Source organism: Pseudomonas sp. FP2294 (assembly GCF_030687625.1).
GTDB lineage: Bacteria > Pseudomonadota > Gammaproteobacteria > Pseudomonadales > Pseudomonadaceae > Aquipseudomonas > Aquipseudomonas shahriarae.
In genome coordinates this window covers 57,672-114,096 of the sequence record NZ_CP117441.1, presented here as the reverse complement: position 1 = coordinate 114,096, position 56,425 = coordinate 57,672, and the positions used below count along the sequence as shown (strand labels likewise).

Annotated in this window: 55 protein-coding genes (2 of these 55 only partly in view); 32 read left to right on the top strand and 23 right to left on the bottom strand. The window is 61.2% G+C overall.

The annotated features are described in order from the left end of the window. The 19 genes from PSH73_RS00550 to PSH73_RS00460 all read left to right on the top strand — a co-directional run. A protein-coding gene (locus PSH73_RS00550; RefSeq protein ID WP_057442148.1) for a LysR family transcriptional regulator crosses the window boundary here: on the top strand, window positions 1-601 show its 3' portion. Its footprint begins 299 nt before the window's first position; the window shows 601 of its 900 coding nt (coding positions 300-900); its start codon lies off the left edge, out of view; it ends in the stop codon at window positions 599-601. A 449-nt stretch (window positions 602-1,050) separates the two neighbouring features. Beyond that, complete coding sequence (locus tag PSH73_RS00545; protein ID WP_120731164.1) at window positions 1,051-2,172, top strand: Re/Si-specific NAD(P)(+) transhydrogenase subunit alpha; 1,122 nt, start codon at window positions 1,051-1,053, stop codon at window positions 2,170-2,172. 15 nt (window positions 2,173-2,187) lie between these two features. Continuing rightward, window positions 2,188-2,508, top strand: a complete 321-nt coding sequence (locus tag PSH73_RS00540) for an NAD(P) transhydrogenase subunit alpha (RefSeq protein WP_003233786.1) — start codon at window positions 2,188-2,190, stop codon at window positions 2,506-2,508. Continuing rightward, window positions 2,508-3,944 carry an NAD(P)(+) transhydrogenase (Re/Si-specific) subunit beta gene (locus PSH73_RS00535; RefSeq protein WP_057957922.1) on the top strand — a complete coding sequence of 479 codons (1,437 nt, stop codon included), beginning with the start codon at window positions 2,508-2,510 and terminating at the stop codon, window positions 3,942-3,944. The genes PSH73_RS00540 and PSH73_RS00535 overlap by 1 nt, the downstream gene beginning before the upstream one ends. 180 nt (window positions 3,945-4,124) lie before the next feature. Beyond that, the gene (locus PSH73_RS00530; protein WP_057957921.1) at window positions 4,125-5,618 is read left to right on the top strand and encodes an acetyl-CoA hydrolase/transferase family protein; all 1,494 of its coding nucleotides are present in this window, start codon (window positions 4,125-4,127) and stop codon (window positions 5,616-5,618) included. Window positions 5,619-5,936: 318 nt separating this feature from the next. Continuing rightward, on the top strand, window positions 5,937-6,152 hold the full coding sequence (locus tag PSH73_RS00525) for a DUF1127 domain-containing protein (protein ID WP_007911656.1): 216 nt from the start codon (window positions 5,937-5,939) through the stop codon (window positions 6,150-6,152). A gap of 304 nt (window positions 6,153-6,456) precedes the next feature. Further along, the gene (locus tag PSH73_RS00520) at window positions 6,457-6,777 is read left to right on the top strand and encodes a DUF2388 domain-containing protein (protein ID WP_057442142.1); all 321 of its coding nucleotides are present in this window, start codon (window positions 6,457-6,459) and stop codon (window positions 6,775-6,777) included. Window positions 6,778-6,890: 113 nt separating this feature from the next. Next, window positions 6,891-7,199 carry a DUF2388 domain-containing protein gene (locus PSH73_RS00515; RefSeq protein WP_057442140.1) on the top strand — a complete coding sequence of 103 codons (309 nt, stop codon included), beginning with the start codon at window positions 6,891-6,893 and terminating at the stop codon, window positions 7,197-7,199. Window positions 7,200-7,225: 26 nt separating this feature from the next. Continuing rightward, window positions 7,226-7,546 carry a DUF2388 domain-containing protein gene (locus PSH73_RS00510; RefSeq protein WP_057442137.1) on the top strand — a complete coding sequence of 107 codons (321 nt, stop codon included), beginning with the start codon at window positions 7,226-7,228 and terminating at the stop codon, window positions 7,544-7,546. Further along, a complete protein-coding gene (locus tag PSH73_RS00505) occupies window positions 7,543-9,504 on the top strand; it encodes a DUF4105 domain-containing protein (RefSeq protein ID WP_198791841.1) in 1,962 nt (653 codons plus the stop codon). The genes PSH73_RS00510 and PSH73_RS00505 overlap by 4 nt, the downstream gene beginning before the upstream one ends. Before the next feature lie 336 nt (window positions 9,505-9,840). Then, window positions 9,841-11,148, top strand: coding sequence for a CitMHS family transporter (locus tag PSH73_RS00500; RefSeq protein ID WP_057442133.1), 1,308 nt, complete (start codon window positions 9,841-9,843; stop codon window positions 11,146-11,148). A 65-nt stretch (window positions 11,149-11,213) separates the two neighbouring features. Continuing rightward, window positions 11,214-11,981: a TerC family protein gene (locus PSH73_RS00495; protein ID WP_057442131.1), complete on the top strand. Its 768-nt coding sequence runs from the start codon at window positions 11,214-11,216 to the stop codon at window positions 11,979-11,981. A 211-nt stretch (window positions 11,982-12,192) separates the two neighbouring features. After that, window positions 12,193-13,851 carry a Na/Pi cotransporter family protein gene (locus tag PSH73_RS00490; protein WP_305461735.1) on the top strand — a complete coding sequence of 553 codons (1,659 nt, stop codon included), beginning with the start codon at window positions 12,193-12,195 and terminating at the stop codon, window positions 13,849-13,851. 146 nt (window positions 13,852-13,997) lie between these two features. Continuing rightward, on the top strand, window positions 13,998-15,380 hold the full coding sequence (locus tag PSH73_RS00485) for a pitrilysin family protein (RefSeq protein ID WP_198799687.1): 1,383 nt from the start codon (window positions 13,998-14,000) through the stop codon (window positions 15,378-15,380). A 72-nt stretch (window positions 15,381-15,452) separates the two neighbouring features. After that, window positions 15,453-16,484 (top strand): DUF5924 family protein, encoded by a 1,032-nt coding sequence (locus PSH73_RS00480; protein WP_169989900.1) that lies wholly within the window; start codon window positions 15,453-15,455, stop codon window positions 16,482-16,484. Between the two features lie 55 nt (window positions 16,485-16,539). Beyond that, window positions 16,540-17,688 (top strand): ABC transporter permease, encoded by a 1,149-nt coding sequence (locus tag PSH73_RS00475; protein WP_057957915.1) that lies wholly within the window; start codon window positions 16,540-16,542, stop codon window positions 17,686-17,688. Next, window positions 17,685-18,488: an ABC transporter ATP-binding protein gene (locus tag PSH73_RS00470; RefSeq protein ID WP_057439238.1), complete on the top strand. Its 804-nt coding sequence runs from the start codon at window positions 17,685-17,687 to the stop codon at window positions 18,486-18,488. The genes PSH73_RS00475 and PSH73_RS00470 overlap by 4 nt, the downstream gene beginning before the upstream one ends. A 1-nt stretch (window position 18,489) precedes the next feature. Continuing rightward, window positions 18,490-19,428: an MlaD family protein gene (locus tag PSH73_RS00465; RefSeq protein ID WP_057439239.1), complete on the top strand. Its 939-nt coding sequence runs from the start codon at window positions 18,490-18,492 to the stop codon at window positions 19,426-19,428. Further along, complete coding sequence (locus tag PSH73_RS00460) at window positions 19,425-20,036, top strand: ABC-type transport auxiliary lipoprotein family protein (RefSeq protein WP_120731156.1); 612 nt, start codon at window positions 19,425-19,427, stop codon at window positions 20,034-20,036. The genes PSH73_RS00465 and PSH73_RS00460 overlap by 4 nt, the downstream gene beginning before the upstream one ends. A 70-nt stretch (window positions 20,037-20,106) precedes the next feature. Here PSH73_RS00460 and PSH73_RS00455 read toward each other — a convergent pair whose 3' ends face one another. From PSH73_RS00455 to PSH73_RS00435, 5 genes are all read right to left on the bottom strand, one after another. After that, on the bottom strand, window positions 20,107-21,336 hold the full coding sequence (locus tag PSH73_RS00455) for a nucleoside recognition domain-containing protein (protein ID WP_057957912.1): 1,230 nt from the start codon (window positions 21,334-21,336) through the stop codon (window positions 20,107-20,109). Window positions 21,337-21,431: 95 nt separating this feature from the next. Further along, a complete protein-coding gene (gene gltP, locus PSH73_RS00450) occupies window positions 21,432-22,763 on the bottom strand; it encodes a glutamate/aspartate:proton symporter GltP (protein ID WP_057957911.1) in 1,332 nt (443 codons plus the stop codon). A 708-nt stretch (window positions 22,764-23,471) separates the two neighbouring features. Then, on the bottom strand, window positions 23,472-23,939 hold the full coding sequence (locus PSH73_RS00445; RefSeq protein ID WP_120731152.1) for an inhibitor of vertebrate lysozyme family protein: 468 nt from the start codon (window positions 23,937-23,939) through the stop codon (window positions 23,472-23,474). Between the two features lie 2 nt (window positions 23,940-23,941). Continuing rightward, complete coding sequence (locus PSH73_RS00440; protein ID WP_003170804.1) at window positions 23,942-24,106, bottom strand: DUF1328 domain-containing protein; 165 nt, start codon at window positions 24,104-24,106, stop codon at window positions 23,942-23,944. A gap of 80 nt (window positions 24,107-24,186) precedes the next feature. Next, window positions 24,187-24,471: a hypothetical protein gene (locus PSH73_RS00435; protein WP_057957909.1), complete on the bottom strand. Its 285-nt coding sequence runs from the start codon at window positions 24,469-24,471 to the stop codon at window positions 24,187-24,189. A 394-nt stretch (window positions 24,472-24,865) separates the two neighbouring features. Between PSH73_RS00435 and algB the strand changes: the two genes are divergently transcribed. Together algB and PSH73_RS00425 are read left to right on the top strand one after the other, a co-directional pair. Then, window positions 24,866-26,212: a sigma-54-dependent response regulator transcription factor AlgB gene (algB, locus tag PSH73_RS00430; protein ID WP_032862658.1), complete on the top strand. Its 1,347-nt coding sequence runs from the start codon at window positions 24,866-24,868 to the stop codon at window positions 26,210-26,212. A 10-nt stretch (window positions 26,213-26,222) separates the two neighbouring features. After that, window positions 26,223-28,010 (top strand): KinB sensor domain-containing domain, encoded by a 1,788-nt coding sequence (locus PSH73_RS00425; RefSeq protein ID WP_057957908.1) that lies wholly within the window; start codon window positions 26,223-26,225, stop codon window positions 28,008-28,010. 90 nt (window positions 28,011-28,100) lie between these two features. On the opposite strand, the gene PSH73_RS00420 is transcribed toward PSH73_RS00425, so the two are convergent. The 6 genes from PSH73_RS00420 to PSH73_RS00395 form a co-directional block, all read right to left on the bottom strand. After that, window positions 28,101-28,877, bottom strand: coding sequence for an N-acetylmuramoyl-L-alanine amidase (locus PSH73_RS00420; RefSeq protein WP_057957907.1), 777 nt, complete (start codon window positions 28,875-28,877; stop codon window positions 28,101-28,103). Window positions 28,878-28,967: 90 nt separating this feature from the next. Continuing rightward, window positions 28,968-31,043, bottom strand: coding sequence for a diguanylate cyclase (locus PSH73_RS00415; protein WP_057957906.1), 2,076 nt, complete (start codon window positions 31,041-31,043; stop codon window positions 28,968-28,970). Then, entirely contained in the window at window positions 31,040-31,918 is an 879-nt protein-coding gene (locus tag PSH73_RS00410; RefSeq protein WP_057439246.1) for an endonuclease/exonuclease/phosphatase family protein, read from the bottom strand. The genes PSH73_RS00415 and PSH73_RS00410 overlap by 4 nt, the downstream gene beginning before the upstream one ends. Window positions 31,919-31,928: 10 nt before the next feature. Then, a complete protein-coding gene (gene dsbA / locus PSH73_RS00405; protein WP_057439247.1) occupies window positions 31,929-32,564 on the bottom strand; it encodes a thiol:disulfide interchange protein DsbA in 636 nt (211 codons plus the stop codon). Window positions 32,565-32,753: 189 nt separating this feature from the next. Beyond that, a complete protein-coding gene (locus tag PSH73_RS00400) occupies window positions 32,754-33,368 on the bottom strand; it encodes a cytochrome c4 (protein ID WP_057439248.1) in 615 nt (204 codons plus the stop codon). A gap of 46 nt (window positions 33,369-33,414) precedes the next feature. Next, on the bottom strand, window positions 33,415-33,705 hold the full coding sequence (locus PSH73_RS00395) for a cytochrome c5 family protein (RefSeq protein ID WP_057439249.1): 291 nt from the start codon (window positions 33,703-33,705) through the stop codon (window positions 33,415-33,417). A gap of 192 nt (window positions 33,706-33,897) precedes the next feature. Between PSH73_RS00395 and yihA the strand changes: the two genes are divergently transcribed. Then, window positions 33,898-34,539, top strand: a complete 642-nt coding sequence (yihA, locus tag PSH73_RS00390; protein WP_032862650.1) for a ribosome biogenesis GTP-binding protein YihA/YsxC — start codon at window positions 33,898-33,900, stop codon at window positions 34,537-34,539. Between the two features lie 267 nt (window positions 34,540-34,806). On the opposite strand, the gene polA is transcribed toward yihA, so the two are convergent. Beyond that, window positions 34,807-37,602, bottom strand: coding sequence for a DNA polymerase I (gene polA, locus PSH73_RS00385; RefSeq protein ID WP_057957905.1), 2,796 nt, complete (start codon window positions 37,600-37,602; stop codon window positions 34,807-34,809). A 74-nt stretch (window positions 37,603-37,676) separates the two neighbouring features. Here polA and PSH73_RS00380 point away from each other — a divergent pair, with 74 nt between their 5' ends. Further along, window positions 37,677-37,967 carry a DUF2782 domain-containing protein gene (locus PSH73_RS00380; RefSeq protein ID WP_057444840.1) on the top strand — a complete coding sequence of 97 codons (291 nt, stop codon included), beginning with the start codon at window positions 37,677-37,679 and terminating at the stop codon, window positions 37,965-37,967. Between the two features lie 56 nt (window positions 37,968-38,023). Next, the gene (locus tag PSH73_RS00375) at window positions 38,024-38,977 is read left to right on the top strand and encodes a homoserine kinase (protein ID WP_057439250.1); all 954 of its coding nucleotides are present in this window, start codon (window positions 38,024-38,026) and stop codon (window positions 38,975-38,977) included. Between the two features lie 126 nt (window positions 38,978-39,103). On the opposite strand, the gene PSH73_RS00370 is transcribed toward PSH73_RS00375, so the two are convergent. Further along, window positions 39,104-40,033 carry a zinc ABC transporter substrate-binding protein ZnuA gene (locus tag PSH73_RS00370; RefSeq protein WP_057439251.1) on the bottom strand — a complete coding sequence of 310 codons (930 nt, stop codon included), beginning with the start codon at window positions 40,031-40,033 and terminating at the stop codon, window positions 39,104-39,106. Between the two features lie 58 nt (window positions 40,034-40,091). Here PSH73_RS00370 and zur point away from each other — a divergent pair, with 58 nt between their 5' ends. The 4 genes from zur to PSH73_RS00350 are packed head-to-tail and all read left to right on the top strand — an operon-like array spanning window position 40,092 to window position 42,897. Beyond that, window positions 40,092-40,574, top strand: a complete 483-nt coding sequence (gene zur / locus PSH73_RS00365; RefSeq protein WP_029290345.1) for a zinc uptake transcriptional repressor Zur — start codon at window positions 40,092-40,094, stop codon at window positions 40,572-40,574. Continuing rightward, window positions 40,574-41,359 carry a zinc ABC transporter ATP-binding protein ZnuC gene (gene znuC, locus PSH73_RS00360; RefSeq protein WP_057444838.1) on the top strand — a complete coding sequence of 262 codons (786 nt, stop codon included), beginning with the start codon at window positions 40,574-40,576 and terminating at the stop codon, window positions 41,357-41,359. Before zur ends, znuC begins: the two co-directional genes overlap by 1 nt. Then, a complete protein-coding gene (gene znuB, locus PSH73_RS00355) occupies window positions 41,352-42,140 on the top strand; it encodes a zinc ABC transporter permease subunit ZnuB (RefSeq protein WP_029290341.1) in 789 nt (262 codons plus the stop codon). Before znuC ends, znuB begins: the two co-directional genes overlap by 8 nt. Before the next feature lie 37 nt (window positions 42,141-42,177). Then, a complete protein-coding gene (locus PSH73_RS00350; RefSeq protein ID WP_120731142.1) occupies window positions 42,178-42,897 on the top strand; it encodes a PA5502 family lipoprotein in 720 nt (239 codons plus the stop codon). A 66-nt stretch (window positions 42,898-42,963) separates the two neighbouring features. Here the strand turns inward: PSH73_RS00350 and katE are convergent, their stop codons facing one another. Further along, entirely contained in the window at window positions 42,964-45,105 is a 2,142-nt protein-coding gene (gene katE / locus PSH73_RS00345; protein WP_305461727.1) for a catalase HPII, read from the bottom strand. A gap of 265 nt (window positions 45,106-45,370) precedes the next feature. Between katE and PSH73_RS00340 the strand changes: the two genes are divergently transcribed. The 3 genes from PSH73_RS00340 to PSH73_RS00330 are packed head-to-tail and all read left to right on the top strand — an operon-like array spanning window position 45,371 to window position 47,876. Continuing rightward, window positions 45,371-46,378, top strand: a complete 1,008-nt coding sequence (locus PSH73_RS00340) for a methionine ABC transporter ATP-binding protein (protein WP_057439253.1) — start codon at window positions 45,371-45,373, stop codon at window positions 46,376-46,378. After that, window positions 46,378-47,052, top strand: coding sequence for a methionine ABC transporter permease (locus PSH73_RS00335; protein WP_029290333.1), 675 nt, complete (start codon window positions 46,378-46,380; stop codon window positions 47,050-47,052). The genes PSH73_RS00340 and PSH73_RS00335 overlap by 1 nt, the downstream gene beginning before the upstream one ends. Window positions 47,053-47,102: 50 nt before the next feature. Continuing rightward, entirely contained in the window at window positions 47,103-47,876 is a 774-nt protein-coding gene (locus tag PSH73_RS00330) for a MetQ/NlpA family ABC transporter substrate-binding protein (RefSeq protein ID WP_057444837.1), read from the top strand. 166 nt (window positions 47,877-48,042) lie between these two features. Here the strand turns inward: PSH73_RS00330 and PSH73_RS00325 are convergent, their stop codons facing one another. From PSH73_RS00325 to PSH73_RS00305, 5 genes are read right to left on the bottom strand one after another with little or no spacing between them, the layout of a single operon-like run. Beyond that, window positions 48,043-48,678 (bottom strand): SCO family protein, encoded by a 636-nt coding sequence (locus PSH73_RS00325; RefSeq protein ID WP_057439255.1) that lies wholly within the window; start codon window positions 48,676-48,678, stop codon window positions 48,043-48,045. Then, window positions 48,675-49,574, bottom strand: a complete 900-nt coding sequence (gene cyoE, locus PSH73_RS00320; RefSeq protein ID WP_057444836.1) for a heme o synthase — start codon at window positions 49,572-49,574, stop codon at window positions 48,675-48,677. Before cyoE ends, PSH73_RS00325 begins: the two co-directional genes overlap by 4 nt. Beyond that, a complete protein-coding gene (locus PSH73_RS00315; protein WP_128593083.1) occupies window positions 49,562-50,641 on the bottom strand; it encodes a heme A synthase in 1,080 nt (359 codons plus the stop codon). Before PSH73_RS00315 ends, cyoE begins: the two co-directional genes overlap by 13 nt. 10 nt (window positions 50,642-50,651) lie before the next feature. Continuing rightward, window positions 50,652-51,245 carry a hypothetical protein gene (locus tag PSH73_RS00310; protein WP_115129339.1) on the bottom strand — a complete coding sequence of 198 codons (594 nt, stop codon included), beginning with the start codon at window positions 51,243-51,245 and terminating at the stop codon, window positions 50,652-50,654. Continuing rightward, a complete protein-coding gene (locus tag PSH73_RS00305; RefSeq protein WP_057439256.1) occupies window positions 51,211-51,951 on the bottom strand; it encodes an SURF1 family protein in 741 nt (246 codons plus the stop codon). Before PSH73_RS00305 ends, PSH73_RS00310 begins: the two co-directional genes overlap by 35 nt. An 85-nt stretch (window positions 51,952-52,036) precedes the next feature. Between PSH73_RS00305 and PSH73_RS00300 the strand changes: the two genes are divergently transcribed. Further along, complete coding sequence (locus tag PSH73_RS00300) at window positions 52,037-52,240, top strand: twin transmembrane helix small protein (protein ID WP_017528731.1); 204 nt, start codon at window positions 52,037-52,039, stop codon at window positions 52,238-52,240. A 4-nt stretch (window positions 52,241-52,244) separates the two neighbouring features. On the opposite strand, the gene PSH73_RS00295 is transcribed toward PSH73_RS00300, so the two are convergent. The 4 genes from PSH73_RS00295 to coxB form a co-directional block, all read right to left on the bottom strand. Then, window positions 52,245-53,132, bottom strand: coding sequence for a cytochrome c oxidase subunit 3 (locus PSH73_RS00295; protein ID WP_057957900.1), 888 nt, complete (start codon window positions 53,130-53,132; stop codon window positions 52,245-52,247). A 34-nt stretch (window positions 53,133-53,166) separates the two neighbouring features. Then, complete coding sequence (locus PSH73_RS00290; RefSeq protein WP_057439257.1) at window positions 53,167-53,718, bottom strand: cytochrome c oxidase assembly protein; 552 nt, start codon at window positions 53,716-53,718, stop codon at window positions 53,167-53,169. A gap of 120 nt (window positions 53,719-53,838) precedes the next feature. After that, the gene (gene ctaD, locus PSH73_RS00285) at window positions 53,839-55,428 is read right to left on the bottom strand and encodes a cytochrome c oxidase subunit I (RefSeq protein WP_057439258.1); all 1,590 of its coding nucleotides are present in this window, start codon (window positions 55,426-55,428) and stop codon (window positions 53,839-53,841) included. 58 nt (window positions 55,429-55,486) lie between these two features. Next, window positions 55,487-56,425: the 3' portion of a cytochrome c oxidase subunit II gene (coxB, locus tag PSH73_RS00280; RefSeq protein WP_057957898.1), read on the bottom strand. The gene runs 189 nt beyond the window's last position; the window shows 939 of its 1,128 coding nt (coding positions 190-1,128); its start codon lies off the right edge, out of view — the gene reads right to left on this strand; the stop codon is at window positions 55,487-55,489.

The window sequence follows — 56,425 nt, the reverse complement described above, 5'->3', positions numbered from 1 at the left end:
AGTGCCCACGTTCGGCACGCAGTGGCTGATCCCGCGCCTCAAGGACTTCCAGCAGCAACACCCCGAAGTCACGGTGAACCTGACCAACCGCACCCGCCCATTCCTGTTTGCCGATACGCAATTCGATGCCGCGGTCTATTTCGGCGATGCCGACTGGTCCGGGACCGAATCCCACCGACTGATGGGCGAAAACCCGGTTCCCGTTTGTAGCCCGCGATTGCTGGAGAACCGCTCGCACTTCAGCGCAGAGGAAATCGCCGAACTGCCGCTGCTACAGCAAACCACACGGCCCTACGCCTGGCGCCAGTGGTTCAACGCCCAGCAACTGAATATCCCCCGGGACATGACAGGCCCGCGTTACGAACTATTCTCCATGCTGTCCCAGGCGGCCATGCATGACATGGGCATTGCGCTGATCCCACCGTTCCTTATTCAACGCGAACTGGGCGAGAAGCAATTGGTGATCGCCAACCCGCAGGCGCTGACCAGCAGCAAGGCTTATTACTTGATGATTCCCGAGAGAAAGGTCGAATCCGCGTCGCTGCGCGCCTTTCGAGACTGGCTGGTTGATCAGGCACAACGCTACAGCCACCAGTTCTAGACGCCCGTGATATTTACTGACCTTGTAGTCAGATAATTTATAGCACTACAGATATAAATATATGTCGCCTTTAGACAGACTGTACCGATCAATGCAAAAATGACCTGAAAGCCAATAGCTATCAGCGCTACAGGGGTTATTCACCCCCCATGACCCGCTATTCATGACGACAATTGCAAAAATTGTCTTTTTTCGCCCGAAGCCTTTAAACACCTGTATTCAAAGAGGTTATTTCGGCACGTTGCGACAATCAGTCACAGGGTGACTTGTAGTTAATTTTTCGTCACCCGTCATAATCCCTTGAAGGCCGTAAAGTTCGCCTGCAAAATGCCGCGCCCTGCTGTCATTTCAGCGGGGTCGTGCTGATCGGCCGCCCCAGTTGCGCCACTCGCGGTGCACTGGCCTTTTTACAAAAATCAAAAGCAAAAAGATCATGCAGGAGATTTGACGTGCACATTGGTGTTCCTCTCGAAACCCAGACCGGTGAAACGCGGGTTGCTGCAACCCCGGAAACCATCAAGAAGCTGATCGGCCAGGGCCATAAGGTCACTGTACAAAGCGGCGCAGGCATCAATGCCAGCGTCGTCGACAGTACCTATGAAGCGGCAGGCGCAACCATTGGCAGTGCCAGCGACGCGTTTGGCGCCGAGCTGATTCTCAAGGTGGTCGCCCCCAGCGACAGCGAACTGACGCTGATTAAAAGCGGCACCGTGTTGGTGGGCATGCTCAATCCGTTCAGCAACGAAACCATCACCCGCCTGGCCGAACATGGCATCACTGCCTTCGCCCTGGAGGCCGCCCCGCGCACCTCCCGTGCGCAGAGCCTGGATGTGCTGTCGTCCCAGGCCAACATTGCCGGCTACAAGGCGGTGTTGCTCGCGGCCCATCACTACCCGCGCTTCATGCCGATGCTGATGACTGCCGCCGGTACGGTGAAAGCCGCCCGTGTGCTGATCCTCGGTGCTGGTGTGGCCGGCCTGCAGGCCATCGCTACGGCGAAACGCCTGGGTGCCGTCATCGAAGCGTCCGACGTCCGTCCGGCCGTGAAGGAACAGATCGAATCCCTCGGCGCCAAGTTCGTCGACGTGCCCTACGAGACCGATGAAGAGCGCGAATGCGCCGTCGGTGTCGGCGGCTACGCACGCCCCATGCCCACCAGTTGGATGCAGCGTCAGGCCCTGGCCGTGCATGAGCGCGCCAAGCAAGCCGACATCGTCATCACCACCGCCCTGATCCCGGGTCGCAAGGCCCCGACGTTGCTGAGCGCCGAAACCGTCGCCCAGATGAAGCCAGGCTCCGTGGTGATCGACCTGGCCGCCGCCCAAGGTGGCAACTGCCCACTGACCGTCGCCGACCAGGTGGTGGTGGAGAACGGCGTGACCATTTGCGGCCCGACCAACCTTGCCGGTGCCGTCGCTGCCGACGCTTCAGCCCTTTACGCGCGCAACCTGCTGGACTTCCTGAAGCTGGTCTTCACCAAGGAAGGGCAGTTTGAAATCAACCTCGAAGACGACATCGTCGCCGCGTGCCTGATGTGCCGCGACGGCCAAGTCATCCGCAAAAACGCCTAAGCAGGGATTCAGACGATGGAAGAGCTTATCTCCCCCGGTATCTACAACCTGATCATCTTCGTGCTGGCGATTTATGTCGGTTACCACGTGGTCTGGAACGTCACCCCCGCGCTGCATACGCCGTTGATGGCCGTGACCAATGCAATCTCGGCGATTGTGATCGTCGGCGCCATGCTCGCCGCCGCACTCACCGTCACGCCACTGGGCAAGACCATGGGCACCCTGGCCGTGGCCCTGGCTGCCGTTAACGTGTTCGGCGGCTTCCTGGTTACCCGTAGGATGCTTGAGATGTTCAAGAAGAAAGCGCCCAAGGCTAAAGAAGAGGTGCAGAAGTAATGAGCATGAACCTCGTCACGACGCTCTACCTGATCGCGTCGATCTGCTTCATCCAGGCCCTCAAAGGCCTGTCGCACCCAACCACGTCCCGACGCGGCAACCTGTTCGGCATGCTGGGCATGGCGCTGGCGGTACTCACCACCGTTGGCCTCATCTATAAGCTCGGTGCAGAACTTGCCACTGCCGGCATCGGCTACGTGATTGTCGGCCTGCTGGTCGGCGGTACCGCCGGCTCGATCATGGCCAAGCGCGTAGAAATGACCAAGATGCCGGAACTGGTCGCCTTCATGCACAGCATGATCGGCCTGGCAGCGGTGTTTATTGCGATCGCCGCAGTGGTCGAGCCGCAATCCCTGGGGATCGTCAAGCAACTGGGCGATGCGATTCCTGCGGGCAACCGCCTGGAGCTGTTCCTCGGTGCCGCTATCGGTGCCATTACCTTCTCCGGTTCGGTGATTGCCTTCGGCAAGCTGTCGGGCAAGTACAAGTTCCGTCTGTTCCAGGGCGCACCGGTACAGTTCGGTGGCCAGCATAAATTGAACCTGGTGTTGGGCCTGACCACCCTGGGTCTGGGCCTGGTGTTTATGTTCACCGGCAACCTCAGCGCCTTTGCCCTGATGCTGGCCCTGGCCTTCGTGCTGGGCGTGCTGATCATCATTCCGATTGGCGGCGCGGATATGCCGGTAGTCGTGTCGATGCTCAACAGCTACTCCGGCTGGGCTGCGGCGGGTATCGGCTTCTCGCTGAACAACTCGATGCTGATCATTGCCGGCTCCCTGGTAGGTTCGAGCGGCGCGATCCTCTCGTACATCATGTGCAAGGCGATGAACCGCTCGTTCTTCAACGTGCTGCTCGGCGGTTTCGGCAATACGCCGGATGCGGCAGGGCCGGCCGGTTCGAAAGAGGCGCGCCCGGTGAAGTCCGGTTCGGCTGACGACGCCACCTTCCTGCTGACCAACGCCGACACCGTGATCATCGTCCCAGGCTATGGCCTGGCGGTAGCGCGGGCGCAGCATGCACTTAAAGAACTGACCGAGAAGCTGACCCATCGCGGCGTCACCGTGAAATACGCGATCCACCCGGTCGCCGGGCGCATGCCTGGTCACATGAACGTGCTGCTGGCCGAGGCCGAAGTGCCGTATGACCAGGTGTTCGAGATGGAAGACATCAACTCCGAGTTCGGCCAGGCCGACGTGGTGCTGGTGCTCGGCGCCAACGACGTGGTCAACCCGGCCGCCAAGAACGATCCGAAATCGCCGATCGCCGGCATGCCGATTCTCGAAGCCTTCAAGGCCAAGACGATCATCGTCAACAAGCGCTCGATGGCCAGTGGTTATGCCGGCCTGGATAACGAACTGTTCTACCTGGACAAGACCATGATGGTCTTCGGCGACGCGAAGAAGGTCATTGAAGACATGGTCAAGGCTGTCGAATAAACACTGCTCCAGCGCAATACCCAAAACCCCGGCCTCCCGTAGGCTGGGGTTTTTTATTAACGGGAAAAACCCGACCAAAGGCTCTAAATCGCCACCTGGCATTCGACCATGGTAGCGGGACGAACGCCTTTGAAATCACTAGACTGCCCACCTTGCCTCCGTTGCCCGAGATAACAATCCATGTACCGTGATCGTATTCGCTTGCCTTCGCTGTTGAACAAGGTCATGAGCGCCGCCGATGCTGCCGCCCTGATCGAGGACGGTATGACCGTCGGCATGAGCGGCTTTACCCGCGCCGGTGAAGCCAAGGCTGTGCCCCACGCCCTGGCAGAACGCGCCAAGACCTCGCCCCTGAAAATCACCCTGATGACCGGCGCCAGCCTGGGCAACGACCTGGACAAGCAACTTACCGAAGCCGGCGTGCTGTCGCGCCGCATGCCGTTCCAGGTCGATAGCACGCTGCGCAAGGCGATCAATGCCGGCGAAGTAATGTTTATCGACCAGCATCTGTCGGAAACCGTCGAACAACTGCGTAACAACCAGCTCAAGCTGCCGGACATCGCAGTGATTGAAGCCGTGGCCATCACCGAGCAAGGCCATATCGTGCCCACCACCTCCGTGGGCAACTCGGCCAGTTTCGCGATTTTTGCCAAGCAGGTGATCATCGAGATCAACCTGGCGCACAATCCGAACCTCGAAGGCCTGCACGACATCTATATCCCGACCTACCGCCCGACCCGCACCCCGATCCCGCTGGTCAAGGTGGATGATCGCATCGGCAGCACCGCGATCCCGATCCCGCCAGAGAAGATCGTCGCCATCGTCATCACCAACCAGGCCGATTCCGCCTCCACGGTCACGCCGCCCGACAGCGACACCCAGTGGATCGCCAATCACCTGATCAACTTCCTCAAGCAGGAAGTGGACGCCGGGCGCATGACCAACAAGCTCGGCCCACTGCAGGCAGGTATCGGCAATATCGCCAACGCGGTGATGTGCGGCCTGATCGAATCGCCGTTCGAAGACCTGACTATGTACTCCGAAGTCCTCCAGGACTCGACCTTCGACCTGATTGACGCCGGCAAGCTGAGCTTTGCCTCCGGCAGTTCGATCACCTTGTCAGAGCGGCGCAATGCCGACGTGTTCGGCAACCTGGAGCGCTACAAAGACAAGCTGGTGCTGCGCCCGCAGGAAATCTCCAACCACCCGGAAGTGGTGCGGCGCCTGGGCATAATCGGCATCAACACGGCGCTGGAGTTCGACATCTACGGCAACGTCAACTCCACCCACATCTGCGGCACGCGGATGATGAACGGCATTGGCGGCTCGGGGGATTTCGCCCGCAACGCGCACCTGGCGATCTTTGTTACCAAATCCATTGCCAAGGGCGGGGCGATTTCCAGCGTGGTGCCGATGGTCAGCCATGTCGACCATACCGAGCATGACGTCGATATCCTCGTGACCGAGATCGGCCTGGCTGACCTGCGTGGCCTGGCGCCACGGGAGCGGGCACGGGTGATCATCGATAACTGCGTGCACCCGGACTACCGTGACGCCCTCAATAACTACTTCAACGCCGCCTGCGCCATCGGCGGGCATACCCCGCACATCCTGCGCGAAGCCTTGAGCTGGCACATCAACCTGGAAGAAACCGGGCACATGCTCAAAGGTTGATCAATACAGATCCGGGCGGATGCAAACACAGTTGCATTCGCTCGGAACTGAGCGCGGCATCTTTTAAAAAAACTGTACTACTGTACCGGTCATTTCCTACCGAAAAACCCTACGCCCGCTCTCCAAAACGCCTAAAACGCACCAAATAAGTGCCGACAGGTACAGTTGCCCCATTTCCGTACAGTACAGCCGCTATAAACAGTTAACTGGCCCCTCACAATACAGGTGAACTGTATCTAGAGAGTCTTGCGCCGGAGGAGGATCATTGGCATCAGTTAAACCACTACCTAATCCCGCCACAAGCGGAAGGATGTCATCATGGAACGTACACTCAGTTCCGAACTGTTCTTCGAAGATAAAGCTGTAAACACCCAGGCTTCCCTGCCTCTGCGCGTTATCGCCAACCTGATGTTGTGGCAGCGCCGCATCTCCAGCCGCCATCAACTGGCTCGTCTGGACTCGCGTCTGCTGGCCGATGCCGGGATCAGCGAAGCTCAACGCTACGAAGAGCTGAGCAAGCCGTTCTGGCGCTGATTTAGCGCCCGCTGGCCCTGACCTAACAGGTCCACAGCCAGCAACCCGAATTGTTGTAGCAGAACCCGCCCCGGGTAACCGGAGGCGGGTTTTGTGGTTTCTGGGAGGCTGAAAAGTCAGTGCTCAGCCTCGCAACAAGTACAGTTTCATTAATTTAAGAATCGACCAGTACAATTTTATAACGATCGTTTTGTACTACCCCAATAGCCTTTCCGGGCAACGACTTCTCACTGCGTACTACCCGAACAGATAGGCGCCCGCTACTATCGCGTCATTAGTTCGTCCCATACACAGGAGTCACCCCATGTCCCGTCTTCGTTTGCTGAGCGCTGCAGCCCTGCTTGCCGTCGCCGCCAATGCCAGCGCCACCAGCCTGATTGTGACCACCGACTCGATTGTGGGCGCGCTTAAAGCCACGTCCGATGCCAGCTCCGATGCCACATCGTCCCTGCGCGACAACAAGGTCGTACGTGCTGCCCGTGACGATGCCGCCAGCTTCGTCGCCAGTGAAGGCGCGATCCGTGGCGTGAAGCTGGAAAGCGCCCTGGCGCAGATCCGCCAACAGGCGCCACAACTCAATGCGGCCACGGATGTGCAACTGGCCCAGGCGATCCTGGCCATCTGAGCCGGAGCTGTTTTGTAGGAGCCGGCAAGCCAGCTCCTACATAGAGGTGCCCGCGCTGGCTCTCGCCCAGGCATTACGCTAGCCTTGGCGCTCGTTTTCAGTTGTCGAGTCCCATGGCTTTTTCATACCGTTTGTTGATTGTTCCTACAGTGCTTGCCGTGTGCGGGGCCGGGCCTGCCCAGGCCTTTGATGTGTCCACGCAAGGCCTCGTCGCCAGTGCCTATGCCACCAGCAAAGTGACCTCGGCGCCGTTCGACCGTAAATTGCTACTGGCCGCCCAGGATGACGCTGCCGCGTTTATTGCCACTGACGGCCAATGGCGGGGCGCCCGACTGGAAAGTGCACTGGATTATCTGCGTCGCACCCAACCAAAACTTAAGTCCAGTGACCTTGAACTGGCCCAGGCAATTCTCGTCCAATAATCATCCTTTCTCTTTGGAGTCATTCCATGCGTCGCCCGTTGATCGCTGCTGTTCTCGGCCTGTTCCTGCTGGCCGATATCGCCCAGGCTCAAACCCTCGTGGCTACCAGTAACATCATTGTTCGTGCCTTCGGCCGCACCATTGATTTCACCTCGGACACCACCACCTCCATCCGTGACTCCAAAGTCGTGCGCGAAGCCCACGACGATGCCGCCAGCTTTGTCGCCAGCAATGGCGATATCCGTGGCGCGCAACTGGAAGCCGCCTTCGACACCCTGCGCACCCGCGTGCCAGAAGCCCGCGACGCCAGCGACCAGGTCCTCGCCGAAGCCATCCTCGCATTGTGAGGCGCTTCACCGCCTGGCTATTGGCTGCGACGGTACTGCTGGCAGGCAGCGCCGCCCAGGCCAGCCTGCAACTACGGCTCAAGACCGACGGCTTGAGCCCAGCCCAACAGCAGGCCAGCCAGGCATTGCTTGATGAAGCCATGCAGGCGCTGCCGCCGCGCTTCATCGAGCAACTGGACCGGCGCATCGACGTCGGCTGGACCGACGAGATGCCCGCCAATGCCTATGGCCAGGCGTCACTGGTCTCGGAACTGGACCTCAACCGCAAGCTGCTGGCCAGCCTCACGGACGGCACCGCCGCCACCCAGCAGACTCTGCGCCCCCATGGCACCGTGCGCCGGGAACTGCTCGCCACTGTGCTACATGAGCTGACCCACATCTATGACCGTGCGCGCCTGTGGCCCAAGGACCAGCGCTCGCTGATCCAGCGCTGCAGCCGCCAGAACAACATCACCGGCCTGATTGGCCTGCCCGATCAATGCCGTGGCCAGAATGACCGCCGTTTCACCCTCAGCGACGACCCGCGCTTGCTCGACCTGGCCGGCTGGCCGCAATACGTCGGCCGCCGTGGCGAGCGCGAGCAACACAATCGGCAAGTGGCCCGTAGTCCGGACCTGTACGAAATCACCAACCCCAAGGAGTTCGTCGCGGTCAACATGGAGTACTTCCTCCTCGACCCGAGCTACGCCTGCCGCCGTCCTGCGCTGTATCGCTACTACCAGGCACACTTCGGCTGGGCCCCGCCGGCCAAGGACACCTGCGCCAACACTTTCGCCTTCCTCAATGCCGGTAACGATTTTGCCAAGACGCCCTTGGGCCAGGTCGATCCCGAGCGCGTGTACGCCATCGACTACCTGCTGGCCGAGGCCAACCAGAACCTGGTGAGCCGCTGGGGCCACAGCATGCTGCGCCTGGTGATCTGCGCCCCGGGCCGCCCCCGTGGCCCGGATTGCCGCCTGGACCTGGACCAGCACTTGGTGTTGTCCTACCGCGCATTCGTGGGCGACGTGCAGCTATCGAGTTGGGACGGACTGGTAGGCAAGTACCCCTCACGTCTGTTTGTACTGCCCCTGGCCCAGGTGATCGACGAATACACCAAGACCGAACTGCGCGGCCTGGCGTCGGTGCCCTTGATCCTCACGCGCCAGGAGATCAACGACACCGTCGAACACGCCGCCGAAATGCACTGGAGCTACGACGGCAATTACTACTTCCTCTCCAACAACTGCGCGGTCGAAGGCCTGAAACTGCTGCGCAGCGGCAGCGCCAACCCGCAACTGACCACCCTGGACAACATCACCCCCAACGGTTTGCTCGAAGTGCTCAAGGCCCGTGGGCTGGCCGACACCAGCGTGCTGGATGACCGCCGCGAAGCCTTGCGCCTGGGCTATCACTTCGACTCCTTCCGCGAGCGCTACCAGGCGATGTTCGAGGTGCTGAAGAAACACCTGCCGATCCCGCAGACCCAGGTCGAAGACTGGCTGGCCTTGAGCGCCGAGCAACGCAGGACCTGGTTCGACAAGGCTGACCTGCGCACCAGCGCCGCCTTGCTGCTGCTGGAACAGGCCAGCTTTCGCAAACAGCTGATGCTCGCCCAGGACGAGGTCAAGCAACGCTACCTCGGTGCCCGTGAGCTGAAGAACGGCGGCATGGCCAAGGCCGATGCCACCTTGCAGCAGATCCTCGCCAACAGCGGCTTCCTCAGCCGCCCGGCGGAGCTGCTCGGCAGCGGCGGCTATGGATTGCCCCAACCCAAGGAGTGGCAACGCCTGGAGTCGGAAAGCGCATCACGCCAGAAACAGCTGCAATCGTTGACCGGCGACCTGGACAAAGAGGTGAGGGCACTGCTGGAGCCTTCGCGGGCTGCAGAGATTGCCGCCTGCGAGGCCAATCTCAAGCAGGTGGGCGAACATCTGCGGGCCTTGCACAAGGCGGCCGGTGGCCTGCAACTGCCTTAAGGTCAACAGCATCGCGGGCAAGCCCGCGATAGCGCCCTTACAGACATCAAAACCAGACCAATCCCACGAAGCATCTGTTCATCGCCTGTTTACCCAGCGAAAGCTGGCTGAAAGCTTTCGCGATTAGGATCGCCCTCACTACCGGCAATAGACCGGTTGGCCAACCTGAGCTTTTCTACGCCCAGGGGCCCAATTAACAACAACAATGGTGATTCTGATGTCCGCTCCTACCCGCCTGTTTTTCCCGACTCCCCCCGTACGCCTCGCGCTTTTCGTTCTGCGCTGACCCCAACCCGGTTCGCCATTCCCTAGCCGCGCTACGCCTGGAGTATTCCTATGCTGACTTTCCTTGGCTTTGCCATGGTCATCACGTTCATGTTCCTGATCATGACCAAGCGCCTGTCGGCGCTGATCGCCCTGATCATCGTGCCGATCCTGTTCGCGCTGTTCGGTGGCTTTGCGCCAAAGATCGGCCCGATGATGCTCGAAGGCATCACCAAGCTCGCGCCCACCGGCGTGATGCTGATGTTTGCCATCCTCTACTTTGCCTTGATGATCGACTCTGGCCTGTTTGACCCGGCCGTGCGCAAGATCCTCAAGCTGGTCAAGGGCGACCCGCTTAAAGTCGCCGTCGGTACTGCCGTACTGGCACTGGTGGTGTCCCTGGATGGCGACGGTGCCACCACTTACATGATCTGCGTGGCCGCCATGCTGCCGCTGTACAAGCGCATTGGCATGAGCCCGCGGATCATGGCCGGCCTGATCATCCTCGCCGGTGGCGTGATGAACATGACGCCCTGGGGCGGCCCGACCGCCCGCGCCGCCAGTGCGCTGCACGTGGACCCCTCGGATATTTTCGTACCGATGATCCCGGCCATGGCCGCCGGCGTGGTCGCCATTCTGGTAATCGCCTATATGTACGGCCTGCGCGAGCGTGCTCGTCTGGGTGTGCTGCACTTGCAAGGCGATGAAGTCGACCATAGCGAAATCAGCGTCTCGCAGTTCCCCGATGCCCGTCGCCCGAAACTGATCTGGTTCAACGGCGCCCTGACCCTGGCCCTGATGTGCACCCTGATCGCCGGCCTGTTGCCGCTGCCTGTGCTGTTCATGGTGGCCTTCAGTATCGCGATGATCGTCAACTACCCGTGCCTGCAGCAGCAGAAAGACCGCGTTGCCGCCCACTCGGGCAGCGTGCTGGCAGTGGTCGGCCTGATCTTCGCCGCGGGTATCTTCACCGGCATCCTGTCGGGCACTGGCATGGTCGACGCCATGTCCAAGAGCCTGCTGGCGGTCATCCCTGAGGCTCTGGGCCCGTACCTGGCGGTGATCACCGCGCTGGTGAGCATGCCGTTCACCTTCTTCATGTCCAACGATGCGTTCTACTACGGCGTACTGCCGGTATTGGCCGAAGCCGCCAGCCACTACGGAATCACCGCCGCAGAAATGGGCCGTGCCTCAATCGTTGGCCAGCCGGTACACTTGCTCAGCCCGCTGGTGCCCTCGACTTACCTGTTGGTCGCCCTGGCCGGTATCGAATTTGGCGATCACCAACGCTTCACCCTGAAGTGGGCAGTATTGGTATGCCTGTGCATAATGTTCGCTGCATTGTTGTTGGGCACATTCCCGCTGTTCAGCACTCTATAATCGTAACAACCCACTGCGCCGGTCCTACTGCCGGCGCGGTCTAACACTCGCGCAAAGGAACACATATGGAATGGCTGACCAATCCGGAGATCTGGATTGCCTTCTTCACCTTGACGGCTCTCGAGATCGTCCTGGGCATCGATAACATCATCATGATTTCGATCCTGGTCAGCCGTATGCCCAAGCATATGCAGGCGCGCACCCGGATCTTCGGCCTGGCCCTGGCCATGGTCACGCGGATCCTGTTGCTGCTGTCGATCACCTGGGTCATGCAATTGACCGCCGACTTGTTCACCATTGCAGGCCAGGGTATTTCCGGTCGCGACCTGATCCTGTTCTTCGGCGGCCTGTTCCTCCTGTGGAAAAGCTCCCAGGAGATGTACCACGCCCTGGAAGGTGAAGACGAAACCCACGAAGAGCCGAAAGGCAAGGGTGGCAAGTTCATCTACACCATCATCCAGATCGCGATCATCGACATCGTGTTCTCCCTGGATTCGGTGATTACCGCCGTGGGTATGGTTTCCCACGTTCCGGTCATGGTCGCGGCGATCATCGTAGCGGTACTGGTGATGATGCTGGCAGCTGGCACCATCAGTGAGTTCATCGACAAGCACCCGTCGCTGAAAATGCTCGCGCTGTCGTTCCTGTTGATCGTGGGTACCGTGCTGATCGCTGAATCCTTCGACGTCCACGTGCCAAAAGGCTACGTGTACTTCGCCATGGCGTTCTCCCTGGCGGTAGAAGCGGTCAACATCAAGATGCGTAGCGCCATCGCGAAGAAGAAAAAGCAGCAGGATCCAGTGAAACTGCGCAAGGACATTCCGGGCCAGTAAACCTGCGATGACCGAATGAGGGGCCCCATGCGGGCCCCTTTTTTTCGCCTGCAAAAAGCTGATTTCATGACAGTTTTGTTTCAAAGCCGACTTTAGCTATGCGATGCTGGCGCACAGGCCGTTCGCCAACTACAGCTTAAGTACACAACCCAAAACGGCACGCGGCACTTTTTGCTCCACTTCGAGCACGACTCAATACAGGGGGCCGAGCATGCTGACCCTGCTCAATCTTCTTTCTGCGGTAACCCTGCTGATCTGGGGCACGCATATCGTCCGTACTGGCATCCTGCGGGTCTACGGTTCCAACCTGCGCCAAGTCATCGGGCAGAACATGGCCAGGCGCTGGCTGGCGTTCATTGCCGGGATCCTGGTGACCGCCATGGTGCAAAGCAGCAACGCCACGGCGATGCTGGTGACCTCGTTTGTCGGCCAGGGCCTGATGGGCCTGACCCCCGCCCTGGCGACCATGCTCGGTGCCGACGTCGGTACCGCATTGATGGCGCGGGTGCTGACCCTGGATCTGTCGTGGCTGTCGCCGCTGCTGATCTTTCTCGGGGTGATCTTCTTCCTGTCGCGCAAGCAGACACGCGCCGGGCAGATGGGGCGGGTGGGGATCGGCCTGGGCCTGATCATTCTCGCCCTGCAACTGATCGTTGAAGCCGCCGGGCCGATTACCCAGGCCCAAGGCGTCAAAGTGCTGTTCGCCTCGCTGACCGGCGACATTCTGCTCGATGCCCTGGTGGGCGCGCTGTTTGCGATGATTTCCTACTCCAGCCTGGCCGCCGTGCTGCTGACCGCGACCCTGGCCGGCGCCGGGGTGATTGGCCTGCATGTGGCCATCGGCCTGGTGATCGGCGCCAATATCGGCAGCGGCGTGCTGGCCTTCCTCAGCACCAGCATGCAAAACGCCGCCGGCCGCCAAGTGGCCCTGGGCAGCCTGCTGTACAAGCTGATCGGCCTGTTGCTGATCATTCCCGTGCTTGACCCGCTGGTGCAGTGGATGGACACCCTGGACTACAGCGCCCAGGGCATGGTCATCACCTTTCACCTGCTCTACAACGTCACCCGCTGCCTGATCCTGCTGCCGACTATCGGCCCCATGGCACGCCTGTGTGCCTGGCTGCTGCCGGAGCGCCCAGAGGCCAATGGCCTGGCCAAACCCCGCCATCTCGACCCCACGGCGTTGTCCACGCCGAGCCTGGCCCTGGCCAATGCCGCGCGGGAAACCCTGCGCCTAGGCGACCTGATCGACAACATGCTGACCGCCATGCTGGAAGTGCTGCGCGGCAAACAAACCGCGATCACCCAGGAAATGCGCAGCCTCAGCGATGATGTCGAGGCGCTCTACAGCGCGATCAAGCTGTACCTGGCGCAAATGCCTCGGGAGGACCTCAGCGAGCACGACAGCCGGCGCTGGGCCGAAATCATCGAGCTGTCGATCAACCTGAAGCTGGCCCGCGACTTGATCGAGCGCATGCTGCGCAAGGTCCAGCAGCAGAAAACCTCCCAGCGTCGCTCGTTTTCCGAAGTCGGGCTGGAGGAACTGGCCGACCTGCACAGCCAGTTGATCTCCAACCTGCGCCTGGGCCTGTCGGTATTCCTCAGCGCCGACCCGGAAAGCGCCCGCCAATTACTGCGCGAGAAGCGCCGCTTTCGCGCCCAGGAACGGCGCCTGGCCCACGCCCACGTCAGCCGCCTGCAACGCAAGATCGTGCAAAGTATCGAGACCAGCTCCCTGCACCTGGAGCTGATTGCCGACATGAAACGCCTGAACTCGTTGTTTTGCAGCAGTGCTTATGTAGTGTTGGAAACCTCCGAGACCGGCGCGCTGGCAGCGGACAATATTGCCGACATCACCCATTCGCCCTGAACGAACCGCACGCCCGGGGAGTCAGTTAAAAACACCGCCCAACCAATGTGGGAGCGGGCTTGCCCGCGATAGCGGTGTGTCAGCAGAAAAATGCATGCCTGACACACTGGCTGCTCCCAAAGTCATCACCCGCCAGGAACCCCGTTATGCGTCGCCTGTTATTCGCCTGCCTGCTCATAGGCTCGGCCCACGCCTTTGCCTTTGACCGCTTGCAGGTCGAAGGCTATCTGTTGCCCAACGGCCTGCAGTTGCTGCTCAAGCCGGGCACCGAACGTGGGCACGTGGCGATCCGCCTGGTGGTCGGTGTAGGCCTGGACGACTTCAGTTGCGCGGACAAGGAACTGCCGCACCTGCTGGAGCACCTGCTATTCAGCGGCATCAATGGCGGCGGCGAGGGCGAACTGGAAGAACAGATGCAGGCCCTGGGCGGGGAGTGGAACGCCTACACCAGCAATGCCGACACCACCTTCGTCATCGAAGCCCCGGCGCGCAACCAGCGCAAGGTGCTGGACCTGCTGATGGCAATCGTGACCCGTACCGAGCTGAGCGACGCCGCAATCAACGCGGCCAAACAGGTGGTGGAGCGCGAAGACGGCGGCCACTCTTCGCACCTGCAACGCCTGCTGGATCGCCAGGACCTGGGCCACAACGCCAGCAATCAACTGGCGGTGGAACTGGGCCTCAAATGCGCCGAGCGTGCCGAAGTCGAGCACCTGACCCGCGCCCAGTTGGAAAAGGTACGCCAGGACTGGTACGCCCCCAACAACATGACCCTGATCATCGTCGGCGACCTCGACAAACTGCTCCCGGCCTATCTGGAACGCACCTATGGCCAGCTCGAGCCGGTAGACCCCAGTGAACACCGGGCCTTACCGCAAACCCTTGAGGCCGCAGCGACCCAGCGTGACCTGGTCCGTGGCTGGGTCGGCGATGGCGCCAAGCTGCACTGGCTGTTTCCCGAGCCGATACTGGACGACCAGCACGACGCGACCTACGACCTGCTCAAGGACTATCTGGATTGGACGTTGTATCGCCAGTTGCGCCTGCAGCATGGCCTGTCCTACGGCCCGCGGAGCGAGCGCGAAGTGCTGGGCGGCGTGGGGTTCATGAGCCTGAACGCCGACCTGGACCGCGACAACCTGCCTGAAGCCGAACACGTCCTCGAAAACCTCAAGGCCAAGCTGCTTGAGGATGGCCTCGACCGAGTCACCTTTAGCCGCCTGCAACAAGCTGCCATCGACCGCCAGGCATGGGCCGTGCAGGGCAACAGTGGCCTGGCCGACTATTACTGGGGCGCCTTGGCCGACTACGCCGATGGCCGCTTCAGCGACCCGGCCAAGCGCATCAAGGCCGTAAGCCTGGCGCAAACCAACCAGGCTATGCGCCAGTTGCTCAACCAGCCCGGCTACTGGCGCATCGAAAAGCCGTTGCTCAGTTACGACGCCCTGGGCTGGATCGCCGCAGGCGTGCTGGGGCTGATTACCATTGGGCTGATTGGCGTGCTCCGTTATCGCAAAGCAGTTGCGTAATCGCACGCCACTCAGAGGGCTAAGACGTTATTCTGTCTGGGATTTTTTCCTACAAAGACTGCGAACCGCCGAATGCCAAACCTGACCCATCTCATCCAGCGCATCCTCGAACTGATGAAGCGCTACCCAGGGGTGATCGCACTCGGCGGTTTTATCTCGGGGGTGGGCAGCTTTATCCTGGTGGACCGCCAGCAAGGCATGGCCAGCTGGATCGCGATCATCATGCTGGTGAGCTGGCTGTGGCTGATGCTGGAGAACAGCTTCACCCAGTTGTTCAGCAAGGTCTTCAAGCGGGAAATCCCCGAGCCGCTGCTGCGCTACGCCACGCAAATGATCCACCAGGAAAGCCTGTTTTTTGTCCTGCCATTCTTTTTTGTCACCACCACCTGGAACAGCAGCCAGGCAATCTTCACCGGTTTGCTGGGCGCCGCCGCACTCGTCTCGATCACCGACCCGCTGTACTACAAATGGCTGGCACCCAAGCGCTCGCTGTTTCTGGCGCTGCACACCCTGACCCTATTTGCCGCCTTGCTCACCGCGTTGCCGATCATCCTGCACCTGACCACCGCCGAAAGTTACAAACTGGCCCTGGGCGTAGCGATGGCCTTGTCGATCCCCAGCCTGGCAGTAAGCCTGCCACTGCGCAGCGTCAAGGGGTGGCTGATGCTGCTGGGCGTGACGGCGGCGATCGGTTGCGCGGGCTGGTTCCTGCGCAGTTGGGTGCCGCCGGCGACCCTGTGGATGAGCGAAGTGGCAATCAGCACCCAATTGCAGGACCGTACCCCCGGCGATGACCTCAAGGAAGTCAGCGCCAGCCAACTGCGCAGCAGCGGCCTGTACGCCTACACCGCGATCAACGCACCGCGCGGCCTGGACGAGCGCATCTACCATGTGTGGCAGTTCAACGGCAAAGAGGTCGACCGCATTGCCCTGGACATCCATGGCGGGCGCAAGGAAGGCTATCGGGCCTGGACGCACAAGCAGAACTTCCCGGCGAATGCCGCGGGCCGCTGGCAAGTGCGGGTGCTGACCGAAGATGGCCAGGTGATCGGCGTGTTGCGCTTTAAAGTCACGGACACAGCACCAACGGACACGCCAAAGTAGGATGGATCGTGCTATTACATAGCAATTGTGGAATAGCCAAACAAGCTCGGAGCTTATGACCAGTAGCACAACGGCAGGCAATGCCCACCTGGACGCGTCCACCCAACCGCCCCAACTCAGGGTCACCGGGGACTGGACGCTGGCCCACTACAGCGCCCTCAAGCGGTTGTCGGCGAGCCTCGACGGCCAGTACGACGCCAGCACCCGCGTCGACCTCAACGGCCTGGGCGCGCTAGACACTGCCGGCGCCTCGCTGCTCGTGGAACTGTTGGGGCCCGAGCGCATCGAGCACTCCGCCGAACAGTCCGACTGCAGTCTGCCCGCCGCCGACCGCGCGCTGCTCAAGACCGTCTACCGCTCCCTGAATGATTTCTGTGTGCCCGTCAAAGAGCCGCAGGAAAGCGCCGGCATCCAACTGCTGGCGCGCATCGGCGGCGCGGTGGATACCGTCTGGCAAGATGCCATGAAGCTGCTCGGCTTTATCGGCCTGATCCTCGAAACCCTCGCCCGTGGCGTGTTCCGGCCCAAGCGCTGGCGCCTGACGCCGATGGTGGCGCATATCGAACAGACCGGGCTCGACGCCGCGCCTATCGTCGCCTTGCTGACCTTTCTGGTGGGCGCCGTGGTTGCGTTTCTCGGCGCCACGGTGCTGGAAAGTTTCGGCGCAAGTATTTTCACCGTGGACCTGGTGGCGTTCTCCTTCCTGCGGGAGTTTGGCGTCCTTCTCACGGCAATCCTGATGGCCGGCCGTACCGCCAGTGCCTTCACCGCGCAGATCGGCTCGATGAAGGCCAACGAAGAAATCGACGCCATCCGCACACTGGGCCTGGACCCCATGGAGTTGCTGGTGCTGCCCCGCGTTCTCGCGTTGCTGGTGGCGCTGCCGATGCTGACCTTCCTCGCCATGATCTCCGGAATTATCGGCGGCGGCGTGGTGTGCGCCGTGGCCCTGGATATTTCGCCGGCGATGTTCCTCTCGCTGCTGCAATCGGATATTGGCGTCCAGCATTTGCTGGTGGGCCTGGTCAAAGCGCCGTTCTTCGCCTTCCTGATCGCCGCCATTGGCTGCCTGGAAGGCTTCAAGGTCAGCGGCAGCGCCGAATCGGTCGGTGCCCACACCACCTCTGCGGTGGTGCAATCAATTTTTGTGGTGATCGTGCTCGACGCGGTGGCCGCATTGTTCTTTATGGAGATGGGCTGGTGAGCCGTTTACAGCGTGCGCCCAGCGAGGCGGTGATCGAAGTCCGTGGCCTGTGCAACCGCTTTGGCCCGCAAAGCGTGCATGAAAACCTCGACCTGGACCTGTACAAGGGCGAAATCCTCGCCGTGGTCGGCGGCTCGGGCAGCGGCAAGTCGGTGCTGTTGCGCAGCATCGTCGGCCTGCGCCAGCCCAGTGAAGGCCAGGTGCGGGTCTTCGGGCAGAACCTGCCGAGCCTGGCGGAGCACGAGCGTTCCCTGGTGGAGCGGCGTTTCGGTGTGCTGTTCCAGAAGGGCGCGCTGTTTTCTTCGCTGACGGTCACGGAGAACGTCGCCCTGCCATTGATCGAACACGCCGGTCTCAGCCGTGCCGATGCCGAGCACCTGGCAGCGGTGAAGCTGGCCCTGGCCGGGCTGCCGTTGTCGGCGGCCGACAAATACCCGTCGTCACTCTCGGGCGGGATGATCAAACGTGCGGCCCTGGCCCGCGCCCTGGCCCTGGACCCGGACATTCTGTTTCTCGATGAACCGACAGCCGGCCTCGACCCCATTGGCGCAGCAGCCTTCGACCAGTTGATCCTGACCCTGCGCGATGCCTTGGGCCTGAGTGTGCTGCTGATCACCCATGACCTGGACACGCTCTACACCATCACCGACCGCGTGGCGGTGCTGGCGCAGAAAAAGGTATTGGTGGCCGGAGCCATAGATGTTGTTTCGGAAACGGACGACGCCTGGATTCACGAATACTTTCATGGCCCACGGGGCCGTGCGGCACTGGATGCCGCTCAACAGCTTAACGAGGTATGACATGGAAACCCGAGCTCATCATGTGATGATCGGTCTGTTCAGCGTGATCGTTGTGGTCGGCGCCATGCTGTTCGGCTTGTGGCTGGCCAAGTCCAGCGTCGACAGCGCGTTCCAGGATTACGAAGTGATCTTCAACGAAGCGGTCAGCGGCCTGTCCCAGGGCAGCGCGGTGCAGTACAGCGGGATCAAGGTCGGTGATGTCACCAGCCTGCGCCTGGACCCGAAAGACCCACGTCGCGTCCTGGCACGCATCCGCCTGGCCGGGCAGACGCCGATCAAGGAAGACACCCAGGCCAAGCTGGCGCTGACTGGCATCACCGGCACCTCGATCATTCAACTGAGCGGCGGCACTCCGCAAAGCCCCGAACTCAAGGGCAAGAACGGCAACCTGCCGCAGATCACCGCCTCGCCATCGCCCATCGCCCGGCTGCTGAACAACAGCAATGACCTGATGACCAGCATCAACCTGCTGCTGCACAACGCCAACCGCATGTTCTCGCCCGCCAACGTCGATCGCCTGAGCGGCACCCTGGCACACCTGGAGCAGACCACCGGGGCCATCGCCGAGCAACGGGGCGATATCAAGGTGGTGATGCAGCAACTGGCCCAGGTCAGCAAACAGGCGGGCGCCACCCTGGAGCAGACCACCGCGCTGATGCGCAACGCCAACGGCCTGCTCAACGACCAGGGCAAACAGATGTTCGGCAGCGCCGAAGGGGCCATGCGCTCCCTGGAGCAAAGCACCGCGACCATCAACACCTTGTTGAGCGACAACAAAGAATCCCTGAACAGCGGCATGCAGGGCCTCAATGAACTGGCGCCGGCCGTGCGCGAACTGCGCGATACCCTCGGCTCCCTGCGGGCCATTTCCCGTCGCCTGGAAGCCAACCCCAGCGGGTACCTGCTGGGCAGTGACAAGAACAAGGAGTTCACGCCATGAAGCGTGCTTACCAAATGATCCTGCCAGTGGCCCTGGCCCTGGTCAGCGCCTGCTCGATCCTGCCCAAGGCCGATCCATCCAACGTCTATCGGCTACCGGCAGCCCAGGCCTCAGCCCATGGCAACCCGGGCACCTGGTCATTGCGCCTGGCCAAGCCGCAGGCCAGTGAATTCCTCGACAGCCCGCGCATTGCCGTGGTCCCCGAGGGCAACTTGATCAGCAGCTATGCCCAGTCGCGCTGGAGCGATCCGGCGCCGGTGTTGTTGCGCAACCGTCTGTTGGACGGTTTCCAGCGCGATGGCCGGGTGGCGTTCCTGAGCACCGATGACACCAACCTGCAGGCGGACTTCGATCTGGGCGGGCAGTTGCAGGCCTTCCAGAGCGAGTACCGGGGCGGGGCAGTGGAGGTGGTGATACGCCTGGACGCGCGACTGGTGCGCGGCAGTGACCAGCGGATCGTGGCGGCCAAGCGCTTTGAAGTGCGCCAGCCGGTGAGTGATACCCAGGTGCCAGCGGTGGTCGCCGGGTTTGGGTTGGCGGGGGATCAGTTGAACAAGCAGGTGGTGGATTGGGTGGTGGCGCAGGGCAATGCAGCGCCGAAACGCTGAGGGCCTCATCGCAGGCAAGCCAGCGCCCACATTCTGATGTGTGGGCTTGCCTGCGATAGCGATCTAAGCCTTAGCCAAAGAACCAGTAGCAAACGGTAATCGCCGCCACCACACCGGCCAACTCCGCGAGCAACGCACACCCCACCGCATGCCGCGCCCGCTGGATACCCACCGAGCCAAAGTACACCGCCAGCACATAGAAGGTGGTCTCGGTACTGCCCTGGATCGTCGCCGCCACCAGCGCCGCGAAGCTGTCCACTCCCTGGGTCTGCATGGTCTCGATCAGCATCGCCCGCGCCGCGCTGCCGGAGAAGGGCTTGACCATCGCCGTAGGCAAGGCGTCGACAAAACGCGTGTCCAGGCCGGCCCAGGCCACCAGGTGGCGAATGCCTTCCAGGCCAAACTCCAGCGCCCCGGAAGCACGCAGCACGCCGACCGCACACAACATCGCCACCAGGTACGGCAGCAGGTTCTTGGCAACGTCGAAGCCCTCTTTGGCACCTTCGACAAACGCTTCGTAGACCTTGACCTTGCGCAGCGCGCCGATCAGCAAGAACAGCATGATCAGGCCAAACAGCGTGAGGTTGCCGAGGATCGAGGACAAGCCTGCCAGGGCCGTCGCCGACATCGTGGCCAGCAAGGCCATAAAGCCACCCAGTACCAGCGCACCGGGGATCAGGTACGCCAGCACCACCGGGTCCCACAGGCGCAGGCGTTGCATCAGTGCTACCGACAGCAGGCCCACCAGGGTCGAGGCGCTGGTGGCCAGCAGGATCGGCAGGAACACCAGGGTCGGGTCGGGCGCGCCTTGCTGGGCGCGGTACATGAAGATCGTCACCGGCAGCAGGGTCAGGGAGGACGCGTTGAGCACCAGGAACAGGATCTGCGCGTTGGTCGCGGTGTTGGGGATCGGGTTGAGCTCTTGCAGCGCCTTCATGGCCTTGAGGCCGATCGGCGTCGCCGCGTTATCCAGGCCCAGGCCGTTGGCGGCAAAGTTGAGGGTGATCAGGCCGATGGCCGGGTGACCGGCCGGCACTTCCGGCATCAGCCGCAGGAACAGCGGGCCCAGAGCCTTGGCCAGCCACTCGACAATCCCGGCCTTCTCGGCGATGCGCAGAAAGCCCAGCCAGAGGGTCAGGGTACCGAACAGCAGCACCATCACTTCGACCGACAGCTTGGCCATGGCGAAGATACTCTCCACCATCGCCGCAAAGATCCCGGCATTGCCGCCCACCAGCCATTGCGCCAGCGCCGATACCATTGCCACGACAAAGAAGCCAAGCCACAGGCCATTAAGCATCAGTCACACCCCTTTAAATATGTGGCGAATGATAGCGGGGCTGGCAGAAACGACAAACCCCGGATTTACCGGGGTTTGTGCGAATCAGGCAGGGATCAGCCGTGGCTGGTCTCGCCAGCCGGCAGCGCGGTCTTGGTGCGCCAGTGTGGCAGGGAGTTCCAGTAGCGCTCGCCCTTGGCATCGTCGTACATGCCTTCCCAACGCGCGATGACCAACACGGCCAGGGCGTTGCCGATCACGTTCAGGGCGGTACGCGCCATGTCCATGATGCGGTCGACACCGGCGATGAACGCCAGGCCTTCCAATGGAATGCCCACGCTGCCCAGGGTTGCCAGCAGTACCACGAAGGACACGCCCGGCACACCGGCGATGCCTTTGGAGGTGACCATCAGGGTCAGTACCAGCATCAGTTGCTGGCCAACCGACAGGTCGATGCCATACAGCTGAGCAATGAAGATTGCCGCGATGCTCTGGTACAGGGTCGAACCGTCGAGGTTGAACGAGTAACCGGTAGGTACCACAAAGCTGCAAATGGCTTTCGGCGCACCGTAGGCTTCCATCTTCTCGATCACGCGCGGCAGCACGGTCTCGGAGCTGGCGGTGGAGTAGGCCAGTACCAGCTCATCTTTGAAGATGCGCATCAGCTTGATCACCGAGAAGCCAAACAGGCGAGCGATCAGGCCAAGAATCACAAAGGCAAAGAACAGGATGGCGACGTAAACCAGGATCACCAGCTTGGCCAATGGCAGCAGCGAGGCGAAGCCGAAGTTGGCCACGGTCACCGCGATCAGGGCGAATACACCGATAGGGGCGTACTTCATGATCATGTGGGTGACTTTGAACATGCTCTCGGACACGCCCTGGAACATGGTCACCAGGGGTTCGCGCAGGTCTGGCTTGAGGCTCGACAAGCCCAGGCCGAACAGCACGGAGAAGAAGATGATCGGCAGCATCTCGCCACGGGCTACGGCGGCAAAGATGTTAGACGGAATCAGGTTGAGGATGGTCTCGATGAACGCATGTTCATGCTGCACCTCGGCGGCGGTCGCCTGGTACTTGGAGATATCCACGGTACCCAGGGTACTCATGTCGATCCCGGCACCGGGGTGGAACAGGTTGGCCAGCAGCAGACCGACCACAATCGCAATGGTAGTGACCACTTCGAAGTAAACGATGGTCTTCACACCGATCCGACCGAGCTTTTTCGCATCCCCTACACCGGCGATTCCGACAATCAGCGACGAAATCACGATCGGGATCACGATCATCTTGATCAGGCGGATAAAGATATCGCCCGCCGGCTGCAACACGTTGCTGATCCACCAGGCTTTTTCGGCACTGAAGTGGTTGAGTACAGCACCGATTGCAATCCCTAGCACCAGACCGATGAGGATCTGCCAGGCGAGGCTTAGTTTTGCCTTCTTCATGTCATTACCCTTGTTTCAAGTGGACTCAGGCAGATGCGCCAGCTGGAACGCCCGGGAGCGAAAAAGTGTGAGCATCAGCCTCCGTAGAAGGTCACCGCAGATGGCCGATATGGCTTACTGGCAAGCGAAAAAAGGCGCAACTATTCCGATGCGGGGGGGCATAGTCTAATGCCGTAAACGCCTACCCTATGCCGAATCGGCATGGGTTTTTGCAAATAAAACTGTCTGTTTGGTCAGTTCGAATGCGACATTCTGTCAGGCATACATGCCGTGAACCGGCCATTTCAGGCTCGCTCAGGGATTTTCGGTTTTTTTGCCGGGAGGGAAAAACTCTTGAAAATTCCTACGCATACCATCGAAAAACCAGTCTGGCCGAGGCCAAACTTTCTCGATAGATGGTCGCGCAGTAACACCATGAAATGGTTGTGATGTAGCAGAAGGGAATTTTACAGCTATGGGCGGCATAAGCGCCTAGCGATCACTCTCAAGCCCGCCGCAAGTCCATCAGGCCATAACGGCCTGCGGACCTGCGTCGCAGCTTTTCTCCTGACCCGGCCCTTGCGCAGGCACTCCCTGTACCCGTAGGTCACGCCGATCCACCTTGATCAGAGCAACCCGGCCCCCTGGTCATGCATCGCCGTCAGGTGGCGGTGCAAACGGAAACAGGCAGTTGGCCGGTTTCCATGTTGGTGAGGCCCGCAGACGGACCTAGTACCAATTCGGATCTTTCTTCAGTTGCTCCATCAGCAACTTCTGCATGCCTTCATTCGGCTTGCCAAGAAAACGGTAGTCCGCATGCCGTGTCGGTGACTTGTCTGCCGGAAGCCCCGCAGGCACTTCGACCAACATCGCGTAGGCATCGTCCTTATCCATGCTGAAAGCCACGATCAGACGTTTATTCAGGCAGGTATCGGCCGTTTCACACAGCGGCCCGACCAAATAACCATCACCGTCTTCCGTCACCGCATTCATTTGCTCGGCGGTGCCCGAAAGATTGATCACCCATTCAGGCAAACGCTCTTCCTGCTTGACCACGCCCTGCCAGGTTTCGCGATATTGCGGGTCGGTATTGAGCAGGTCATTGGCCCGCGCCTGGCCGTCATTGGCGGCCATGGCCAAGCCACTGCCGCCCAACAGCAGGGCGGCAGCCAGGGTTTTAAAAGACAAGTTGGCCATGTTCAGCCTCGACCGCGACGGCCAAAGAAGAAAGAAGCGATGAACATCACCAGGAAAACGACAAAGAGAATCTTGGCGATACCCGTGGCGGTGCCCGCGATACCACCGAAGCCCAGGACTGCAGCCACAATGGCAATGATCAGGAATGTGATTGCCCAACTCAACATGGTGATTCTCCTTTTGCGTCTATAGAAGTGACTGCTGTGTAGCCATCCTGTCGCGACCCAACGGGGCGGCAGGTTCGTGCCTAGAACACCCAGCGTTCCTGGACAGGTTCGTCGTACAGGGCGATGTCCTGTTCAACGGCCATCATGCGTGGGGTTGTCACGTCGGCGCTGTGGCTGCCAACGGAACGGAAATGGGGCTGCGTCATGGGTACGCGTTCGAACTGCGGGGTGGACGCCTGGCTCTGCTGCCAATGCTGTAACTGCTGGCCACCGATCAAGGTCACCATCAACGCAAGGCTGGCGAACAGACCCTGTTGAAGGCGCAGCGGCGATACACGCAATGGCTTGAGGCTTTGGCGAGTCATCCTGAATCTCTCCCGCATTTGTTTTGTTCGTTAATCACGCTTGTAAGAGAGATATTGCAGAGTGCGTGCCAGTTTTTTCGCCGAATAAAAACCAATAAAATCAGTAGCTTATAAGATCATTGGTTTTCTTATCAGCAGCATCCTGCACGATGCGCCTATCCTCACCGTGCGAAATGCACGATGGTCGTTGGTCGGATCAAGGGATCAGAACGGGCTGTGGGGCTGCCGAAGCATCAAGAAGGGTCAAAACCCACTGCCCAGGCATATAAGTAGGAAGGGTCTTAGATAGCTGCGCGATAGGGCCTTGAATCAATCAGAATAAACCATGCAACTTGCCCGATTATTCCGGGACTAACCAAGATCAATCATTCTTAATTTAAGGAGCGCGGGACAGATGGAATCAGCCAAGGAACTTCAAGGCCGCATTCTTTTAGTGGACGACGAGTCCGCGATCCTCCGCACCTTCCGCTACTGCCTGGAAGATGAAGGCTATACCGTCGCCACCGCCAACAGCGCGGCCCAGGCCGATGCCTTGTTGCAGCGCCAGGTGTTCGACCTGTGCTTCCTGGACCTGCGCCTGGGCGAAGACAACGGCCTGGATGTGCTGGCGCAAATGCGGATCCAGGCGCCCTGGATGCGCGTGGTGATCGTCACCGCCCACTCAGCCGTCGATACTGCCGTGGATGCGATCCAGGCGGGCGCGGCCGATTACCTGGTCAAGCCGTGCAGCCCGGACCAATTGCGCCTGGCCACCGCCAAGCAACTGGAAGTGCGCCAGCTGTCGGCACGCCTCGAAGCGCTGGAAGGCGAAGTACGCCAGCCCAAGGATGGCCTCGACTCCCATAGCCCGTCGATGATGGTGGTGCTCGAAACCGCCCGCCAAGTGGCCGGCACCGATGCCAATATCCTGATCCTCGGTGAATCCGGTACGGGTAAAGGTGAGCTGGCCAGGGCCATTCATGGCTGGAGTAAAAGGGCGAAAAAATCCTGCGTCACGATCAACTGCCCATCCCTGACCGCCGAACTGATGGAAAGCGAGCTGTTCGGCCACAGTCGCGGGGCCTTTACCGGCGCCAGCGAAAGCACCTTGGGGCGGGTCAATCAGGCGGACGGCGGTACGCTGTTTCTCGACGAGATCGGCGACTTTCCCCTGACGTTGCAACCCAAGTTGCTGCGTTTCATCCAGGACAAGGAATATGAACGGGTCGGCGACCCAGTCACTCGGCGCGCCGATGTGCGCATCCTGGCAGCGACCAACCTGAACCTGGAAGACATGGTGCGCGACGGGCGTTTTCGCGAAGACTTACTGTATCGGCTGAACGTCATCACCTTGCATCTGCCGCCCCTGCGCGAGCGCAGCGAAGATATCCTCGCCCTTGCCGACCGCTTCCTGGCGCGCTTCGTCAAAGAGTATGCGCGGCCGGCTCGCGGCTTCAGCGATGAGGCCCGTGAAGCCCTGCTCAACTACCGTTGGCCGGGCAATATCCGCGAACTGCGCAACGTCGTAGAGCGCGCGAGCATCATCTGCGCCCAGGAGAAAGTCGAAATCAGCCATCTGGGGATGGCCGAGCAACCGACCAACAATTCCCCGCGTATTGGTGCGGCGTTGAGCCTGGATGAATTGGAAAAGGCCCACATCGGCGCCGTCCTGGCCACCAGCGATACCCTGGACCAGGCGGCCAAGACCCTGGGCATTGATGCATCGACGCTGTATCGCAAACGCAAGCAATACAACCTGTGAGCTGCACCTTATGAAGTTGGCGATGAAACTGCGCACGCGGCTGTTCCTGAGTATCTCTGCGCTGATCACCGTGGCCCTGCTTGGGTTGCTGCTGGGGCTGGTGAGTGTCATGCAAATGGCCAAGACCCAGGAGTCCCTGATCCGCAGCAACTTCATTACCCTGGACCTTGGACTCAAGCTGCGCCAGACCCTGGGCGACCAGTTGATCCTGATGCTCAACGACACCCCGGACCCGGTCGCGCTGAATACATCCAAGCAGGAGTATTTCAAGCTGCTGGACCAAGGCATCGCCCATGAGAGAAGTGTGGACCGGATCGGCGGTCTCACTCAGGCCAAGGCCGATTACCTGAGGTTTATCGAAGCCTTCGACGAAAATGAAAGTACGCCGCCGTCCCTGCGCAATAACGCAAAACTTACCGCCAGCTTCAACGCCTTGCGCAATGGGCTGATCAGCGAACACAAAACCGCGCTGGAAAACATCAGCGAAACCGTGCGGCAATCGCGTGAGCGAGCCTTGTGGATCGCCGGCCTGCTCGGGCTGGTGGGGCTGGCAGTGCTGATCATCGGGTTCATCACCGCCCATGGCATCGCCCGGCGCTTTGGCGGGCCGATCGAGGCGCTGGCCAAGGCTGCCGATAAAATCGGCCAAGGCAATTTCGATGTCACGCTGCCTATTTCTTCAGCTGCAGAAATGAACCTGTTGACCCGGCGCTTTGGCATCATGGCCGAAGCCCTGCGTCAGCATCAGGCCACGAACGTCGATGAACTGCTCGCCGGCCAGCAACGCTTGCAGGCCGTGCTCGACAGCATCGACGACGGTTTGCTGATGATCGACCGCCAAGGCCGTCTTGAACACCTCAACCCGGTCGCCCAGCGCCAGTTGGGTTGGGACGAGACCCGCCTGGGAGAGGGCTTGGGCGAAGCGTTACAGCGCCCGGAACTGGATGAGCAACTGCATCTGGTGCTGCGCGGCGGCAACCTGGAGCGCGCGCCTGACGACCTGGAAGTGGAAGTCGAAGGCGAATCACGCCTGCTGACCTACAGCATGACGCCGGTCAGCCACCACCAGGGGCACATCCTCGGCGCGGTGATGGTGTTGCATGACGTGACCGAGCAGCGGGCCTTCGAGCGTGTGCGTAGCGAATTCGTGCTGCGCGCCTCCCATGAACTGCGCACGCCGGTCACCGGTATGCACATGGCATTCGGGCTGTTCCAGGAACGGGCGAAGTTCCCCGCCGAGTCGCGCGAAGCCGACCTGCTGAATACGGTCAATGAAGAAATGCAGCGCTTGATGCAACTGATCAACGACTTGCTTAACTTTTCCCGCTATCAGAACGGCCTGCAAAAACTCACCCTGGCGCCCTGCGACACCAACGATCTGCTCGAACATGCCCGCGCGCGTTTTGCCGAACTGGCGAATGCGCAAAACATCGACCTGGTGATAGAGGCACAGGCGCAACTACCCAGGCTACACGCCGACCGGGCGCAATTGGAGCGAGTCCTCGACAATCTGCTGGGCAATGCCCTGCGCCATACCAGCGAAGGCGGGCAGATTCGCCTGCAAGCGCGGCGCCATGGCGAACGGCTGATCATCAGCGTGGAGGACAACGGCGAAGGCATCGCCTATGGCCAGCAGGGCAGGATTTTCGAACCTTTTGTTCAGGTAGGCCGCAAGAAAGGCGGCGCCGGCCTGGGGCTGGCGCTGTGCAAGGAGATCGTGCAGCTGCACGGCGGCAGGATGGGGGTCTATTCCCGGCCGGGGCAGGGCACGCAGTTCTATATGGCGTTGCCGCTGTAACTATCAGTCAGCGCGCTACTCAAAGGCTGCAACGATCAAAGGTGGGAGCTCGACGACTCCCACATCAATTGCGCGCAGCGCTTAAAGACCTTAGCGGTGGTTCAGTGCCCGCAGGATCGCTGCACTTTGCGCATCCGGCGTACCGTCGAACAACGCCGGCCGGAAGCGCATCTGGAAGGCGGCCAGTACACGCCGTGTCGCCACATCCAATTCACCGGTTTGCGGCGTGGCATACCCCAAGCGTGCCAACTCTTCCTGGAACCAGGTAATGCTCGGCAACTGCCCGGCGTACTCGGCCTGATACCGCGCAACCGCCTGGGCCTCGGGCCAGATCCCCAGACCTTCATCAGCCAGGCGCTTCCAGGGGAACAACGGACCCGGATCGAGTTTGCGGCCAGGCGCGATATCGCTATGACCAATAATGAATCGCGGGTTGATCCGGTTGCGCTGGCTGATGTCCTTGAGCAAGGTCACCAGGGACTGGACCTGCGCCTCGGAGTACGGATACCAGACCCGACCTGTTGGCGTGTCGCGATAACCCGGATTGACGATCTCGATGCCAATGGAGCTGGAGTTGAGCCAGGTACGCCCCATCCACTCGCTCTCTCCGGCGTGCCAGGAGCGCTTGTCTTCATCCACCAGCTTATAGATGGTTGCGCGGGCATCATCGCCAATCAGGTAATGGCTGCTGACCTGGCCTTTGGTCAATAGCGCCAACGAGCTTTGAAGGTTGGTAGCGGTGTAGTGCAGGACGACGAACTGGATACGATGATCGAAGTTCACCGATGGGTGGCTGGTATCCAGCCGCGGGCCACTCGCACAACCGGCGAGGGTGAGGAACAGCAGAGCAGTAACTAGAAATTTCATGGCAACGGGCATTACGCTAAAGACGATAATGCAACAGTGTAACGTACGGTTTGCCGGCCAGCGGCCGGCAATACAAAATGGAACAAATTTTCAGGCCGCCTGCACCTGGTTGCGTCCCGCCGCCTTGGCCCGATACAACGCCTCGTCAGCGCGCTTGAGTGCCAGGTCGCTGCGCTCGCCGGGCTGGAACTGCGCCATGCCGATGGACATCGTAATGGTCACCCGCTCGCCCTTGAAGTGAAACGGGCACGCCTCGATGGCCGCCCGCAGGCGTTCGCCGAGTTCCAGCGCACCGCCCAACGCCGAATCCGGCATCAGCAGCACAAACTCCTCACCGCCAAACCGTGCGATAAAGTCCGTCGGGCGCAGGTGCTTGCTCAATACAGTGGCGATGATTTTCAGCACCTTGTCGCCCGCCAGATGGCCGTAGCTGTCATTGATGCGCTTGAAGTGGTCGAGGTCGAGCATCGCGAGTGACAGGCTGTTGCCCTGTTGATGCCAGGTATTGACCTCGTACTCCAGGCGCTCGCTCCAGGCCGCACGGTTGGGCAATCCAGTGAGCGGGTCGATCAAGGCTTTCTGGCGCTGCACCTCAAGGTGGTCCCGATAGCCCTGGGCCTCCTGCTCCATGCTCGCCACCCGCTCGGCCAAACCCTGCAACCGCGCGGCGACTTCATGTTCACGCTGGTCACGCTGCCTTTGATGCTCATCCATGGCACCCAACAGCCCCTCAAGATGACTTTCCAGCACTTGCTTGAGGTCATCGAGGTCGGCCGCTTCCTGGACACTGCTTTGCAAGCCATCCATCTGTTCACGGATTTGCGTGTCCATCTCGCGCGCGGCGCTGCGGCTGTCGGCGTGCCCGTCGCTGGCCGCCTGCAGGTTGCTCTGGAAGGCTTCCAGCCGCTCGTTGAGATGCTTGAGGTAGGCCTCGAACTCATGCTGGCCGCTATCGGTGATGGCCAGCATCAATACCGCCAGGTCATCGAGGATCGGTAGCAGTTCGTACCAATTCAGCCCCTGGGCCAGGCGTTCGCGCATGGCTTGCGCCTGGGGCCTGTGCCGCTCGGGCAGAGCGAGGTCGCCCAGCAGGCCGAGCAGGGTGTCTTCGATATGTTTGGCGACAGAGCTGTAGGACGGCTCGGGCGAATCGGGCAAGGCGTACAGCGCCTCAGGATCAACTTCAGCCGATTCGTCGTCCAGCACAGGCGGCAATGACAGACTGCCGATCTCGGTCGGTTGCGGCACCAGGGGCAGGACCTCGGGCGCAACTACCACCGCAGCGACAGCCCGTTCAGGCAGCGGGGCAAGGCTCACTTCGACAGGTCGGGGCGGTTCCGGGGTTTCGATGGCGACCGCGAGCGTCTCGACGGGTGATAAGCGAGGAGCGCCAACCTCAGGCACTGATGCCACACACTCATCCACATCAACCCGAGGCGCCACAGGCTGAGGTGCAGGCGCAGGCGCAACTTCAAGTACCGGCTGCTGCGGGGCCTGGGCTTGTGGCGCGAAGGCACGCAGGGCCTGGGCCAGCTCGGGCGCATCCTCAACCACCGGGGTGGCCGGGCTTGCTGCTACCGCAGGGGGTTGCCGGGAAGGCGGAGAAACAGCGGGCTCAACCGGCGCAACCTCTGTACCCGCCTCCTTGCCACCAAACAGGCGCTGCAACAAACCTGGACGAGCAGGTTCGTCATCCGACTCAAGATTACTCAGGGCCTGCCCTTGCAGACCGCTCAACTCACTGAGCAGCAGGGGAATTTCCCGCGCCTGGCCGACTCGGCTATCCAACTGCTTGGCAAAGCTCTTCAGCGGGCGACTGACTTCCCGGGGCAAGGGCAAGGCCTGTAATTGCGAGACCAAGGCGGTCAGCGCCGTACTGATCTGATCCACCCGCGTTTCACGGCGTTGCTCGGAGTCCAGCACGGCCTTTTCCAGGCGTGGCAACAAGGCAGCGAGCGCGGCGTCCATGTCATCGGTGCGCACCACATCGCGCATCTCTTTCATACACTGGTCCACGGCCCGATCCGTGCCTTCGGCCGCCAGCGTGCTGCGCACCAGCCCACGACGCAGCAAGTCGAGGCGCGCAGCCCAACGACGTTCGAGCTTTTCTTGTTGCTCGATGCTTAACAGGTATTTTTCTTTCCAGCGCTGGGCGTCGTCGCTCATGCAAGGGGTCCGCGAGGGCCGGGGCTCAACGCGGGTAATGCATCAGCCGTGAGCGAACCCGGCAGACGAATCTCTACCGCGACCGGCAGGTGATCGGAAATGGGCTGCGCCAGCACCTGCACGCGTTCCAGCGTCAGGGTCGGGCTTAACAGAATGTGATCTAGACAGCGTTGCGGACGCCAACTGGGGAACGTGGCTTCGACCTGCGGCGCCAGCAGCCCGAGGTCGCGCAGCGGAGAATTCTGCAACAGGTCGCTGGCGTGGGTGTTCATGTCCCCCATTAGCACCTGGTGTTTGTAATCGCCAATCAGCTCACGGATGTAGGCCAACTGCAGGGTCCGGGTACGTGCCCCCAGCGCCAGGTGCATCATGACCACCACCAGCGCCTCGGGCCCTTCGCCGAAGCGCACCAGAATCGCCCCACGCCCTTTCGGGCCCGGCAGTGGATGGTCTTCGATCACCGAGGGCTTCAACCGGCTGAGCACGCCATTGCTGTGCTGGCCCAGTCGGCCGAGGTTGCGATTGAGTTGTTGGTACCAGTAGGGGAAAGCACCGAGCTGGGCCAGGTGTTCGACCTGATTGACGTAGCCTGAACGCAGGCTGCCACCGTCGGCCTCCTGCAGGGCCACCAGGTCGAAATCGCCCAGCAGGTCGCCAATCTTCTGCAGATTGCCGGCCCGACCGTTGTGGGGCAGCAGATGCTGCCAGCCCCGGGTCAGGTAGTGGCGGTACTTTTCGGTACTGATGCCTACCTGGATATTGAAGCTCAGTAAGCGCAGCCGGCTATCCGCCGGCAGGCCGGTGGACGTCAGGTGGTGTTCGTTGACCTGCGGATCATGCAGGCCAACCACTCGTTCAGTACCCCAGCGACGCATGGCGAGCCCCTTACTTGGCTGCGCGCTCTTTGGCGATCAACTGGTCGGCAACGTTCAGGGTCGCTTCAGGACCACCTGTGGAGCCCAGGTCAAAGCGGTACTTGCCGTTGACGATCAGGGTTGGAACGCCTTGCACGCCGTACTTCTGCGCAAGATCCTTGGCCTGTTTGATCTGGCCCTTGATGGCAAAGGAATTAAAGGTGGTCAGGAACTTGTCCTTGTCCACGCCCTGGGTGGCGAGGAAGTCAGCCATTTCCTCAGGCTTGGTCAGGCGCTTGCCTTGTTTCTGGATTGCCTCGAACACCGCGTTGTGGACCTTATGCTCCACACCCATGGCTTCCAGGGTCAGGAACATCTGGCCGTGGGCATCCCAAGGGCCGCCGAACATGGCCGGGAGGCGCTTGAAGTTCACGTCCGAAGGCAGCTTCTCGGCCCAAGGGTTGATGGTCGGCTCAAAAGAGTAGCAATGCGGGCAGCCATACCAGAACAGCTCTACGACTTCGATCTTGCCCGGCACGGAAACCGGCACCGGATTGGCCAATTCAACATAAGTCTTGCCCGCTTCAAGCGGCACATCGGCGGCTTGGGCGGTCATGCCGAACAGGCTGGCAGTGACGAGAGCGGCGCTGAGGATCAATTTACGCATGCTTTACTCCTGGACAAATAAAGTCGCCTCGCGCGACCTTTTTTATGACAGGTCTACACGGGCATGAGTTCGTTAGTGTAACGGTAGCGGCCACAAAAAAGGGCGGCCTCAGCCACCCTTTTTATGCTTGCATCGACGGATTAATCGAGCGTTAACGTTACCGCTGATGTACCCCCGGTCTTGCGCACCTTACTTGTGCAGGCCCTGGATGTAGCTGGCTACCGCTGCAATGTCTTCGTCACTCAGTTTGCGCGCAATCGTACGCATGGTCATTGCATCGCCATCGTTGGCACGGCCGGCTTCTTCCTTGCGGAAATCAGTCAGTTGCTTGGCAATGTACTGGGCGTGCTGGCCACCCAGGTGCGGGAAGCCTGCTGCGGCGTTACCCGAGCCATCCGGAGAGTGGCAGCCGGTACAGGCCGGCAGGCCTTTGTCGAGGTCGCCGCCACGGAACAGCTTTTCACCACGTTCGACCAGTTTTGGATCCGCCGCCCCCACGCTGCCTGCCTGGCTGGCGAAATACGCCGCGATATCCGACAGGTCCTGATCGTTGAGATTGGTCAGCATGCCGGTCATTTCCAATACCGTTCGCTTGCCGTCCTTGATGTCGTGCATCTGCTTGGTCAGGTATTTCTCACCCTGGCCCGCCAGTTTTGGAAAGTTGGGTAACGGACTGTTGCCATCCGCTCCATGGCAGGCACCACATACAGCGGCCTTTGTCTGGCCAGCAGTAGCGTCACCTGCAGCATGGGCAACACCAGTGATGCCCAAGGTCAACAGCAGACTCACGATCAATTTGTTCATCAGCTAATCCAATTACGGCTAAAGGTTATAGAGTTATGGACCGGGTCTACTCGCTCATCAAAACAATGATGGCCTGGTAATCCTCGGCACGGCATTCCATGCACAAACCACGCGGCGGCATCGCCTTGAAACCCTGGGTCACATGCTGCACCAGCGTATCCATGCCTTGCGCCAGTCTCGGCGCCCAGGCTGCCTGGTCACCCCGCTTGGGGGCCATTGGCAACTGCCCGGCATGACAAGCCGCACAAACGCGGTTGTACACAGCTTCCGGATCCTGTGTAGCCTGCGCACTGTAAAGTGGTATCAGGACACCGACAGCTAGCAGCCACTGGGTCATACGTCGACCTTTTCAGGGTTTGGAAGCGTTTTGCGTTCTAATGCGCAATAAAGGTCTATCGCTCCCGTGAACTTCATCCTTCGCTGGGACAAAGCACACACAAAATCTGCGGCATTATATACTGGCGCCACTGAAACGGGAACGACACTACTTGCCGCACCCATTCCCGGCACCGCCCACATCGGAAATCCCATGCAACTCAAGAACCCCATCCTCGGTCTGTGCCAACAGTCCACGTTCATGCTCAGCGCCGCCAAAGTCGACCAATGCCCCGACGACGAAGGCTTTGAAGTGGCCTTCGCCGGGCGCTCCAACGCCGGTAAGTCCAGCGCGCTCAACACCCTGACCCATGCCAGCCTGGCTCGCACCTCGAAAACCCCGGGCCGCACACAGCTGCTCAACTTCTTCAAGCTAGACGATGATCGGCGTCTGGTCGACCTGCCGGGCTACGGTTACGCAAAAGTACCTATCCCATTGAAGCTGCACTGGCAGCGTCACCTGGAAGCCTATCTGGGTGGCCGCGAAAGTCTGAAAGGGCTGATCCTGATGATGGATATCCGTCATCCAATGACCGATTTCGACCTGTTGATGCTCGATTGGGCGGTCGCCAGTGGCATGCCAATGCATATTTTGCTGACCAAGGCCGACAAATTGACCTACGGCGCAGCCAAGAACACCTTGCTCAAAGTGCAGGCCGAAATCCGTAAGGGTTGGGGTGATGCGATCACTATCCAGCTGTTCTCGGCGCCCAAGCGCATGGGCCTGGAAGACGCCTATACCGTGCTGGCAGGCTGGATGGAGCTGGCGGACAAGGGCGCGGAAATCGCCGAGTAACTTTTCTGCAGGCAAAAAAAACCCCGGACTTCGTATGGGGAGGGGAAGTTCGGGGTCCAAGTTCCGGACCGCTAGGGCGGGGTCCAGATATCTGCCAACACTTAACACAACATAGGAGCATTGAAGGGCTTCACCACCCATTCAGTAACTCTGAGTGACTTTTCATGGGTTAAGTTCCGGCGCCCGGAAAAACTATTGGAAATAACTCTCGGAGCTTTCCGATCTATAGGCAGTGCTGCGACGTCATGCCGCAGCACTGCCAGATGATCAGTGCGCCTGGTCCCAGTTATCGCCCACCCCGACTTCCACCAGCAGTGGCACATCCAGGCTCGCCGCACCGCTCATGTGCTCGCGAATCTTCTCGCTGACCTCAGCCACCAGGTCTTCGCGGACCTCCAGTACCAATTCATCGTGTACCTGCAGGATGACCTTGGCGTCCAACCCCGACTCCGTCAGCCAGTTGTCGACCTTGACCATGGCTTTCTTGATGATATCGGCGGCAGTGCCCTGCATCGGCGCGTTGATCGCGGTACGCTCTGCGCCCGCGCGCTCCTGGGGCTTGTTGGAGTGGATATCCGGCAGATACAGGCGGCGCCCGAACAGGGTTTCCACATAGCCCTGGTCGGATGCCTGGGCACGGGTGCGCTCCATGTACTCGCGCACCCCTGGGTAGCGGGCAAAGTACACATCGATGTAGGCCTTGGCCGTCTTGGTATCGACGCCAATATCCTTGCCCAGCTTCTGCGCGCCCATGCCGTAGATCAGGCCGAAGTTGATCGCCTTGGCGCTACGGCGCTGGTCGGACGTGACCTCACCCAGCTCGACCTTGAACACCTCGGCCGCCGTGGCCGTGTGTACATCCAGGTTGTCGCGGAAGGCGTTGAGCAAGCCCTCGTCCTTGGACAGGTGCGCCATGATCCGCAGTTCGATCTGCGAGTAGTCCGCCGCCAGCAGCTTGTAGCCCTTGGGCGCAACGAACGCCTGGCGGATCCGCCGGCCTTCGGCGGTGCGCACCGGGATGTTCTGCAGGTTCGGATCACTGGACGACAAACGCCCGGTAGCGGCCACGGCCTGATGATAAGAGGTGTGGATCCGCCCCGTGCGCGGGTTGATCTGCTCGGGCAAACGGTCCGTGTAGGTGCTTTTGAGTTTGCTCATGCTGCGGTACTGCATCAGCACCTTAGGCAATGGATAGTCATCTTCGGCCAGCTTGGCCAGCACTTCCTCGGCGGTAGAGGCCTGGCCCTTGCCAGTCTTCTTCAACACCGGCAGCCCGAGTTTTTCGTAGAGGATTGCCCCCAATTGCTTGGGCGAACCCAGGTTGAACTCCTCGCCGGCGATTTCATACGCCTGACGCTCCAGTTCCACCATCTTGTTGCCCAGCTCGATGCTCTGCACGCCGAGCAGCGCGGCATCTACCAGGGCACCCTGGCGCTCGATCCGCGCCAGTACCGGCACCAATGGCATCTCGATATCCGTCAGCACACTGGCCAGACTCGGCAGGGCGCAGAGTTGTTCGTAAAGGGCCAGGTGCAGGCGCAGGGTCACATCGGCATCTTCAGCAGCGTAGGGACCGGCCTGCTCCAGGGCAATCTGGTCGAAGGTCAGCTGTTTGGCGCCTTTGCCGGCGATGTCCTGAAAGCTGACGGTGTCATGCTCCAAGTACTTCTTCGCCAGGCTGTCCATGTCGTGCCGGGTCGCGGTGGAGTTCAGCACGTAGGATTCGAGCATGGTGTCGAAGGCGATGCCGCGCACGGTGATGCCGTGCGCCGGGTCGCCGCCAATGGCGCAATTGGCCAGGATATTCATGTCGAACTTGGCGTGCTGACCGACCTTGAGCTTGTTCGGGTCTTCCAGCAGCGGCTTGAGAGCCAACAACACCGTATCGCGGTCCAGTTGCTCGGGCACGCCGATGTAGGAATGGGTGAGCGGGATGTAGGCCGCTTCATTGGCCTGCACCGCAAATGAAACCCCCACCAGTTGCGCCTGCTGGGCGTCGACACCGGTGGTTTCGGTATCAAAGGCAAACAACTTCGCGTCATTGAGTTTTTTCAACCAGACGTCAAAGCGGGCCTGGTCGAGGATGGTCTCGTACTGCGCTTCGACCGGGGCCACAGGCGCTTGGGCCGCAACTGCAACCTGAGCCGGTGCAACGTCAGCGGCAGCCTTGAGCTCGACCCGCTTGGCATCACGCTGAATCTCATCGATCCAGCTCTTGAACTCCAGCAGGGTGTACAGCTCAAGCAGCTTCTCGCGATCCGGCTCGATCAGGTGCAAGTCTTCCAGGCCAACATCCAGGGGCACATCGACCTTGATGGTCGCCAACTGGTAGGACAGGAACGCCATCTCTTTGTGCTCTTCCAGCTTGGCCGGCAGGGTCTTGGCCCCACGGATCGGCAAGCTCGGGACAATATCGAGCTGCTCGTAGAGCTCTTTCAATCCGCCGTTCACACCGACCAGCAGTCCCGAAGCGGTCTTAGGACCGATACCGGGAACACCCGGGATGTTGTCGGAGGAATCGCCCATCAACGCCAGATAGTCGATGATCTGCTCGGGAGCGACACCAAATTTCTCCTTTACGCCGTCCACATCCATGGCGCTACCGGTCATGGTGTTGACCAAGGTAATGTGCCCATCGACCAACTGCGCCATGTCCTTGTCACCCGTGGAGATCACCACCGGGCGGTCGGCAGCCGCACTGCTGCGGGCCAGGGTGCCGATCACGTCGTCGGCCTCGACACCTTCGACACACAGCAGCGGGAAGCCCAGGGCGATCACGCTCTGGTGCAGCGGCTCGATCTGCACGCGCATGTCATCGGGCATGCTCGGGCGGTTGGCCTTGTATTCGGCGTACATGTCATCGCGAAATGTCCCGCCCTTGGCGTCGAACACTACCGCGAACGGACTGTCCGGGTACTGCTTGCGCAGGCTTTTGAGCATGTTCAACACGCCCTTGACCGCACCGGTCGGCAGGCCTTTGGACGTAGTCAGCGGCGGCAGCGCGTGGAAGGCGCGGTACAGATATGAAGAACCGTCCACCAGGACGAGGGGGGCTTGGCTCATGAGCAGGATCAACCTTTTCGGCGGGTCTGGCGCTAGAATAGCCGGACCATTGACAACAAAGGGACAAGGTTATCATGCGCACATTCAATCGCCTGCTGTTGACCGGCCTGATTGCACTCGCTCCGATGGCTGCCATAGCGGCAGACGATGCTCCTTCGGGCGATCCGGAAGTCACCATTCGCACGGAAGGCGACAAGACCATCCAGGAATACCGCCAAAACGGCTTCCTGTACGCAATCAAGGTAACGCCCAAGGGCGGCAAACCGTATTTTCTGGTGCGCGCGGACGGAACCGATGCGAACTTCATCCGCTCGGACCAGCCGGATATGCTGATCCCGTCATGGAAGATCTTCGAATGGAAATGATTTCTTAATTTTAATCGGCGCTGCGGCCCGCGGCGCCCGTACTGGCAGTTTTAACCATGTCTGTGTTCACCCCCCTGGCTCGGCCCGAGCTGGAAACCTTTCTCGCCCCTTACGGGCTCGGCCGCCTGCTCGATTTCCAGGGGATTGCCGCTGGTAGCGAAAACACCAACTTCTTTATCAGCCTGGAACAGGGCGAATTTGTCCTGACCCTGGTTGAACGCGGCCCCGTGGACGAAATGCCGTTTTTCATCGAACTGCTCGACGTACTCCACGACGCCGACCTGCCCGTGCCTTACGCCCTGCGCACCACCGACGGCGTGGCCCTGCGCGAATTGGCAGGCAAGCCGGCGCTGCTGCAACCGCGCCTGGCGGGCAAGCACATCCAGGACGCCAACGCCCAGCATTGCGTGCAAGTAGGCGAGTTGCTCGGCCACTTGCACCTGGCCACCCAGGGCGACAAGGTGCTGGAGCGCAAGACCGATCGTGGGTTGGACTGGATGCTCGAGGAGGGCGCGCAGCTGATTTCACACCTCGACGCCCACCAGCAGCAGCTGTTGCAAACGGCACTGGATGAAATCCAGCAACACAAGGAGCAGATCCTCACGCTGCCCCGCGCCAACCTCCACGCCGACCTGTTTCGCGACAACGCGATGTTCGAAGGCACCCACCTGACCGGGTTGATCGACTTCTACAACGCGTGCTCCGGGCCGATGCTGTACGACGTGGCGATTGCCCTGAATGACTGGTGCTCGGACGCCGCCGGGGTGATCGATGGCCATCGCGCCCGCGCACTGCTGGGCGCCTACGCGGCACTGCGGCCGTTCAGCGCCAAGGAAGCCGAGCTGTGGCCGACCATGTTGCGCGTGGCGTGTGTGCGGTTTTGGCTGTCACGGCTGATTGCTGCCGAGTCGTTTGCCGGGCAGGACGTGCTGATTCACGATCCAGTGGAGTTCCAGCAACGACTGGAGCAGCGCCAGCAGGCCACTCTCCAACTGCCGTTCGCCCTCTGACGCTGTGGGAGCGGGCTTGCCCGTGATGAGGGCGTGTCAGTCGCCTAATCAGCGCCTGATACACCGCTATCGCGGGCAAGTCCGCTCCCACACAAGCCTGCTGCCACAGGGGTTCTATGTCGTCGGTTACAGCGACTCCAGGCACCCTGCCAAATCGTTACCCAGTTTCTCCAGCAACTGCTCATACCCCTGGCCCGTGGCCGGGGTGTAGCCGCCCAGGGCATCCAACTCCGCCAGTTTCACCGGCAGGCCAGCCACCAGGGTCTCGGCCAGGCGCGGGCGCAAGGGTGGCTCGCTGAACACGCAGGTCTTGCCCACTTCCTGCAGGCGGGTGCGCATCGCCGCCACATGCTGGGCACCGGGTTGTACCTCGGCGGCCACGCTGAACACGCCGGTGTGCTTGAGGCCGTAGGCATCTTCAAAGTAATCGAAGGCTTCGTGGAAGACGAAGTAAGGCTTGCCGGCGATCCCCGTCAGGCGCGCTTTCAAACGCAGGTCCAAGGCATCCAGGCGCCCGTTGAACGCTTGCAGGTTGCTCTGGTAGCGCTCTGCGTTGGCGGGGTCAGCCGCGCTCAAGTCCGCCGCCATCCTGGCCGCAATCACCCGCGCATTCACCGGCGACAACCACAAGTGGGCATCCAGGCTGCCGGGGCGATGATCGTGATCATGATCGTCGGCTTCTTCGCCATGGGAGTGATGATCTTCGGCGAAATGCCGCAGCTTCAGGCCCGGCAGTTCCTGCACGGCCACTGTGGGCAAGTTGCGCCCCTTGAGGACCCGTGGCAGGAAGCCTTCCATGTCCGGACCGATCCAATACAGCAGATCCACCGACTGCACACGCCGTACGTCGGATGGGCGCAATGCGTAGTTATGCGGCGAGGCTCCCGGAGGCAGCAACACCTCTGGAACCGCCACGCCGTCCTGCACAGCGGCGGCAATCAGCTGTAAGGGTTTGATGCTGGTGAGCACCCGAACCTCGGCCTGGGCAGCTCCGGCAATCAATAAACTGGTGACAAATACGACAAAAACGGCAAAAAGTCGGGACACGATAAGCACTCAAGTCAGCAGGAACGGGTAACATAATAACGTCTCTCACAAATATCTGTCGCCGCTCATGCCTAAAACACCGCTTGCCAGCCGTCCCCACGACCACTCTCACTGCGTGCACAACGCACTGTCGGAGGCCGATGCCCTGTGCGCACGCCAAGGCCTGCGCCTGACCGCCCTGCGTCGGCGGGTGCTGGAACTGGTGTGGCAGAGCCACAAGCCACTGGGTGCCTACGACATTCTCGGCGTGCTCAGCGAGCAGGACGGTCGCCGCGCCGCGCCGCCCACGGTGTACCGTGCGCTGGACTTCCTGCTGGAAAATGGCCTGGTGCACCGCATCGCCTCGTTGAACGCGTTTGTCGGCTGCAACCACCCGGAACACGCGCATCAGGGCCAGTTCCTGATCTGCCGCGAATGCCACGCCGCCATCGAACTTGAACAAAAAAGCATCAGCGACGCGATTATCAAGAGTGCCGGCGATGTCGGCTTCCGAGTCGAAGGGCAGACCGTCGAAGTGGTTGGCATCTGCTCGGGCTGCCAGGGGGCTTGATGAGCACTGCGCTGATCCGCCTGGAACAGGTCGGCGTCACGTTCGCCGACCAGAACGTGCTGGACAACATTGACCTGAGCGTCGAGCCGGGGCAGATCGTCACCCTAATCGGCCCCAACGGCGCCGGCAAGACCACCCTCGTACGCGCGGTACTGGGGCTGCTCAAGCCCGATAGCGGCAGTGTCTGGCGCAAGCCCAAGCTGCGCATCGGCTACATGCCGCAAAAACTGCACGTCGATCCGACCTTGCCGCTCTCGGTGCTGCGTTTCCTGCGCCTGGTACCGGGCGTGGACCGCACTCGCGCCCAGGCTGCGCTCAAGGAAGTGGGTGCCGAGCAGGTCATCGACAGCCCGGTCCAAAGCATCTCCGGCGGCGAAATGCAGCGCGTGCTGCTGGCCCGCGCCCTGCTGCGCGAACCCGAATTGCTGGTGCTCGATGAACCGGTGCAGGGCGTCGACGTCGCCGGCCAGGCCGAGCTCTACAGCCTGATCACCCGCCTGCGCGACCGGCATGGCTGCGGCGTGCTGATGGTGTCCCATGACCTGCACCTAGTGATGAGCACCACCGACCAGGTGGTCTGCCTCAATCGCCACGTCTGCTGCTCCGGCCACCCGGAGCAGGTCAGCGGCGACCCGGCGTTCGTCGAGCTGTTCGGCAAAAACGCCCAGAGCCTGGCGATCTACCACCACCGTCACGACCATGCCCACGACCTGCATGGCGCCGTGGTCGCCGATCCGACTGCCCCTCATACCCACGTCCACGGAGATGGCTGCAAGCATGGCTGATTTTCTGCTCTACGCCCTGCTTGCAGGCTTGGCTCTGGCGCTGGTGGCGGGCCCGCTGGGTTCGTTCGTGGTCTGGCGACGCATGGCCTACTTTGGCGACACCTTGTCCCACGCCGCCTTGCTCGGCGTGGCCCTGGGCTTTTTGCTGGACGTCAGCCCGACCATTGCCGTGACCGTCGGCTGCCTGCTGCTGGCGGTGCTGCTGGTGACCCTGCAACAGCGCCAGCCACTGGCATCGGACACGCTGCTGGGGATCCTTGCGCCGAGCACCCTGTCCCTGGGCCTGGTGGTGCTGAGCTTTATGCATGAAGTGCGGATCGACCTGATGGCCTATCTGTTCGGCGACCTGCTGGCCATCAGCCCCACGGACCTCGCCTGGATTCTCGGCGGCAGCGCTGCGGTGCTGATTCTGCTGGTAGCCCTGTGGCGACCGCTGCTGGCAATTACCGTCCACGAACAGCTGGCCACTGTCGAAGGCCTGCCCGTACCAGCGCTGCGCATGACCCTGATGTTGCTGATCGCGGTGGTGATTGCTGTCGCAATGAAGATAGTCGGCGTATTGTTGATCACGTCGCTATTGATCATCCCCGCCGCCGCCGCCCAGCGTCATGCACGCTCGCCGGAACAGATGGCGGTTGGCGCCAGTTTGCTGGGGATGCTTGCCGTGTGTGGTGGCCTGGCACTGTCCTGGTTCAAGGACACCCCGGCCGGGCCGTCGATTGTGGTCACGGCCGCCGCACTGTTTCTGCTGAGTTTTGTCCTGCCCCGTCGAGGGGTGTAGACTTGCTCGCTTTTTGCGCAATTAGAGAGTCGCAGGAATGAAGCCGTTCACCTCCCGTTATCTGCTCCTTGCCGCATTTTCCCTGCTGCTGGGCGCCTGCCAAAGCACCCCGCCCGTCGCCCCCGAGGTGCCGGATGCGCGCGCTGTGGCCATTGCACAGCTGGAACAAAACCTGGCCAGCAGTGAGCTGGCCACCGCCGAGGACCAACTCGCCGCGTTGCAGGCCCAATCGCCCGACGACCCGGCACTCGAGCCGTATCAGCGCCAACTGGCCGAGGCCTATTTGCAGCGCAGCCAGATCGTCCTGCAGAAAGGCGATGTCAACGCCGCCGCTACGGCCTTGAGCCGCGCCCGGGCGTTGATGCCCAAGGCTCCCGCGCTGACCGGTGGGGTCAACAACGCCATCGCCCACGCCCGCAAAGCCGAGCTGGATAAAGCCGAAGCCGCCCTGAAAGCTGCCGAAGCCAAGCCGCCAGCCAAGGTCATCGACCCCACCGCCGAAAGCACCACGGTGGCGCTGAACCTCACGGATATCCAGGAATTGCGCCATCAACTGGATGCCATCGCCACCGATGTGGTGAATTACCAGTGTGATGTGAGCATCCAGGTGCCGCGCACCGAGGATTACCCGTGGTTGAGCACGCTGCTGACTAAACGGGTAAAGCGGATTGATTCAGGGTACGACCTGAAGATTCATCGGCAGATCCTCAGGCATATTCCGGCGCAGGTTGTGTTGATTCCGCGTAAAGCCGACTGAAGCCAATCGCGGGCAGTGCGACGATTCGACTTGCCCGCGATGGCGCCCTATCAAGCAACCAATGACTTAAGCCGGAACCGCCTTGGCCCTAGGCTCCCGTTCCCAGACCCGATGCTGGGCAATCGCCGCAATAAACGCCTTCAACGCCTTGGCATCCCCGCCGACAATCAGTCCCGCATCCGCCTCCAGCTTCAACACCGCCAGCAACTGCTTCGCCTCACCCGCCAAGGCAATCGCCTTCAAATGCTTGTACGCCTCCAGCAGGTAATGCAACGCCACGCCGTCGCCGCTCAACGCCTGGATCGACTTCGCCCCACCCGGCACAAACACCGCATCGAACGCGACTGACGGCAAGCCTTCCATCGAGGCATCCACCGCCAGGCTCTTGCCATCGGCGGTGGTCACCGGCGCTGAGGTCGGCCCAAGCAACTTGGCATGGGCGCCTTCTGCGGCCAGCGCCTTTTTCAGCGCGGCAATCGCGGCACCATCCACACCATTGGCCGCCAGGATCGCCACCTTGCGCGTCTTGATATCCCCCGACAGCAGGTTGGCCTGGCTCAAGGCCGGCGAACGCTCCGGTGCGGTCTTGCGCACCGGCACGGTGCCTTTTTTCGGCGCCGGCAGGCCCAGGTTCGCGGCCACGCGCTTGGCCAGGCCCAGGTCGATATTGGCCAGGATCTCATTGACCTGACGCGCGCGGATAAACTCACGCTCGACCTTGCCCAGCTCAAAGCTGTAGGCCGCGATGATGTGCTCCTGCTCGTGCTTGCTCATGCTGTTGAAGAACAGGCGCGCCTGGGAGAAATGGTCGCTGAACGATTCACTGCGCTCACGGATCTTGTGCGCGTCGATGCGCTCCGGGTACGACTCGAAACCGCCGTCCTGTGCTGCCGGCGGGGTTTCTTTCGGCCAGCCGCCATCAATAGAGTTCGGCTCATAGGACGCGCGGCCTTTATCGACGGTGCTGCGGTGCATGGCATCGCGCTGGTTGTTATGCAGGGGCGTCAGCGGCTGGTTGATCGGCAACTGGTGAAAGTTCGGGCCACCTAGACGGCTGATCTGTGTGTCGGTGTAGGAAAACAACCGACCTTGCAGCAGCGGGTCATTGGAGAAGTCGATACCCGGCACGATATGGCCTGGGCAGAACGCGACCTGTTCAACTTCAGCGAAGAAGTTGTCCGGGTTGCGATTGAGCACCATCTTGCCTAGCGGGGTGATGGGCACCAACTCTTCCGGAATCAACTTGGTCGGGTCGAGGATATCGAAATCGAACGCGTGCTCCTTATCTTCCGGAATCACCTGTACGCCCAATTCCCACTCCGGGTAATCGCCCATCTCGATCGCATCCCACAGATCGCGACGGTGGTAGTCGGTATCTTTACCGGCCAACTTTTGCGCTTCGTCCCACACCAGGGAGCAGGTACCCGCTGTCGGGCGCCAGTGGAATTTGACGAAGTTGGATTGACCCTCGGCATTCACCAGACGGAACGTGTGCACCCCAAAACCCTGCATGCTGCGCAGGCTTTTTGGAATGGCGCGGTCGGACATCGCCCAGATCACCATGTGCGCCGATTCCGGCTGCAGCGAGACAAAATCCCAGAACGTGTCGTGAGCCGAGCCGCCGGTAGGAATTTCGTTGTGCGGCTCAGGCTTTACCGCATGCACGAAGTCAGGAAACTTGATCGCGTCCTGAATGAAAAATACCGGCATGTTGTTGCCCACCAGGTCGAAGTTGCCTTCGTCGGTGAAGAACTTCACGGCAAAGCCGCGCACGTCACGCACCGTATCGCCTGAACCACGCGGGCCCTGCACTGTGGAAAAACGCGTGAACACCGGGGTTTTACGGCCTGGGTCACGCAGGAAACCCGCCTTGGTCAGCGCCGAATGGTTTTCATAGGTCTGGAAGTAGCCATGGGCGCCAGTGCCGCGGGCGTGCACGATGCGCTCCGGGATACGTTCATGGTCAAAGTGCGTGATTTTTTCACGCATGATGAAATCTTCCAGCAGCGAAGGCCCCCGGGCGCCAGCTTTCAGGGTGTTCTGGTTATCGGAGATTTTCACCCCCTGGTTGGTGCGCAGCGCCTGGCCAGTGGCGTCGGAACGGAATTTTTCCAGGCTTTGCAGCTTGGCATTGGTGTTGCCACGGTCCAGGGTATCGGTGCCTGCAAGCTCGCTCTTGGGCGGCGTAGCGGGTTTTTTGGTACTCATCAGACAAAACTCCTCGTTTGCGTAGGCCAGAGCGGTCCCTGGCTCGTGTGAGCAAAACCCCGGGCACGGCACCCGGGAAATCGAGTTGCTTAAGTAGTGACTGACGGGATTTTTTACCGTTCCTTTTTTATGACCTTTGATCGCGTTATTGCCAAATCGCTGGTTGAATACGAAATAAATGCTAAGAAACGCTATACGGACAGGCTAAAATGCGCGCCCGGCTAACCGCTGATCCCTTTTCAATGCGCCCCACAAGGTTCGCTACGTGATCGAGTTTCATAACGTCCATAAAACCTACCGGGTCGCCGGCAAGGATATTCCCGCACTGCACCCCACCAGCCTGCGCGTCGAGAACGGCCAGGTGTTTGGCCTCATCGGCCATTCCGGCGCGGGAAAAAGTACCCTGCTGCGCCTGATCAATCGTCTGGAAGAGCCTTCGGGCGGCCAGATCAAGGTCGATGACGAAGAAGTCACCGCCCTGGATGCCAACGGCCTGCGCCGTTTCCGGCAGCAGGTCGGGATGATCTTCCAGCACTTCAACCTGCTGGCCTCCAAGACCGTCGCCGACAACGTCGCGCTGCCACTGACCCTGGCGGGCGAACTGTCGCGCCGCGAGATTGATGCGCGGGTGGCCGAGCTGCTGGACCGGGTCGGCCTCGCAGACCATGCCAAGAAGTACCCGGCGCAGTTGTCCGGCGGCCAGAAGCAGCGCGTCGGTATCGCCCGCGCCCTGGCCACCAAACCGAAAATCCTGCTGTGCGACGAAGCCACCAGTGCCCTCGACCCGCAGACCACCGCCTCGGTCCTGCAACTGCTGGCCGAGATCAACCGCGAGTTGAAGCTGACCATCGTGTTGATCACCCATGAAATGGACGTGATCCGCCGTGTCTGCGACCAGGTCGCCGTGATGGACGCCGGGGTGATTGTCGAGCAAGGCCCGGTGGCCGACGTGTTCCTGCACCCCAAGCACCCGACCACCAAGCGTTTTGTGCAGGAAGCCGAGCAGGTCGATGAAGGCGAGCAGCGTGATGTGTTCGCCCATGTGCCAGGCCGCATCGTGCGCCTGACGTTCCAGGGCGAAGCGACCTACGCGCCACTGCTGGGTACCGTCGCCCGCGAAACGGGTGTGGACTACAGCATCCTCGCCGGTCGTATCGACCACATCAAAGATACCCCTTACGGGCAACTGACCCTGGCCATCACCGGCGGTGACATGGAAGCGGCGTTCGCGCGCTTTACCGCAGCCGATGTGCATATGGAGGTCCTGCGTTAATGGACGTGCTACTGCATTACTTCGACAACGTCGACTGGGCTGATATCTGGGTTGCCACCAGCGACACCATGCTGATGCTCAGCACCTCGCTGTTTTTCACCGTCCTGGTCGGCCTGCCACTGGGCATCCTGCTGTTTCTTTTCAGCCCACGGCAGTTGCTGGAGCAGAAAACCACTTATGCCGCCCTGGCATTCGTGGTCAACGCCATCCGCTCTCTGCCGTTTATCATTCTGTTGATCGTGATGATCCCCACCACGGTGTTCCTCACCGGCACTTCGCTGGGCGTGGCCGGTGCGATTCCACCGCTGGTGGTAGGCGCTTCGACGTTCTTCGCACGGCTGGTGGAAACCGCCCTGCGCGAGGTCGATCGCGGCATCATCGAGGCGACCCAGGCCATGGGCGCCACCACACGGCAGATCATCACCAAGGCGCTGCTGCCCGAGGCAAAGCCGGGCATCATTGCTGCAATCACCGTGACCGCCATTGCCCTGGTGGGCTACACCGCCATGGCGGGTGTGGTGGGGGCCGGCGGCCTGGGCGACCTGGCGATCCGTTATGGCTACCAGCGCTTCCAGGATGACGTCATGGTCGTGACCGTGGTGATGTTGATTGTGCTGGTGCAGATTCTGCAAACCATCGGCGATAAGCTGGTGACACACTACTCTCGAAAATAAAGGCGATTGCCGGCCCCCGCCGGCAGATGCCCGAACAAGGAGCTTGTTGGATGAAAAAACTACTGGTTGCTTTCGCCGCGGTTGCCGCGTTTTCCGCCCACGCCGCCGAAACCCTGACGGTCGCCGCCACACCGGTGCCGCACGCGGAAATCCTTGAATTCGTGAAGCCGGCCCTGGCCGCGCAAGGCGTGGACCTGAAGGTCAAGGTGTTCACCGACTACGTGCAGCCGAACGTACAGGTGGCCGAGAAGCGCCTGGACGCCAACTTCTTCCAGCACCAGCCGTACCTGGATGAGTTCAACAAAGCCAAGGGCACCCACCTGGTCAGCGTCGCCGGCGTGCACCTGGAGCCACTGGGCGCGTACTCCAGCAAGTACAAGACCCTGGCCGAGCTGCCGAACGGTGCCAATGTAGTGATCCCTAACGACGCCACCAACGGCGGCCGCGCGCTGTTGCTGCTGGCCAACCAGGGCCTGATCACCTTGAAGAACCCGACCGATATCCTGTCGACCATCAAGGACATCACCGGCAACGAAAAAGGTCTGAAATTCCGCGAACTGGAAGCCGCCACCCTGCCGCGCGTGCTGACCCAGGTCGACCTGGCGCTGATCAACACCAACTACGCCCTGGAAGCCAAGCTGGACCCTTCCAAGGATGCCCTGGCGATCGAAGGCAACGACTCGCCTTACGTCAACATCCTGGTGACCCGCGAGGACAACAAGGATTCGGACGCGGTGCAGAAGCTGGTCAAAGCCCTGAAGACCCCGGAAGTGAAGAAATTCATCAACGAGAAGTACAAAGGGGCGATCCTGCCGGCGTTCTGATCGGGCTCCAACACACCGCAGTTCAGAATGTGGGAGCAGCTTTATGTGGGAGCGGGTTTGCTCGCGATGCAGGCGCCGCGGTGTATCAGTTACACCGCGGTGATGCTATCGCGAGCAAGCCCGCTCCCACATTTGTTTTGTATGGTCAGCAAAATAGCCGTTCGGCTCAGTTGCGCTGCAACAACCCCGGCAACTGCGCCACCAGCTTCTGGTTGTTCAACGGCGCACGAATAAACCCGCGCTGGGTGCCGTCCGGGCCGATCAACGCCAAGTTACCGCTATGGTCGACGGTGTAGTTCGGCTTGCTGGTATCCGCCGGAATAAACGGAATGCTCACGGCATTCGAGACCTTCTGCACCTCTTCCACATTCGCCCCGGTCAGGCCTGCAAATTGCGGATCGAAGTAGCTCAGGTATTGCTTGAGCTGAGTCGGCGTGTCGCGATGCGGGTCAACGCTGACCAGGATCACTTGCAGCTTATCCACCACGTCCTTGGGCAGCTCGCTCTTGATCTGCCGCAACTGGGCGAGGGTGGTCGGGCAAATGTCCGGGCAGAAGGTGTAGCCAAAGAACAGCACGCTCCACTTGCCCTTCAACTCATTGACCAGTACCGGCTGGCCGTCCTGGTTGGTCATGGTCACAGGCGGCAGCTGGCGGCTTTGCGGCAGCAGGATAATGCCCGCGTCGATCAATGCCGTGGGGTCGCCCTGGCCCTTGCCAGACAGCACTTTGTTGACGGTCAGGCCCATGATCAACGCCACCAGGGCCACCAGGATAAAGACAGTTTTTTGAGTTCGAGTCATAGGTTCAACAATAAGTAGTGGTCTACGAGCAGGGCGATAAATAGCAAAAACAGGTACCAGATAGAGTACTTGAAGGTATTGATCGCCGCGTGCGGCCGACTGCCACGGTACAGCACCCAGGCCCATTGCAGAAAGCGCGCGCCCAGAACCAGCGCACACCCCAGGTACAACAGCCCGCTCATATGGATCACATAGGGCATCAGGCTCACCGCCAGCAGCGCGAAGGTGTAGAGCAGGATATGCACCTTGGTGTAGTGCTCGCCGTGGGTCACCGGCAGCATCGGGATATCGGCCTTGGCGTACTCCTCCTTGCGATGGATGGCCAGGGCCCAGAAGTGCGGCGGGGTCCAGGCGAAGATAATCAGCACCAGCAACAACGGCTCGGCACTCACATGCCCGGTGACCGCCACCCAACCGAGCAACGGCGGCGCCGCGCCGGCCAGGCCGCCGATCACGATGTTCTGTGGCGTCGCCCGCTTGAGAAAACCGGTGTAGATCACCGCATAGCCCAGCAGTGAGGCCAAGGTCAGCCAGGCCGCCAGTGGGTTGGTAAACGCCAGTAACAAGCCCAGCCCGGCCACCGCCAGCGCCAGGGCAAATGTCAGCGCGGCGGCCGGCGACACCCGGCCTTCCGCCAGCGGCCGCTTATGGGTGCGCGCCATCAGCGCGTCGATGCGCCGGTCCACCACATGGTTGACCGCCGCTGCGCCGCCGGCACACAGGGCAATCCCCAGGTTGCCGAAGATCAGCACCGTCCACGGCACCCCGGCGCGGGTGGCGAGAAACATACCCACCAGCGAGGTGATCAACATCAGCACCACCACCTTGGGCTTGGTCAGCTCCAGGTAGTCGCGCCAGATCGCCTGGCTGTGACGCTCGCCAATCAAGGTCGCCATGGCATCTCTCCTTTAAGGGTAATCAGACCCGACACGTGCTTGCGCGGGCTGAAGCGCCAACCGAACGGCACTTGATGGCGGACCCGCACCAGGCTGGTACGGGCGTGGTAATTGACCAGCACCAGGGTCAGCAGCAACGCTGCACCGCCGGCGTTATGGGCGACCGCCACCGGCAGCGGCAAATGAAAGTACACATTGCTCAGGCCCAGGCCGATCTGCACGGCCAGGGCGACCAGCAGCAGGCCCGCCAGGCGGGTCATGCCCACCGCCTTGAGCTGCCAGGCCAGGCCCAGCAGCGCCACAGTCACCACCAGCGCGCCCAGGCGATGGGTCAGGTGAATCGCCGTACGCGCATCACTGTCCAGTTGCCCGCCCAGGTAGTTGGGGCCGATATGCTGGGTCAGGTGAAAGCCATTGGCAAAATCCGCCGCCGGCCACCACTCGCCATGGCAGGTCGGCAAGTCGATACAGGCCACCGCCGCATAGTTGGAACTGACCCAGCCGCCGAGGGCGATCTGCCCGATCACCAGCACCAGGCCGGCGGTGGCCCAATACTGCAAACGCCGGGGCACGATCAGCGCCGGCAACACCCCGGACAGACGCAGGGTCAACAGAAACAACAGGCTTAACGTCGCGAAGCCACCCAGCAAATGCCCAGTGACCACCTGCGGCCAGAGCTTGAGCGTCACCGTCCACATGCCAAAGGCTGCCTGGGCAAACACCACAACCAGCAGGAACAGCGGCAGCTTCAACGGCTGCCCCGGATGCCGGCGATGGGTCCAGGCGCGGGTGGCCAACAGCGCGATCAACAACCCCAGGGTGCCCGCCGCATAGCGATGGACCATCTCGTTCCAGCCTTTGTCGGCCTCCACCGGCGTGTCCGGGAAGTGCAACTCGGCATGGGCCAACTGGGCCTCGCTTTTCGGCACGCTGATAAAGCCATAGCAACCCGGCCAGTCCGGGCAACCGAGGCCGGCATGGGTCAGGCGCGTGTAGGCGCCCAGCAGCACCACAATCAGCGCCAGCAGGGTGGCAAACAGCGCGAGGCGAAATCCAGGTTTGGCCATGACGATGCCCTTATCCGATATTCGACAGTTTCAGCAGGTGGCGCAGGTCGTTGAGCAGATCCTTGCCCTTGACCCGCGCGTCATAGCGCAGCACCAGGTTGCCGTGGGGGTCAACGATCCACAGTTGCGCATCGCCCGGCGCGGCGGCATTTTGCTTGAAGGTCGGCAGGTCCAGGGGCAAGCGCCGCAATTGCGGGTATTCGGCTTTGAGCTTGGCCTCGTACGCGGCGCTGACCGGCTGCGCACTGGCCAGGGCATGGCTGGCACGGGACGCATCACGCCCCAGGCCGATCTGCAGTTGGCGCGCGAGGTAGACCAACTGCTGGCAATCGGCGGCGCAGGCCGCGGGTGCGGTCACCAGCAATTGCCAGCGCCCCTCGTCGGCCTGTACGCCGATATCGGCGCGGGTCTGGCCGTTGCCGATCATCTCGCCATGATCACTGCGGTTATCCGGCACCCAGAACTGCCACTTGTACATCAGGGTCGCCAGCACCATCGGGCCGATCACCATCAGCAGGATCAGAATCAGTTGCCAGCGCCCCTTGCTGCGATTGGGCGCCGCTGGCGTGTCAGACATGTTGAGTGGATTCATGGCCGCTCCCATGGTGCTTCTCCCTTGCGTTGTGCCAGCCGAGGTAGAGGTAAAGGCCCAGCAACGCCAGCGCCATGGCGAACCACTGCACGGCATACCCCACGTGTTTTTCCGGCCCCATGGCCACCACCGGCCATTGGGTTTCATAGGTCGCCGGGCCCGCTTCGGCCCGTAGTTCAAAGGCAAACCCGCTGCGCTCCAGCTCGGCCCACAGCGCCTGCGGGTGCAGCGCCGTCAGCAGGCGCGGCCATTGCGCGGCTGCCGGGTCGGCGTGTAGCTGGAACGTCTCGCCGGGGGCGACATACACCCAGGCGTTGATATTCAAAGGTTGGTCGGGGGTGGTGAAAGCTGGCGGCGTGCGCCGATCCGGCCACGGCAGCCAGCCGCGATTGAGCAACAGCCACTGGCCGCTGGCCTGGTCATGAAAGGGTTGCAGCAACTCGACGCCGGCCTTGCCGTCGCGCATGCGGTTATCCAGCAGCACGCTGTGCCCGGCATCGAACTCCCCGCGCAACTGCACCCGGCGAAAGGCCGGATCAGCCACCGCCGCCAGTTGCGCAACGCTGAGAGGCTGCGCCGCCCGGCGCTCGGCGTAACTCTGGAGCAGCGCCTGTTTTTCCTGGCCACGGGACAACTGCCAAAAACCCAGGAACACCATCAACGGCAGCAACACCAGCACCACCAGGGTCGGTGCAATCCCGGGGCGAAAGCGTTTCATGGCGTTACCGCGAAGGTCGATGCTGCGCTGGCTATACTGAATCTCATTGCCCGCCCCTCAAAATAAAGAGCCCTGGAGCCTGACCATGCTCAAAGCCGCTATTGCCCTGATGCTGATCGCTACTGTAGTGAGCCTGTTCAGTGGCTTGTTCTTTCTGGTCAAGGACGAAGGCCACTCCAATCGCCTCGTCACCGCCTTGACCGTGCGTGTGGTGCTGGCCGTGATCACCCTGGCGCTGATCACCTGGGGGTTCTTCAGCGGCCAGCTGGTTTCCCACGCCCCCTGGTAAGTCGCTACAGCACGTAGACGAAGAAAAACAACCCGATCCACACCACGTCGACAAAGTGCCAATACCAACTGGCCGCTTCGAAACCGAACTGGTGCTCGGCATTGAAATGCCCCTTGAGGATGCGCATCAGCATCACGAACAAAATGATCGTGCCGATGGTCACGTGGGCGCCGTGAAAGCCGGTGAGCATGAAGAACGTCGCGCCATACACCCCGGACCCCAGCGTCAGGCCCAGCTCTTTATAGGCGTGGATGTATTCCTCAGCCTGGAAGCCGAGGAACGCCACCCCCAACAACACGGTAATCGCCAGCCAGATCTTCAGCGCGCCGCGATGGCCCTTGCGCAGGGCGTGGTGGGCGATGGTGATGGTCACGCTGGAGCTCACCAGCAAGATGGTGTTGACCAACGGCAGGCCCCACGGGCTGATGGTGCCTTCCGGCGCCGGGAACAGCTTGGGATCCGGGTTGTTGAGCAGCGGCCAGGCGAACTCGAAGTTGGGCCACAGCATATGGGCAATGCCCTTGGAGCCCTCACCGGCGAGCCACGGCGCCGACATATGCCGCACATAGAACAGCGCGCCAAAGAACGCGATGAAAAACATCACCTCGGAGAAGATGAACCAGGTCATGCCCCAGCGGAACGAGCGGTCCATCTGCGCGCTGTACAAGCCGGCGCGGCTTTCTTTGATCACCGCGCCAAACCAGCCAAACATCATGTAGGCCAGCAGCAGGCTGCCAACGAAAAAGATCAGCGGACCGTGGGATTCCGGGCGGGCCGCCTTAAGGTCGTTGAACCACACACCCAGGCCATACACGGTGATCAACAGCCCAAACGTGGCAATTATTGGCCATTTGCTTTGCGCTGGTACGTAGTACGTATCATGAGTCGACATGTATCCGTTCTCCTAATCGAGCCCGCAGGCACGCCTAGCCGCCGGTATGGACAGCCACGGGCGGTTGGCGCGCAGTGATATCGAACAGCGTGTACGCCAGGGTCAAATGCTTCACATCCTTGGGCATGTCGCGATCGACAATGAAGCGCACCGGCATCTCGATGCGCTCTCCCGGCTGCAGCACTTGCTGGGTGAAGCAAAAACACTCGGTCTTGTGGAAGTACATCGCCGCTTCGGCCGGGGAAATACTCGGGATCGCCTGGGCTGTCATCGGCTTGTCGGTGGGGTTGAAGGCCACGAACACCATCTCGTTGACCGCACCGGGATGGACCACGATTTCGTCGGCCCTGGAGTGGAATTCCCAGACCATATCGATGGCATTGGTCGACAGGAACTGCACCCGTATCTGGCGCGAGGGGTCGACCACCTGCGAGCCCTCGTACTGCCCGGCGGTCTTGCCGTTGATGCCAAACGCTTTGCACATCACGTCGTAGATCGGCACCAGGGCAAAGCCGAAGGCGAACATCGCCAGCACCAGGATAAGCAGGCGCGTGACCAGGCGGTTGAGAGGTACGGAGTCAGCCATGACGCCCACCTGGGCGAGCTGGCTTCGCGATGAGGCCCTCAAGCTCTGCAGGGGTCTTGAGGCCGCCATCGCGGGCAAGCCCGCTCCCACAGGGGATCGGGAGTGTTTTCATGACCGGGTTCATTTGACCTCCGGCGGCGTGGTAAAGGTGTGGTAGGGCGCCGGTGAAGGAATGCTCCACTCCAGCCCTTCGGCGCCATCCCACGGCTTGGCCGGTGCCGGCTGGCCGCCACGGATGCACTTGATCACGATAAACAGGAAGAAGATCTGCGTAGCACCGAACATAAAGGCGCCAATCGACGACACCATGTTGAAGTCGGCGAACTGCAGGTTGTAGTCCGGCACCCGCCGCGGCATGCCGGCCAGCCCCACGAAGTGCATGGGGAAGAACGCCATGTTCATCCCCACGAACGACAGCCAGAAGTGCAGCTTGCCCAGGGTTTCGTCGTACATATGGCCGGTCCATTTCGGCAGCCAGTAGTAGGCCGAGGCGAAGATCCCGAAGATTGCGCCGGGCACCAGTACGTAATGGAAATGCGCCACCACAAAGTAGGTGTCGTGGTACTGGAAGTCCGCCGGGGCAATGGCCAGCATCAACCCGGAAAAGCCGCCAATGGTGAACAGGATCACAAAGGCCACGGCAAACAGCATCGGCGTCTCAAAGGTCAGCGAGCCTTGCCACATGGTGCTGACCCAGTTGAACACCTTGACCCCGGTGGGCACCGCGATCAGCAGGGTGGCGTACATGAAGAACAACTCGCCCACCAACGGAATGCCCACCACGAACATATGGTGCGCCCACACGATAAACGACAGGAACGCGATGCTCGCCGTGGCGTAGACCATTGAGGTGTAGCCAAACAGCGGCTTGCGCGAGAAGGTCGGGATGATCGAGCTGACGGCACCGAAGGCCGGCAGGATCATGATGTACACCTCGGGATGGCCGAAGAACCAGAACACATGCTGGAACAGCACCGGGTCACCGCCGCCAGCGGCGCTGAAGAAGCTGGTGCCGAAGTGGATATCCATCAGCATCATGGTCACGCAACCGGCCAGTACCGGCATCACTGCAATCAGCAAGAAGGCGGTGATCAGCCAGGTCCAGACAAACAGCGGCATCTTCATCAGCGTCATGCCGGGTGCGCGCAGGTTGAGGATGGTCGCGACCACGTTGATCGCGCCCATGATCGAGCTGATGCCCATCAGGTGGATGGCAAAGATAAAGAACGTCACGCTTTCCGGGGCGTAAGTGGTAGAGAGCGGGGCGTAGAAGGTCCAGCCAAAGTTCGGCCCACCGCCCGGGCTGAACAACGTCGAGACCAGCAGCAGGAACGCCGCCGGCAGCAGCCAGAAGCTGAAGTTGTTCATGCGCGGCAGGGCCATGTCCGGTGCGCCGATCATCAGCGGGATCATCCAGTTGGCCAGGCCGACAAACGCCGGCATCACCGCGCCAAACACCATGATCAGGCCATGCATGGTGGTCATCTGGTTGAAGAACGCCGGCTCGACGATCTGCAGGCCCGGCTGGAACAGCTCGGCGCGGATCACCATGGCGAACGAACCACCCAGCAGGAACATGGCGAAGCTGAACCACAGGTACATGGTCCCGATATCTTTGTGGTTGGTGGTCAGCACCCAGCGCATCAAGCCCTTGGCGGGACCGTGGGCGTGGTCAGCGGCATGACCGTGGTCATCAATCACAGTGCTCATGACCGTTCTCCTGCAAGCGGATGGGCGGGGCGGTTAAGGGCATACGCAATGAAGAGGTTCATTTGCTTTCCGCCTGTTTGATGGCCAGCACGTCTTTAGGCGTGACCATGTCGCCTTTGTTGTTGCCCCAGGCGTTACGTTCGTAAGTCACGACCGCCGCAATATCGACTTCCGACAGTTGCTTGCCGAAGGCCGCCATCGCTGTACCGGGCTTGCCGTGGTAGACGATGCTCAGGTGGTCTGCCGCCGGTCCAATGGCGATCTTCGAGCCCTTGAGCGCCGGGAACATCGGCGGCAAGCCCTGGCCTTCGGCCTGGTGACAGGCCACGCAGGCGGTGTGGTAGACCTTGTCGCCACGGGCCACCAGCTCTTCGAGCGTCCACTCTTTAGAGGTCAGCTCCTTGAGCTTGGCAGCTTCCTCCTTGCGCTCGCCGAGCCAGGTGGCGTAGTCGGCCTTGGACTTGACCTCGACCACGATGGGCATGAAGCCGTGGTCTTTGCCGCACAGCTCCGCGCACTGGCCACGGTAGATACCGGGCTTCTCGACCCGGGTCCAGGCCTCGTTGACGAAGCCGGGGATGGCATCGCGTTTGACCGCAAACGCCGGCACCCACCAAGAGTGGATCACATCAGCGGCAGTCACCAAAAAGCGCACCTTGGCGCCCACTGGCAGCACCAGCGGCTGGTCGACTTCCAGCAGGTAGTGTTCGCCCTTGGTGGCCTGGTTGTGGATCTGCTCGGCGGGGGTGGCCAGGTTGCTGAAGAACTCGACGTCCTGGCCCAGGTATTTGTAGTGCCACTTCCACTGATAGCCGGTGACCTGGATATCGATATCCGACTCACTGCTGTCGTAGATGTTGATCAGGGTCTTGGTCGCCGGAATGGCCATGGCGACGAGGATCAGCAAGGGCACCACGGTCCAGAGAATTTCCACCGTCGTACTTTCGTGGAACTTGGCCGCCACCTGGCCCGTGGAACGTCGATGCATAATCATCGA

Bases quoted from the DNA above. Each gene is read 5' to 3' on its own strand.
- PSH73_RS00540 (WP_003233786.1), top strand. From the start codon at position 2,188: ATGGAAGAGCTTATCTCCCCCGGTATCTACAACCTGATCATCTTCGTG.
- PSH73_RS00535 (WP_057957922.1), top strand. From the start codon at position 2,508: ATGAGCATGAACCTCGTCACGACGCTCTACCTGATCGCGTCGATCTGC.
- PSH73_RS00530 (WP_057957921.1), top strand. From the start codon at position 4,125: ATGTACCGTGATCGTATTCGCTTGCCTTCGCTGTTGAACAAGGTCATG.
- PSH73_RS00525 (WP_007911656.1), top strand. From the start codon at position 5,937: ATGGAACGTACACTCAGTTCCGAACTGTTCTTCGAAGATAAAGCTGTA.
- PSH73_RS00520 (WP_057442142.1), top strand. From the start codon at position 6,457: ATGTCCCGTCTTCGTTTGCTGAGCGCTGCAGCCCTGCTTGCCGTCGCC.
- PSH73_RS00515 (WP_057442140.1), top strand. From the start codon at position 6,891: ATGGCTTTTTCATACCGTTTGTTGATTGTTCCTACAGTGCTTGCCGTG.
- PSH73_RS00510 (WP_057442137.1), top strand. From the start codon at position 7,226: ATGCGTCGCCCGTTGATCGCTGCTGTTCTCGGCCTGTTCCTGCTGGCC.
- PSH73_RS00500 (WP_057442133.1), top strand. From the start codon at position 9,841: ATGCTGACTTTCCTTGGCTTTGCCATGGTCATCACGTTCATGTTCCTG.
- PSH73_RS00495 (WP_057442131.1), top strand. From the start codon at position 11,214: ATGGAATGGCTGACCAATCCGGAGATCTGGATTGCCTTCTTCACCTTG.
- PSH73_RS00490 (WP_305461735.1), top strand. From the start codon at position 12,193: ATGCTGACCCTGCTCAATCTTCTTTCTGCGGTAACCCTGCTGATCTGG.
- PSH73_RS00485 (WP_198799687.1), top strand. From the start codon at position 13,998: ATGCGTCGCCTGTTATTCGCCTGCCTGCTCATAGGCTCGGCCCACGCC.
- PSH73_RS00480 (WP_169989900.1), top strand. From the start codon at position 15,453: ATGCCAAACCTGACCCATCTCATCCAGCGCATCCTCGAACTGATGAAG.
- PSH73_RS00475 (WP_057957915.1), top strand. From the start codon at position 16,540: ATGACCAGTAGCACAACGGCAGGCAATGCCCACCTGGACGCGTCCACC.
- PSH73_RS00465 (WP_057439239.1), top strand. From the start codon at position 18,490: ATGGAAACCCGAGCTCATCATGTGATGATCGGTCTGTTCAGCGTGATC.
- PSH73_RS00460 (WP_120731156.1), top strand. From the start codon at position 19,425: ATGAAGCGTGCTTACCAAATGATCCTGCCAGTGGCCCTGGCCCTGGTC.
- PSH73_RS00455 (WP_057957912.1), bottom strand. From the start codon at position 21,336: ATGCTTAATGGCCTGTGGCTTGGCTTCTTTGTCGTGGCAATGGTATCG.
- gltP (WP_057957911.1), bottom strand. From the start codon at position 22,763: ATGAAGAAGGCAAAACTAAGCCTCGCCTGGCAGATCCTCATCGGTCTG.
- PSH73_RS00445 (WP_120731152.1), bottom strand. From the start codon at position 23,939: ATGGCCAACTTGTCTTTTAAAACCCTGGCTGCCGCCCTGCTGTTGGGC.
- PSH73_RS00440 (WP_003170804.1), bottom strand. From the start codon at position 24,106: ATGTTGAGTTGGGCAATCACATTCCTGATCATTGCCATTGTGGCTGCA.
- PSH73_RS00435 (WP_057957909.1), bottom strand. From the start codon at position 24,471: ATGACTCGCCAAAGCCTCAAGCCATTGCGTGTATCGCCGCTGCGCCTT.
- algB (WP_032862658.1), top strand. From the start codon at position 24,866: ATGGAATCAGCCAAGGAACTTCAAGGCCGCATTCTTTTAGTGGACGAC.
- PSH73_RS00425 (WP_057957908.1), top strand. From the start codon at position 26,223: ATGAAGTTGGCGATGAAACTGCGCACGCGGCTGTTCCTGAGTATCTCT.
- PSH73_RS00420 (WP_057957907.1), bottom strand. From the start codon at position 28,877: ATGAAATTTCTAGTTACTGCTCTGCTGTTCCTCACCCTCGCCGGTTGT.
- PSH73_RS00415 (WP_057957906.1), bottom strand. From the start codon at position 31,043: ATGAGCGACGACGCCCAGCGCTGGAAAGAAAAATACCTGTTAAGCATC.
- PSH73_RS00410 (WP_057439246.1), bottom strand. From the start codon at position 31,918: ATGCGTCGCTGGGGTACTGAACGAGTGGTTGGCCTGCATGATCCGCAG.
- dsbA (WP_057439247.1), bottom strand. From the start codon at position 32,564: ATGCGTAAATTGATCCTCAGCGCCGCTCTCGTCACTGCCAGCCTGTTC.
- PSH73_RS00400 (WP_057439248.1), bottom strand. From the start codon at position 33,368: ATGAACAAATTGATCGTGAGTCTGCTGTTGACCTTGGGCATCACTGGT.
- PSH73_RS00395 (WP_057439249.1), bottom strand. From the start codon at position 33,705: ATGACCCAGTGGCTGCTAGCTGTCGGTGTCCTGATACCACTTTACAGT.
- yihA (WP_032862650.1), top strand. From the start codon at position 33,898: ATGCAACTCAAGAACCCCATCCTCGGTCTGTGCCAACAGTCCACGTTC.
- polA (WP_057957905.1), bottom strand. From the start codon at position 37,602: ATGAGCCAAGCCCCCCTCGTCCTGGTGGACGGTTCTTCATATCTGTAC.
- PSH73_RS00380 (WP_057444840.1), top strand. From the start codon at position 37,677: ATGCGCACATTCAATCGCCTGCTGTTGACCGGCCTGATTGCACTCGCT.
- PSH73_RS00375 (WP_057439250.1), top strand. From the start codon at position 38,024: ATGTCTGTGTTCACCCCCCTGGCTCGGCCCGAGCTGGAAACCTTTCTC.
- zur (WP_029290345.1), top strand. From the start codon at position 40,092: ATGCCTAAAACACCGCTTGCCAGCCGTCCCCACGACCACTCTCACTGC.
- znuC (WP_057444838.1), top strand. From the start codon at position 40,574: ATGAGCACTGCGCTGATCCGCCTGGAACAGGTCGGCGTCACGTTCGCC.
- znuB (WP_029290341.1), top strand. From the start codon at position 41,352: ATGGCTGATTTTCTGCTCTACGCCCTGCTTGCAGGCTTGGCTCTGGCG.
- PSH73_RS00350 (WP_120731142.1), top strand. From the start codon at position 42,178: ATGAAGCCGTTCACCTCCCGTTATCTGCTCCTTGCCGCATTTTCCCTG.
- katE (WP_305461727.1), bottom strand. From the start codon at position 45,105: ATGAGTACCAAAAAACCCGCTACGCCGCCCAAGAGCGAGCTTGCAGGC.
- PSH73_RS00335 (WP_029290333.1), top strand. From the start codon at position 46,378: ATGGACGTGCTACTGCATTACTTCGACAACGTCGACTGGGCTGATATC.
- PSH73_RS00330 (WP_057444837.1), top strand. From the start codon at position 47,103: ATGAAAAAACTACTGGTTGCTTTCGCCGCGGTTGCCGCGTTTTCCGCC.
- PSH73_RS00325 (WP_057439255.1), bottom strand. From the start codon at position 48,678: ATGACTCGAACTCAAAAAACTGTCTTTATCCTGGTGGCCCTGGTGGCG.
- cyoE (WP_057444836.1), bottom strand. From the start codon at position 49,574: ATGGCGACCTTGATTGGCGAGCGTCACAGCCAGGCGATCTGGCGCGAC.
- PSH73_RS00315 (WP_128593083.1), bottom strand. From the start codon at position 50,641: ATGGCCAAACCTGGATTTCGCCTCGCGCTGTTTGCCACCCTGCTGGCG.
- PSH73_RS00310 (WP_115129339.1), bottom strand. From the start codon at position 51,245: ATGGGAGCGGCCATGAATCCACTCAACATGTCTGACACGCCAGCGGCG.
- PSH73_RS00305 (WP_057439256.1), bottom strand. From the start codon at position 51,951: ATGAAACGCTTTCGCCCCGGGATTGCACCGACCCTGGTGGTGCTGGTG.
- PSH73_RS00300 (WP_017528731.1), top strand. From the start codon at position 52,037: ATGCTCAAAGCCGCTATTGCCCTGATGCTGATCGCTACTGTAGTGAGC.
- PSH73_RS00295 (WP_057957900.1), bottom strand. From the start codon at position 53,132: ATGTCGACTCATGATACGTACTACGTACCAGCGCAAAGCAAATGGCCA.
- PSH73_RS00290 (WP_057439257.1), bottom strand. From the start codon at position 53,718: ATGGCTGACTCCGTACCTCTCAACCGCCTGGTCACGCGCCTGCTTATC.
- ctaD (WP_057439258.1), bottom strand. From the start codon at position 55,428: ATGAGCACTGTGATTGATGACCACGGTCATGCCGCTGACCACGCCCAC.